Source organism: Cellulomonas cellasea, assembly GCF_006538745.1.
In the GTDB taxonomy this organism is placed as follows: Bacteria; Actinomycetota; Actinomycetes; order Actinomycetales; family Cellulomonadaceae; genus Cellulomonas_A; species Cellulomonas_A cellasea.
The window spans coordinates 1-56,773 of the sequence record NZ_BJLR01000045.1 but is presented as its reverse complement, the minus strand read 5'-3'; the positions used below and the strand labels follow the sequence as shown (position 1 = coordinate 56,773).

The 56,773-nt window shown below is 75.3% G+C and carries 54 protein-coding genes (1 of these 54 cut by a window edge); 17 read left to right on the top strand and 37 right to left on the bottom strand.

Annotated elements, in window-relative coordinates:
- The 3 genes in view from CCE01nite_RS20890 to imuA' are tightly spaced (at most 51 nt apart) and all read right to left on the bottom strand, a layout consistent with a single transcriptional unit that may run on beyond the window.
- A protein-coding gene (locus tag CCE01nite_RS20890; protein ID WP_141372967.1) for an error-prone DNA polymerase crosses the window boundary here: on the bottom strand, nt 1-2,263 show its 5' portion. The gene continues 1,271 nt to the left of window position 1, outside the view; only the first 2,263 of its 3,534 coding nucleotides appear in the window; its start codon is at nt 2,261-2,263; the stop codon falls past the left edge of the window.
- Between the two features lie 51 nt (nt 2,264-2,314).
- The gene (locus tag CCE01nite_RS20885; protein ID WP_141372966.1) at nt 2,315-3,934 is read right to left on the bottom strand and encodes a Y-family DNA polymerase; all 1,620 of its coding nucleotides are present in this window, start codon (nt 3,932-3,934) and stop codon (nt 2,315-2,317) included.
- Nucleotides 3,931-4,803, bottom strand: coding sequence for a DnaE2-dependent mutagenesis accessory factor ImuA' (gene imuA', locus CCE01nite_RS20880; RefSeq protein WP_174774722.1), 873 nt, complete (start codon nt 4,801-4,803; stop codon nt 3,931-3,933). Before imuA' ends, CCE01nite_RS20885 begins: the two co-directional genes overlap by 4 nt.
- A 573-nt stretch (nt 4,804-5,376) precedes the next feature.
- Between imuA' and CCE01nite_RS20875 the strand changes: the two genes are divergently transcribed.
- From CCE01nite_RS20875 to CCE01nite_RS20865, 3 genes are read left to right on the top strand one after another with little or no spacing between them, the layout of a single operon-like run.
- Nucleotides 5,377-5,916 carry a YbhB/YbcL family Raf kinase inhibitor-like protein gene (locus tag CCE01nite_RS20875; protein ID WP_141372965.1) on the top strand — a complete coding sequence of 180 codons (540 nt, stop codon included), beginning with the start codon at nt 5,377-5,379 and terminating at the stop codon, nt 5,914-5,916.
- A gap of 47 nt (nt 5,917-5,963) precedes the next feature.
- Nucleotides 5,964-6,539, top strand: a complete 576-nt coding sequence (locus CCE01nite_RS20870; protein WP_141372964.1) for a YbaK/EbsC family protein — start codon at nt 5,964-5,966, stop codon at nt 6,537-6,539.
- Between the two features lie 50 nt (nt 6,540-6,589).
- Nucleotides 6,590-7,291, top strand: a complete 702-nt coding sequence (locus tag CCE01nite_RS20865) for a GNAT family N-acetyltransferase (RefSeq protein ID WP_218026499.1) — start codon at nt 6,590-6,592, stop codon at nt 7,289-7,291.
- Between the two features lie 4 nt (nt 7,292-7,295).
- Here CCE01nite_RS20865 and CCE01nite_RS22460 read toward each other — a convergent pair whose 3' ends face one another.
- Complete coding sequence (locus tag CCE01nite_RS22460; RefSeq protein ID WP_281282421.1) at nt 7,296-7,424, bottom strand: hypothetical protein; 129 nt, start codon at nt 7,422-7,424, stop codon at nt 7,296-7,298.
- Nucleotides 7,425-7,647: 223 nt separating this feature from the next.
- Here CCE01nite_RS22460 and CCE01nite_RS20860 point away from each other — a divergent pair, with 223 nt between their 5' ends.
- Complete coding sequence (locus CCE01nite_RS20860; protein WP_141372962.1) at nt 7,648-7,875, top strand: hypothetical protein; 228 nt, start codon at nt 7,648-7,650, stop codon at nt 7,873-7,875.
- Nucleotides 7,876-7,990: 115 nt separating this feature from the next.
- Here the strand turns inward: CCE01nite_RS20860 and CCE01nite_RS20855 are convergent, their stop codons facing one another.
- The 7 genes from CCE01nite_RS20855 to CCE01nite_RS20825 all read right to left on the bottom strand — a co-directional run bounded on the left by CCE01nite_RS20855 (nt 7,991) and on the right by CCE01nite_RS20825 (nt 16,979).
- Nucleotides 7,991-8,830: a TrmH family RNA methyltransferase gene (locus CCE01nite_RS20855; RefSeq protein ID WP_141372961.1), complete on the bottom strand. Its 840-nt coding sequence runs from the start codon at nt 8,828-8,830 to the stop codon at nt 7,991-7,993.
- 7 nt (nt 8,831-8,837) lie between these two features.
- Nucleotides 8,838-10,217 carry an MFS transporter gene (locus CCE01nite_RS20850; protein WP_246056817.1) on the bottom strand — a complete coding sequence of 460 codons (1,380 nt, stop codon included), beginning with the start codon at nt 10,215-10,217 and terminating at the stop codon, nt 8,838-8,840.
- A 134-nt stretch (nt 10,218-10,351) separates the two neighbouring features.
- The gene (locus CCE01nite_RS20845) at nt 10,352-12,319 is read right to left on the bottom strand and encodes an ABC transporter ATP-binding protein (protein ID WP_246056816.1); all 1,968 of its coding nucleotides are present in this window, start codon (nt 12,317-12,319) and stop codon (nt 10,352-10,354) included.
- Nucleotides 12,316-14,052 carry an ABC transporter ATP-binding protein gene (locus CCE01nite_RS20840; RefSeq protein WP_141372960.1) on the bottom strand — a complete coding sequence of 579 codons (1,737 nt, stop codon included), beginning with the start codon at nt 14,050-14,052 and terminating at the stop codon, nt 12,316-12,318. The genes CCE01nite_RS20845 and CCE01nite_RS20840 overlap by 4 nt, the downstream gene beginning before the upstream one ends.
- Nucleotides 14,053-14,244: 192 nt before the next feature.
- Nucleotides 14,245-15,522 (bottom strand): SPFH domain-containing protein, encoded by a 1,278-nt coding sequence (locus CCE01nite_RS20835; RefSeq protein ID WP_141372959.1) that lies wholly within the window; start codon nt 15,520-15,522, stop codon nt 14,245-14,247.
- A 75-nt stretch (nt 15,523-15,597) separates the two neighbouring features.
- Complete coding sequence (locus tag CCE01nite_RS20830; RefSeq protein ID WP_141372958.1) at nt 15,598-16,038, bottom strand: NfeD family protein; 441 nt, start codon at nt 16,036-16,038, stop codon at nt 15,598-15,600.
- Between the two features lie 155 nt (nt 16,039-16,193).
- Nucleotides 16,194-16,979: an ABC transporter ATP-binding protein gene (locus CCE01nite_RS20825; RefSeq protein WP_141372957.1), complete on the bottom strand. Its 786-nt coding sequence runs from the start codon at nt 16,977-16,979 to the stop codon at nt 16,194-16,196.
- Between the two features lie 85 nt (nt 16,980-17,064).
- On the opposite strand from CCE01nite_RS20825, the gene CCE01nite_RS20820 reads away from it, so the two are divergent.
- On the top strand, nt 17,065-17,853 hold the full coding sequence (locus tag CCE01nite_RS20820) for an Rv1486c family protein (RefSeq protein WP_141372956.1): 789 nt from the start codon (nt 17,065-17,067) through the stop codon (nt 17,851-17,853).
- Between the two features lie 106 nt (nt 17,854-17,959).
- On the opposite strand, the gene glgA is transcribed toward CCE01nite_RS20820, so the two are convergent.
- Nucleotides 17,960-19,171: a glycogen synthase gene (gene glgA / locus CCE01nite_RS20815; protein WP_034626911.1), complete on the bottom strand. Its 1,212-nt coding sequence runs from the start codon at nt 19,169-19,171 to the stop codon at nt 17,960-17,962.
- A gap of 116 nt (nt 19,172-19,287) precedes the next feature.
- On the opposite strand from glgA, the gene CCE01nite_RS20810 reads away from it, so the two are divergent.
- Together CCE01nite_RS20810 and serB are read left to right on the top strand one after the other, a co-directional pair.
- The gene (locus CCE01nite_RS20810) at nt 19,288-20,529 is read left to right on the top strand and encodes a glucose-1-phosphate adenylyltransferase (RefSeq protein ID WP_034626906.1); all 1,242 of its coding nucleotides are present in this window, start codon (nt 19,288-19,290) and stop codon (nt 20,527-20,529) included.
- Between the two features lie 122 nt (nt 20,530-20,651).
- Nucleotides 20,652-21,332, top strand: coding sequence for a phosphoserine phosphatase SerB (gene serB, locus CCE01nite_RS20805; protein ID WP_281282419.1), 681 nt, complete (start codon nt 20,652-20,654; stop codon nt 21,330-21,332).
- A 25-nt stretch (nt 21,333-21,357) separates the two neighbouring features.
- Here the strand turns inward: serB and CCE01nite_RS20800 are convergent, their stop codons facing one another.
- The 3 genes from CCE01nite_RS20800 to CCE01nite_RS20790 are packed head-to-tail and all read right to left on the bottom strand — an operon-like array spanning nt 21,358 to nt 23,426.
- The gene (locus CCE01nite_RS20800) at nt 21,358-21,885 is read right to left on the bottom strand and encodes a SixA phosphatase family protein (protein ID WP_034626903.1); all 528 of its coding nucleotides are present in this window, start codon (nt 21,883-21,885) and stop codon (nt 21,358-21,360) included.
- Nucleotides 21,886-21,888: 3 nt separating this feature from the next.
- Nucleotides 21,889-22,659 (bottom strand): enoyl-ACP reductase FabI, encoded by a 771-nt coding sequence (gene fabI, locus CCE01nite_RS20795; RefSeq protein WP_034626899.1) that lies wholly within the window; start codon nt 22,657-22,659, stop codon nt 21,889-21,891.
- 35 nt (nt 22,660-22,694) lie between these two features.
- A complete protein-coding gene (locus CCE01nite_RS20790; RefSeq protein WP_034626896.1) occupies nt 22,695-23,426 on the bottom strand; it encodes a beta-ketoacyl-ACP reductase in 732 nt (243 codons plus the stop codon).
- A gap of 109 nt (nt 23,427-23,535) precedes the next feature.
- On the opposite strand from CCE01nite_RS20790, the gene CCE01nite_RS20785 reads away from it, so the two are divergent.
- The 3 genes from CCE01nite_RS20785 to CCE01nite_RS20775 are packed head-to-tail and all read left to right on the top strand — an operon-like array spanning nt 23,536 to nt 25,051.
- Nucleotides 23,536-23,910: a DUF3099 domain-containing protein gene (locus tag CCE01nite_RS20785; protein WP_052103751.1), complete on the top strand. Its 375-nt coding sequence runs from the start codon at nt 23,536-23,538 to the stop codon at nt 23,908-23,910.
- Complete coding sequence (locus CCE01nite_RS20780; protein WP_034626894.1) at nt 23,907-24,149, top strand: hypothetical protein; 243 nt, start codon at nt 23,907-23,909, stop codon at nt 24,147-24,149. The genes CCE01nite_RS20785 and CCE01nite_RS20780 overlap by 4 nt, the downstream gene beginning before the upstream one ends.
- On the top strand, nt 24,146-25,051 hold the full coding sequence (locus CCE01nite_RS20775) for an SURF1 family cytochrome oxidase biogenesis protein (protein ID WP_034626893.1): 906 nt from the start codon (nt 24,146-24,148) through the stop codon (nt 25,049-25,051). The genes CCE01nite_RS20780 and CCE01nite_RS20775 overlap by 4 nt, the downstream gene beginning before the upstream one ends.
- An 82-nt stretch (nt 25,052-25,133) precedes the next feature.
- On the opposite strand, the gene abc-f is transcribed toward CCE01nite_RS20775, so the two are convergent.
- Nucleotides 25,134-26,732: a ribosomal protection-like ABC-F family protein gene (gene abc-f / locus CCE01nite_RS20770; RefSeq protein ID WP_034626892.1), complete on the bottom strand. Its 1,599-nt coding sequence runs from the start codon at nt 26,730-26,732 to the stop codon at nt 25,134-25,136.
- 338 nt (nt 26,733-27,070) lie between these two features.
- Here abc-f and CCE01nite_RS20765 point away from each other — a divergent pair, with 338 nt between their 5' ends.
- From CCE01nite_RS20765 to ypfJ, 4 genes are read left to right on the top strand one after another with little or no spacing between them, the layout of a single operon-like run.
- Nucleotides 27,071-27,718: a biotin transporter BioY gene (locus CCE01nite_RS20765; protein ID WP_034626891.1), complete on the top strand. Its 648-nt coding sequence runs from the start codon at nt 27,071-27,073 to the stop codon at nt 27,716-27,718.
- A 47-nt stretch (nt 27,719-27,765) separates the two neighbouring features.
- Complete coding sequence (locus CCE01nite_RS20760; RefSeq protein ID WP_034626890.1) at nt 27,766-28,482, top strand: energy-coupling factor ABC transporter ATP-binding protein; 717 nt, start codon at nt 27,766-27,768, stop codon at nt 28,480-28,482.
- A gap of 34 nt (nt 28,483-28,516) precedes the next feature.
- A complete protein-coding gene (locus CCE01nite_RS20755; protein ID WP_246056814.1) occupies nt 28,517-29,230 on the top strand; it encodes an energy-coupling factor transporter transmembrane component T in 714 nt (237 codons plus the stop codon).
- A 22-nt stretch (nt 29,231-29,252) separates the two neighbouring features.
- On the top strand, nt 29,253-30,134 hold the full coding sequence (gene ypfJ, locus CCE01nite_RS20750; protein ID WP_034626888.1) for a KPN_02809 family neutral zinc metallopeptidase: 882 nt from the start codon (nt 29,253-29,255) through the stop codon (nt 30,132-30,134).
- A 163-nt stretch (nt 30,135-30,297) separates the two neighbouring features.
- On the opposite strand, the gene CCE01nite_RS20745 is transcribed toward ypfJ, so the two are convergent.
- The 8 genes from CCE01nite_RS20745 to CCE01nite_RS20710 form a co-directional block, all read right to left on the bottom strand.
- Nucleotides 30,298-30,642, bottom strand: a complete 345-nt coding sequence (locus CCE01nite_RS20745; protein ID WP_034626887.1) for a metal-sulfur cluster assembly factor — start codon at nt 30,640-30,642, stop codon at nt 30,298-30,300.
- Entirely contained in the window at nt 30,639-31,118 is a 480-nt protein-coding gene (gene sufU / locus CCE01nite_RS20740; protein WP_034626885.1) for a Fe-S cluster assembly sulfur transfer protein SufU, read from the bottom strand. Before sufU ends, CCE01nite_RS20745 begins: the two co-directional genes overlap by 4 nt.
- The gene (locus tag CCE01nite_RS20735; RefSeq protein WP_034626882.1) at nt 31,115-32,452 is read right to left on the bottom strand and encodes a SufS family cysteine desulfurase; all 1,338 of its coding nucleotides are present in this window, start codon (nt 32,450-32,452) and stop codon (nt 31,115-31,117) included. The genes sufU and CCE01nite_RS20735 overlap by 4 nt, the downstream gene beginning before the upstream one ends.
- Before the next feature lie 100 nt (nt 32,453-32,552).
- A complete protein-coding gene (gene sufC, locus CCE01nite_RS20730; RefSeq protein ID WP_034626880.1) occupies nt 32,553-33,320 on the bottom strand; it encodes a Fe-S cluster assembly ATPase SufC in 768 nt (255 codons plus the stop codon).
- Nucleotides 33,321-33,322: 2 nt separating this feature from the next.
- Complete coding sequence (locus CCE01nite_RS20725) at nt 33,323-33,673, bottom strand: non-heme iron oxygenase ferredoxin subunit (protein ID WP_034626876.1); 351 nt, start codon at nt 33,671-33,673, stop codon at nt 33,323-33,325.
- Nucleotides 33,670-34,974 (bottom strand): Fe-S cluster assembly protein SufD, encoded by a 1,305-nt coding sequence (gene sufD / locus CCE01nite_RS20720; protein ID WP_052103748.1) that lies wholly within the window; start codon nt 34,972-34,974, stop codon nt 33,670-33,672. Before sufD ends, CCE01nite_RS20725 begins: the two co-directional genes overlap by 4 nt.
- Nucleotides 34,974-36,416: a Fe-S cluster assembly protein SufB gene (gene sufB, locus CCE01nite_RS20715; protein ID WP_034626873.1), complete on the bottom strand. Its 1,443-nt coding sequence runs from the start codon at nt 36,414-36,416 to the stop codon at nt 34,974-34,976. Before sufB ends, sufD begins: the two co-directional genes overlap by 1 nt.
- Nucleotides 36,413-37,210, bottom strand: a complete 798-nt coding sequence (locus CCE01nite_RS20710) for a helix-turn-helix transcriptional regulator (protein WP_246056812.1) — start codon at nt 37,208-37,210, stop codon at nt 36,413-36,415. The genes sufB and CCE01nite_RS20710 overlap by 4 nt, the downstream gene beginning before the upstream one ends.
- A gap of 132 nt (nt 37,211-37,342) precedes the next feature.
- Here CCE01nite_RS20710 and CCE01nite_RS20705 point away from each other — a divergent pair, with 132 nt between their 5' ends.
- The 3 genes from CCE01nite_RS20705 (at nt 37,343) to CCE01nite_RS20695 (ending at nt 40,230) form a co-directional block, all read left to right on the top strand.
- Entirely contained in the window at nt 37,343-38,302 is a 960-nt protein-coding gene (locus CCE01nite_RS20705; protein ID WP_034626870.1) for an ABC transporter ATP-binding protein, read from the top strand.
- Entirely contained in the window at nt 38,299-39,138 is an 840-nt protein-coding gene (locus CCE01nite_RS20700; protein ID WP_084142534.1) for an ABC transporter permease, read from the top strand. Before CCE01nite_RS20705 ends, CCE01nite_RS20700 begins: the two co-directional genes overlap by 4 nt.
- Nucleotides 39,139-39,303: 165 nt before the next feature.
- On the top strand, nt 39,304-40,230 hold the full coding sequence (locus tag CCE01nite_RS20695; protein ID WP_246056810.1) for a COX15/CtaA family protein: 927 nt from the start codon (nt 39,304-39,306) through the stop codon (nt 40,228-40,230).
- On the opposite strand, the gene CCE01nite_RS20690 is transcribed toward CCE01nite_RS20695, so the two are convergent.
- From CCE01nite_RS20690 to CCE01nite_RS22455, 13 genes are all read right to left on the bottom strand, one after another.
- The gene (locus CCE01nite_RS20690; protein WP_034626866.1) at nt 40,205-40,849 is read right to left on the bottom strand and encodes an NUDIX domain-containing protein; all 645 of its coding nucleotides are present in this window, start codon (nt 40,847-40,849) and stop codon (nt 40,205-40,207) included. The genes CCE01nite_RS20695 and CCE01nite_RS20690 overlap by 26 nt on opposite strands.
- A 1-nt stretch (nt 40,850) precedes the next feature.
- Nucleotides 40,851-42,536, bottom strand: a complete 1,686-nt coding sequence (gene pyrG, locus CCE01nite_RS20685) for a CTP synthase (protein WP_034626863.1) — start codon at nt 42,534-42,536, stop codon at nt 40,851-40,853.
- Nucleotides 42,537-42,623: 87 nt separating this feature from the next.
- Complete coding sequence (locus tag CCE01nite_RS20680) at nt 42,624-43,790, bottom strand: glycosyltransferase family 4 protein (RefSeq protein ID WP_034626861.1); 1,167 nt, start codon at nt 43,788-43,790, stop codon at nt 42,624-42,626.
- A complete protein-coding gene (gene murJ, locus CCE01nite_RS20675; RefSeq protein ID WP_034626925.1) occupies nt 43,787-45,448 on the bottom strand; it encodes a murein biosynthesis integral membrane protein MurJ in 1,662 nt (553 codons plus the stop codon). The genes CCE01nite_RS20680 and murJ overlap by 4 nt, the downstream gene beginning before the upstream one ends.
- Nucleotides 45,445-46,338, bottom strand: a complete 894-nt coding sequence (locus tag CCE01nite_RS20670) for a hypothetical protein (RefSeq protein ID WP_034626855.1) — start codon at nt 46,336-46,338, stop codon at nt 45,445-45,447. Before CCE01nite_RS20670 ends, murJ begins: the two co-directional genes overlap by 4 nt.
- Nucleotides 46,335-47,366, bottom strand: a complete 1,032-nt coding sequence (locus tag CCE01nite_RS20665) for a copper transporter (protein ID WP_034626850.1) — start codon at nt 47,364-47,366, stop codon at nt 46,335-46,337. The genes CCE01nite_RS20670 and CCE01nite_RS20665 overlap by 4 nt, the downstream gene beginning before the upstream one ends.
- 37 nt (nt 47,367-47,403) lie before the next feature.
- The gene (gene steA, locus CCE01nite_RS20660; RefSeq protein ID WP_034626846.1) at nt 47,404-48,594 is read right to left on the bottom strand and encodes a putative cytokinetic ring protein SteA; all 1,191 of its coding nucleotides are present in this window, start codon (nt 48,592-48,594) and stop codon (nt 47,404-47,406) included.
- A 6-nt stretch (nt 48,595-48,600) separates the two neighbouring features.
- Nucleotides 48,601-50,337: a DNA repair protein RecN gene (recN, locus tag CCE01nite_RS20655; protein WP_034626842.1), complete on the bottom strand. Its 1,737-nt coding sequence runs from the start codon at nt 50,335-50,337 to the stop codon at nt 48,601-48,603.
- A gap of 2 nt (nt 50,338-50,339) precedes the next feature.
- Nucleotides 50,340-51,236, bottom strand: coding sequence for an NAD kinase (locus CCE01nite_RS20650; RefSeq protein ID WP_034626838.1), 897 nt, complete (start codon nt 51,234-51,236; stop codon nt 50,340-50,342).
- Complete coding sequence (locus CCE01nite_RS20645) at nt 51,233-52,144, bottom strand: TlyA family RNA methyltransferase (RefSeq protein WP_141372955.1); 912 nt, start codon at nt 52,142-52,144, stop codon at nt 51,233-51,235. The genes CCE01nite_RS20650 and CCE01nite_RS20645 overlap by 4 nt, the downstream gene beginning before the upstream one ends.
- A gap of 2 nt (nt 52,145-52,146) precedes the next feature.
- On the bottom strand, nt 52,147-52,443 hold the full coding sequence (locus tag CCE01nite_RS20640; RefSeq protein ID WP_141372954.1) for a hypothetical protein: 297 nt from the start codon (nt 52,441-52,443) through the stop codon (nt 52,147-52,149).
- Nucleotides 52,444-52,505: 62 nt separating this feature from the next.
- The gene (locus CCE01nite_RS20635; protein ID WP_034626831.1) at nt 52,506-53,558 is read right to left on the bottom strand and encodes an HAD-IIA family hydrolase; all 1,053 of its coding nucleotides are present in this window, start codon (nt 53,556-53,558) and stop codon (nt 52,506-52,508) included.
- Nucleotides 53,555-54,748, bottom strand: a complete 1,194-nt coding sequence (locus CCE01nite_RS22455) for a hypothetical protein (protein ID WP_281282418.1) — start codon at nt 54,746-54,748, stop codon at nt 53,555-53,557. The genes CCE01nite_RS20635 and CCE01nite_RS22455 overlap by 4 nt, the downstream gene beginning before the upstream one ends.
- Between the last annotated feature and the right edge of the window lie 2,025 nt (nt 54,749-56,773).

Sequence of the window (56,773 nt, the reverse complement as noted above, 5' to 3'; positions counted from 1 at the left end):
GCAGGTACGTGACCTTCTCGCGGCCGTTGTAGCGGTTGATGTACGGGTGCACCGAGCCGCCCTGGATGGGCCCGGGGCGGATCAGCGCGACCTCGATGACGATGTCGTAGAACCGCCGGGGGCGCAGCCGCGGCAGGGTCCCCATCTGCGCGCGCGACTCGACCTGGAACACCCCGACGGTGTCGGCGGCGCACAGCAGGTCGTAGACCGCGGGGTCCTCGTGCGGCAGCCCGTGCAGCTCGACGTGCACGCCCTCGTGCTCGCGCACCTGGTCGAAGCCGATGCGCAGCGCGGTCAGCATCCCGAGGCCCAGCAGGTCGAACTTGACCAGCCCGGCGTCGGCGCAGTCGTCCTTGTCCCACTGCAGCACCGTGCGCCCGGGCATCCGCGCCCACTCCACCGGGCACACCTCGATGACGGGCCGGTCGCACATGACCATGCCGCCCGAGTGGATGCCGAGGTGGCGCGGCAGGCGCAGGAACCGCTCGGCGAGGTCGATGACGTGCTCGGGGATCTCGTCGAGGTCGCTCGCGGCGGGCGGCAGGTGCGCGGGGACGACGTCGTGGCGGTCCTTGGTCGGCTCGCCGACGGCACGGTCGGTGTCGTGCACCCGGTGGTCGGGGACGACGGGCCGGTGCGGCTGACCGGATCGCGGGCCGGGCGCCTGACCGGGAACCGGCGCCGGCCCGTGGTCGGGCGTCGCGGACACCGGCGCCGCGCCCTGCCACCACGGCAGCCCGCGGTCGGGTCCGCGCAGGCTCCCCCACCGCTCGATGCTCTTGCTCCACGCGTCCTGCTGCCCGACGTCGTACCCGAGCGCGCGTGCGGCGTCGCGCACCGCCGAGCGCGGGCGGTAGCCGATGACGTTGGCGACCTGCGCGGCGTGCGTGCGCCCGTGCGTCGCGTAGACGTACTGGATGACCTCCTCGCGGCGGCCCGACTCGATGTCGACGTCGATGTCGGGCGGACCGTCGCGCTCGGGGGCGAGGAACCGCTCGAACAGCAGCCCGTGCTTGACCGCGTCGACGGCCGTGACGCGCAGCGCGTAGCAGACCGCCGAGTTCGCCGCCGAGCCGCGGCCCTGGGCGAGGATCCCGTTGCGGCGGCAGAAGTCGACGAGGTCGTACACGACGAGGAAGTAGCCCGGGAAGCCAAGGTCCTCGATGACGCGCAGCTCGTGCTCGATCTGCGCATACGCGCCCGGCACCGTCTCGGCCTCGGGAGGCCCGTAGAGCTCGCGCGCGCCGCGCCGGACGAGCTTGCGCAGCCACGTCGCCTCGGTGTGGCCCGCGGGCACGGGGTACGGCGGCAGGTTCGGGGCGACCAGCGACAGGTCGAACGCGCACTCGAGCGCGAGGTCGGCGGCCGTGCGCACCGCGTCCGGGTGACGGCGGTGGCGCATGAGCATCTCGCGCGCCGAGCGCAGGTGCGCGGTCGGGGCGCCCGGCAGCCAGCCGTCGAGGTCCTCCATCGACGAGCGCGCCCGCACGGCGGCGAGCGCGGCGGCCAGGTCGGCGTCGCGCGGGGTCGCGTAGTGCACGTTCCCGGTCGCGACGAGCGGCAGGTCGCCCGCGGCGGCGAGGGCCGCGAGCGCGTCCGCGAGCTCGGAGTCGAACGGGTCGCCCGTGTCGGTGACCTCGACCGCGACGTTCTCGCGGCCGAACAGCGCGACGAGCCGGTCGACCTCGGCGCGCGCGGCGACGAACCCCTCGGGCGTCACCGGCCCAGCGCCCGCGCGCCCGGTCAGCGCGCGCCGCACCGCGCCCTTGCGGCAGCCCGTGAGCACGAGCCACTGCCCGGCGGCCTGCTCGGCGAGCCCCTCGAGCGTGTAGTGCGCGGCGCCCTTGGTCCCGGTCGCGAGGTGCGCGGTCGCGATCGCCCGGGACAGCGCGCGGTAGCCGTCGGGGCCGCGCGCCAGCACGGGCAGGTGGGTCGCGCGCGGGTCGGGGACGCCGGTCGGGGGGTCGAGCACGTCGGGTCCGGGGCGGGCCCGCCCTGTGGTCGCGCCCGCCCCGGGTGTCCCGCCGGGCACGGGCAGGTGCAGCTCGGCGCCGAACACCGTGGGGAGCCCGACGAGCCGGGCGGCCTGCGCGAACCGCACGACGCCGTAGAGACCGTCGTGGTCGGTCAGCGCGAGCGCGGACAGGCCGAGGCGCGCGGCCTCGTACGCGAGCTCCTCGGGCTGGCTCGCGCCGTCGAGGAAGCTGAACGCGGAGTGCGCGTGCAGCTCGGCGTAGCGCGCGGACCGTCCCGTCCCCGTCATCGTGCGTCACTCCCCCTTGTCTTCCCCTCGTCGGATCCCTGCCGGTGCCGCTCAGTCGTACGTCGCCTCGCACGTCCACACCCCGTCCGTGCACGCGAGCAGCACCGCACGCCCGTCGTCGAGCGTCGCCTGCACGTGCGAGCGCACCCGGACCGCCCCGGTCCACCACCGGTCCGCGAGCGGCCACGGCCCGGCCCAGCCCGCCACCGCCCGCGGGTCCTCCCCGGGCCAGCGCACCGTCGCCGGCTCCCCGCTGAGGACCGCGCGCTCGTCGAGCCGCACGGGCGCGCCCGCCGCGTCGCGCACGTCGACGGGCTGGGGCTCGGTCAGCACGGTCGCGGGCGCCGGCTCGGGCAGCCGCCCGGGCCACGGACGGTCCGCCGGGCGCGGTGCGGCGGTCTGGTCGCCCCACGGGCGCAGGTGCACCTGGTCGCGCAGGTCGCGCCCGCCTTGGAGGGCCACCGTGAGCACGCCGTCGCCGCCGATGAGCCCCTGCACGCGGTCCAGCGCCCGGTGCGCGCGCAGGTCGCCCCCGGACGGCCCGCCCCACAGCCGGCCCTGCTCGGCGCCCGCGGGGGCGACGTCCTGCGCCGCGATGCTCAGGTGCACGAGCGCGGCCGGCGCCGGGTCGTCCGCGGTCAGGTCGCGTGCGCGCCGGCCCGGGCGCCCCGCGAGCGCCCCCGCCGTGAGCCAGCCCTCGAGCTGCCACCGCACGCGGTCGGTGATCCGCGCCGCGGTGAGCCCCCCGAGCCCTCCGAGGTCGGTGCGCCACGTGCGGGCGAGCTCCTCACCGGCGTCGGTGCGGGCCACGATCTGCAGCCGCCCGCACGTCACGGAGTGCTCGAGCAGCCGCGCGTGGAGCTCCTCGGCGAGCCGGCGGCCCGCGAACGTCGCGGCGTCGACGCGCTCGGCGGGCGGGTCGAGCTCGCACGTGACCTCGAGGTCGGTCTCGGGTCGGCGCCGGGCGGGCGGTCGGTCGTCGGCCCCGCGGGCGAGCGTGTGCGCCCACACCCCGGTCCGGCCGAAGCGCGCGTGCACGTCCGCCGACGGCAGGGTCGCGAGGTCCCCGAGCGTGCGCAGGCCGAGCCGCAGCAGCAGGTCGACGAACGCGGCGACCTCCTCGGCGGCGCCGTCCTGCACCGCGGCGTGCACGAGCTCCCCGACGCCGAGCGGCGCGAGGAACCCGCGCGACCCGCCGGGCGGCACGGTGCTCCCGCTGCGGGCGGCGAGCACCGCGGCGAGCAGGCCGTCGGCGGTGCCCACGTGCGCCTCGTGGCCGGTGCGCTCGGCGACGGCCACCACGAGCCGCTCCGCGAGCGCGTCCTCGGAGCCGTGGTAGCGGCTCGCGCCGTCGGCGGGCAGCAGCAGGAGCCCGGCGCGGGCGACCTCGAGCCCCGCGACGACCGTCTCGGCGGCGGCCACGACCGGCTCGAACAGCCGCACGTCGCGCCCCTCGTCGACCGGGAGCAGCACGAGCTCGGGGCAGCAGCCCTGCGCCTGACGCCGGCGCATGCCGCGGCGCACGCCCTGCGACCGGGCGAGCGCCGAGACCGCGGTGACCCGGCGGGCGTCGTGCACCGCGGCGGGCAGGTGCGGCGGGACCTGACCGGCCCGGACCGCGGCGAGCACGGGCCAGTCGGGCACCCACAGGACGGTCGTGCGGGTGCTCATCCGACGAGCCTCAGCGTCGCGGCGGGCGCGCCCTCGGCCTCCGGCGCCACCTCGGGGGCCGGCGCGACCGGCGCGGGGGCCAGCGAGGCGGCGGTGACGCTCGCGTGCGGCTCGACGAGGGCCGGCGCGGGGCGGCCCAGCGGGAGCGCGACGTCGACGCTCGTGCGGACCGCCGCCGAGCCACGCCCGGTCCGCACGACCCGCAGCTCGTGCGTGCGCAGCCGCCCGTCGCCCGTCCCGACCCCGCTCCACCGGCCCTGCTCGGCGGTCAGCACGACGTTGGCGCCGGGCCACGGCGTGCTCGTGAGCAGCACCGACCCGCGCTCGCGCGCCCGGGCCGCGAGCCGGCGCCGGTCGGAGTCGGTGAGCGCGGCCTCGGGGCCCACGAGGACGACGTCGACGCCGTCGAGCAGCGCGGCGACGACCGTGGGCGCGTCGAGCCCGGGTGCGGGGACGACGGCGAGCCGGTCGAGCGCGACCCCGGCCTCGGCGGCTGCGAGCAGGCCCGCGGTCGGCTGCCCGACGAGCGCGGCCCACGCCCCTCCCGCGCAGGCCGAGGCGAGCAGCGCGAGCAGCAGCGACGTCGAGCCGAGCACCGTGACCGTCCCGCCGCGGCGCAGGCCGTCGGGCAGCAGCGCGGTCAGCTCGGCGGGGACCGGGAGCGCGGGGCGCTCGGTCGTCAGGAGCGAGGTGCGGCGCGCGACGGGGACGTGGCCGGCACCGGGCACGGCGTGCGGCGCGTCCGGCACGACGTGCGACAGCAGGTCCGGCACGGCGTGCGGCAGCGCGGCCGGCACCGCGTGCGGCCGCGGCGCCGACGGGACGTCGAGCAGCGCGTCCGGCACGACGGCCGGCGCGTCGTCGTGCACGGCACCACCTCGGGTGACGGGGGCACCGGGCCCGGACGGCGCCGAGGCGCTCGTTCCCCCTGCCGGGCCTGGTGCCCCCGTCACTCCCCCGCCACGGCCGGGCCCCCACCCGGTCGTGCTGCCCCCCGCCCACCCGGCAGCCCCCTGCCCTGCACGTGCACCGGCCCCACGGCCGTCGCCGGCCGTCGCGTCTCCCCCTCGCGACACGACGTCGGCGACCGCGCCGTCGGAACCACCCCGGCCTACCCCGCGCACCACGCTGCGGGCGCCCGTGCGCTGCTCGGCGTGAGCCAGCACGGCACGCGCCAGCGCGGCCTTCTCCTCACGCGTCCCCACGCCCGGCACGATCCCTCCCCGTCTCGGTGCTCTGGGGCACAGCCGGCCCATCTCGCCCTGCGAGCCACCCACAGGACGTTCGAACATGTGTTCGATGCCGCTAGTACACGCTGGTGCGACGGGCGTGTCAATCCGGTCCCCCGGGAGACGGACAAACCTCACCCGGACGGCGTTCTTGCGCCGCGGTCGGCATCATGAGACGGGTCCGAGCACCGTCCGACGCCCCCAGGAGCACCCGTGGCCGTCTCGCTGACCCGCCCCGTCGCCCCCGACCCGTACGCGCTGCTGCCGCCCGTGCCCTCGTTCGAGCTGCGCAGCGACGACCTGGTGCACGGCGAGCCGCTGCCCGACGAGCACGCGGCCCCACCGCACGGGAACGTCTCGCCGCACCTCGCGTGGTCCGGGTTCCCCGACACGACGAGGTCGTTCGTCGTGAGCGTGTTCGACCCGGACGCGCCGGGACCGGCGGGCTGGTGGCACTGGACCGTGGTCGACCTGCCCGCCTCCACGACGTCGCTCGTCCGCGGGGCGGGCGCCGCGGACGCCGGCCTGCTCCCGGCGCCCGCGCTCGCGCTGCGCGGGGACGACGGCGTCCCTGGGTACGTCGGTGCCGCGCCGCCGCCCGGCGACCAGGTGCACCGGTACTTCCACGTCGTGCACGCGCTCGACGTCGAGAGCCTCGGCGTCGGCCCCGACGCGATGCCCGGCGCGGTCGGCGCGATGGTCGTGTTCCACACGCTCGCGCGGGCGGTGCTCGTGGCGACGTACCGGCGCTGAGAGCACCGTCCGGGCCGCCGGCACCGCACGGTCGTTACCCTGACGCCATGCCCGTCCTGACCCTCGGAACCCTGACCTGGCGCCCGGTCGTCGACCACCCCGAGCTCGTCGCCCCGAGCACCGCCGCCGCGATCACCGCGTGGGCCGCGCGGGACGAGCGCGTCGCGGAGCAGGTCGTCGTCGCGCAGATCGACGCCGACCTCGCGGACACCGCCGCGATGACGCAGGCATACGACGTCCCGCTCGCCGTCTCGGCGAACTGCGTGCTCGTCGCCGGCCGCCGCGAGGGCGCCGAACGGGTCGCGGCGGCGGTCGTGCGCGCGACCACCCGTGCCGACGTCAACAACGCCGTCAAGCGGCTGCTCGACGTCCGCAAGGCGTCGTTCCTGCCGATGGACCGCGCGACCGCCGAGTCCGGGATGGAGTACGGCGGGATCACCCCGATCGGCCTGCCCGACGGGTACCGCGTGCTCGTCGACGCCCGGGTCACGGCGCAGGACCCGGACGCCGGGCCGTACGTGGTGATCGGCAGCGGCGTGCGCGGCTCCAAGATCGCCCTCCCGGGCGCCCTGCTCGCCGGCGCCCCGGGCGTCGAGGTCGTCGACGGCCTGGCGCTCGCGTGAGGCGTGCCGCCGACCGCGCCCGAGGGCTGTGGGAGGTCCTCGCCGGGTCGGTGAGCCCGTTCCCGACCGACGGCGGCGTGGCCGTGGCCGTCGCCCCGGACTCGCTGCTGTGCCCGCCGGGCTGGGTCGGCGTCGTCGAGCTCGACGGCTCGGCGCTCGTCACCGCCCCCGACGACGCGACCGCGGAGCGCGTGCGGGTCCTCACCGCGCTGGGCCCGGGCTCACGCACCGACGCCGACGTGGTCCGCGCGCACCTGCCCGTGACGGACGTGCTCGGCCCCGCGCGGCTCGCGTACCTCGACGCCGCGAGCCTGACGACCGTCGAGCTGCGGACCACCCCGGCGGCTCCCGCGGCCGGCGACGCGCACCCGGACCTCCGGGACGTCGTCGAGGTCGACGCGTCGGGCCCCGAGCTGCGCACGCTCCTCGACCGCGTCGAGCCGGACGACGCCGACGAGAGCGGCGTCGCCGAGCTCACCTCACCGGCGTTCGCGCTGCGCCGCGCCGGGGCGGTCGTCGCCGTCGCGGGGTTCCGCGCGTGGCCCGGCGACGTCGCGCACCTGTCCGTGCTGACCGCGCCCGAGGTCCGCGGGCACGGCTACGGCCGGCTGGTGGCCCGCGCGGCGACGGCGGCCGCGCTCGACGCCGGGCTCCTGCCGCAGTGGCGCGCCCGCGTCGAGGCGTCGCAGCGCATCGCCCGGTCGCTCGGCTACCGCGACCTCGGCTCCCAGCTGAGCGTGCGGCTGGGCTGACGGGTCACGGCCGGATGCCCGCAGCCCCGCACCGGCGGCACTCGTACGCGTACCCGCCGCCCTCGTCGTCACGCGGCACCTTCGTCGCGTCGTGCCCGAGGACCCGGCACACCAGCGCCTTGAACGTGACCACCGACGACCTCCTCGCGGGACGCACCACGGACGCGGTGCTCGACGACGTCGCGTGCGCGACGGCTCCCATCGTCCCCGGGCGGCCGCGATCCCGCTGACCGCGCACCCCGGCGACGACGACGGCCGGCAGCCCGGTGGCGACCGTGGACGCGTCCCGACCGGCGCATACTGGTGCCGGTGCGGCGGTGACCCGGCGCACCCACGGGACCGACCGGAGGCCGCAGATGAGCACCCCCACGAGCACCGCCGCCACGGACCGGACGTCCCCGACCGCCGCGCCCGCCGTCGACCCGGACGACCCGCGCGAGCACATCGAGGTCGGCGTGCTGCTCGCCAACGGCCGCCTCGCCGGTCGGCGGTTCGGCTCGCGCGCCGAGGCCGAGGCGTGGGCGCGGCCCGACGAGGGCGACCAGGTCGTCGAGTACAACCTCGTGTGCGAGTGCTCGGTCTGACCCCGTCGACCGTGGGCACCCGAGCCCGCGCGCACCGCTGCCGCTGAGCCTGACATCCTCCCGCGCCGGCCGTCTCACACGTGCGTCAGCGCGTCGCCCAGGACGCCACCGTGCGTCAGCGCGTCGCCCAGAACGCCACAGCCCCCGCCGCGGCCACGTTGAGCGAGTCCACCCCGCCCGCCATCGGGATCCGCACGGTCCGCCGCGCCGACGCGATGGTTTCGGCCTTGAGCCCGTCCCCCTCGGCCCCGAGGATCAGCGCGAGCCGCTCGGGCGGGTCGGCCGCGAGCTCGTCGAGCGTCAGCGCGTCGTCGCGCAGCGCGAGCGCCACGGTCACGAACCCCTCGTCGTGCAGCAGCTCCATGCCGCCCGGCCACGGGTCGATGCGCGTCCACGGCACCTGGAACACGGTCCCCATCGAGACCCGCACGCTGCGCCGGTAGAGCGGGTCCGCGCACCGGGGGGTCACGAGCACCGCGTCCACGCCGAGCGCCGCGGCGCTGCGGAACGCCGCCCCGACGTTCGTGTGGTCGACGACGTCCTCGAGCACCGCGACCCGGCGTGCGCCCGCACCGTCCCGGGCGCCCGCGAGCAGGTCGTGCAGCGCGGGCAGCGCCGGCCGGTGCATGGCGGCGAGCGCGCCGCGGTGCACGTGGAAGCCCGTGATGCCCTCGAGCACGTCGGGCTCGGCGACGTACACAGGGACGCGGCTGTCGTCGCCGGGCAGGGCAGCGAGCATCTCCTCGACGTCGGACGCCCACCGCGGCGCGACGAGCACCGAGCGGGGCCGGTGCCCGGCGGCGAGCGCGCGGCGCAGCACCGTCGAGCTCTCCGCGATGTAGAGGCCCTTCTCGGGCTCGTGCCGCGAGCGCAGCGCGACGTCGGTCAGCGAGACGTAGTCGGCGAGCCGGGGGTCCGTGGGGTCGGTCAGCGTCACGAGGTCGGGCGTCGGCACGGCCCCATCATCCCGCGTCCGGGACGGGCGCCGCTCTCCCGGGCCGCCGGGCGACGCGCGGGCCGGCGAACGCCGCGAACGCACCGACGAGGGCCATGACGGGCACCAGGACGAACGCGCTGTGCGCCCCGAACGCGTCCGCGAGCGCCCCGAGCGCGAACGGTGCGACGCCGATCGCCGCTCCCCCGGCGAACGTCGCCCGGGACTGCGCGCGGTCGGCGGCGCCGCCGGCGGTCGAGAGCAGCAGCGCGATCGACAGCGGGTACTGCGCGCCGTACCCGAAGCCGGCGATGACGAGACCGGTGAGCGCCAGGGCCGGGTCGGTCGCCGTCCACAGCACGGCCCAGCCGACGATCGCGAGCAGGAACGAGCACGCGAGCAGCGTCGCGGGCTCGATGCGCAGCGAGAGCGGGCCGACGACGAACCGGATCACCGACATGCCCGCGACGAGACCCGCGGTCGCGGCGGTCGCGATCCCGGCGGGCGCCCCGGTCTGCTGCGTGATGAGGTCGGCCGACCAGAAGGTCGTGGCGTTCTCGACGGCGAGCGTAGCGACGACGGCCACGAGGTAGCACCACGAGGCCCGGGCCGCGCCGGGCTGCGCCGCACGCGCCGCGTCGCGGTCCGGCGTCGCCCGCGCCTGCGCGTCGTCGACCACCGCACGACCCGCCCCGCCCGGCAGCCCGTCCGCCGGGGCGGCGACCGTGGTGGGTCCCGCGGCTGCGTCCGAGGCCGGGTCGGCGGCGGGCGCGGGAGCGGCAGGCGCCGCGCCCTCCGCCGGGTGAGCCATGACCCCGCGGCGCGGCAGGAACCCGACGACGACGGCCGTGGCCACCGCGAGCAGCCCGGTCACCGCGACGGCCGGACGCCACCCCCAGCCCGCGGCGACGCACGCACCGACCGCGAGCGGCCCCAGCAGGCCGACCGACGAGCCGACGCCGTTCGCCTCGGTCACCGCCGCCGAGCTCGTCCCCCGGTGGTGCAGCACGAGGCCGGCCTGCCCGGCGCTGATCGCGACGTTGGCCCCGAGCGCCATGACGAGCACGCCCGAGAGCGTCCACGCGAACCCCGGTCCGAGCACGAGCACCGCGGTACCGAGCGCGATGAGGACGCCCGCCGCGACGAGCGTCGTCCGGCGCCCGAACCGGGGCAGGAGCCGCGGTGTCGCGAGCGCGGCGAGCACGGCGCCGACGGCCAGCGCGGTGCCGTGCAGACCTGCCTGGGCCTTGCTGATCCCGAGCTCGCGTCCGAGCAGCGGGACGGCGGGGTTGAAGCTGTAGAGGAACCAGCCCCACACCACGAAGTAGCCGTAGAGGCTCCAGGTCAGCCGGTCCCGCCGCAGCCGGACCGGCTCGACGCGGGCGGGGCGGGTGGGCGCAGTCGTCACCGCACGAGCCTAGGTGGCACCAGTGACACGTGCCCGCGACCGAGGTCCCGCGGGCAGCACGCCCGCAGCGGCGCGCCCCTCGGCGGAGCGGCCTCAGCGGCGCGCCCTCGGGAGCGGCCCGAGCGGCGCAGCCCTCAGTCGGCCGACGCCACCGCCGCCGCGAACTGGCTCGCATACAGGCGCGCGTACGCCCCGCCGGCCTCGAGCAGGTCGGCGTGGTTGCCCTGCTCGACGATCGACCCGTGCTCCATCACGAGGATCACGTCGGCGTCGCGGATCGTCGAGAGCCGGTGCGCGATGACGAACGACGTGCGCCCCGCCCGCAGCACGCCCATCGCCTGCTGCACGAGCACCTCGGTCCGGGTGTCGACCGAGGACGTCGCCTCGTCGAGCACGAGGATCGCGGGGTCGGCGAGGAACGCGCGCGCGATCGTCAGGAGCTGCTTCTCCCCCGCGCTGACGTTGCCGCCCTCGTCGTCGATGACCGTCTCGTACCCGTCGGGCAGCGTCCGCACGAACCGGTCGACGTGCGTGGCCTCGGCCGCGGCGACCATCTGCTCGGGCGTCACGTCGTCGGCGCCGTAGGTGATGTTCGCGGCGATCGTCCCGCCGAACAGCCACGTGTCCTGCAGCACCATGCCGATCTGCGAGCGCAGGTCGTCGCGCGTCAGCGTCGCGGTGTCGACGCCGTCGAGCGTGATGCGCCCCGAGCCGACCTCGTAGAACCGCATGAGCAGGTTGACGAGCGTCGTCTTGCCCGCGCCGGTCGGCCCGACGATCGCGATGGTCTGCCCGGGCTCGGCGACGAGCGAGAGGTGCTCGATGAGCGGGGTCTCGTCGTCGTACCGGAACGAGACGTCCTCGAACGCGACGCGGCCGCGCACCGGGGCGGGGACCTGCGCGGGGACGGCCGGGTCGGGGCTCTGCTCCTGCGCGTCGAGGAGCTCGAAGACCCGCTCCGCGGACGCGACGCCCGACTGCAGGAGGTTCACCATCGAGGCGATCTGCGTGAGCGGCTGCGTGAACTGGCGCGAGTACTGGATGAACGCCTGGACGTCGCCGAGCGAGATCGCGCCCGACGCGACGCGCAGCCCGCCGACGACCGCGACGATCACGTAGTTGAGGTTCGCGAGGAACCCCATCGCGGGCATGATCGTGCCGGAGATGAACTGGGCCTTGAAGCTCGCGTCGTAGAGCTCGTCGTTCTGCACGCGGAACGTCTCGACGGCCTCGCGCTGGCGGCCGAACACCTTGACGAGCGCGTGGCCCGTGTACATCTCCTCGATGTGCGCGTTGAGCCGCCCGGTGGCGGCCCACTGCGCGACGAACTGGGGCTTGGAGCGCTTCGCGATCTGCGCGGTCACCACGACGGACACCGGCACGGTCACGAGCGCGACGAGCGCGAGCAGCGGCGAGATCCAGAACATCATGACGAGCACGCCGACGACCGTGAGCACCGACGTGATGAGCTGTGAGAGCGTCTGCTGCATCGTCTGGCCGACGTTGTCGATGTCGTTGGTGACGCGGCTGAGCACCTCGCCGCGCTGCTGGCGGTCGAAGTAGGACAGCGGCAGGCGCGAGAGCTTGGCCTCGACCTCCTCGCGCATCGTGTAGACCGTGCGCTGCACGACGCCGGTCGTCAGGCGGGCCTGCAGCCAGCCGAACAGGAACGACCCGACGTAGACGACGAGCACGAGCACGAGGATCCCGCGCAGCGCCGCGAAGTCGATGCCGACCCCCGGCACGGCGCCGGTGCCGCTCACGAGGTCGGCGAGCTGGTCCTGCCCCTGGGCGCGCAGGCCCTCGACGGCCTGCGCCTGCGAGACGCCCGCCGGGAGCTGGCGCCCGAGCACGCCGTCGAAGATGACGTCCGTCGCGCGGCCCAGCAGCCAGGGGCCGGTCACGACGAGCGCGACCGACGCGACGCCGAGCACGACGATGACCCCGAGCCACGCTCGCTCCGGGCGCAGCACGTGCAGCAGGCGGCGGCTCGACCCGCGGAAGTTGACCGACTTCTCCCCGGGCATGCCCATGGAGCCCATCGGGCCGTGGCCGCGCTGCGCCGGGGCGTTCGCCGGGCGGGCCGGTGCGGCGGCGCTCATGCGGCCTCCTCCTCGCTGATCTGGGAGTACACGATCTCGCGGTAGGTCTGCGAGGACTCGAGCAGCTCGGGGTGCGTCCCGCTCGCGACGACCTCACCGTCCTCGAGCACGACGATGCGGTCGGCGTGCCGGATGGTCGCGACGCGCTGCGCGACGATGACCACCGTCGCGTCGCGCGTCTCGGGGACCAGCGCCGCCCGCAGCGCGGCGTCGGTCGCGAAGTCGAGCGCCGAGAACGAGTCGTCGAACAGGTAGATCTCGGGCCGGCGCACGAGCGCCCGGGCGATCGCGAGCCGCTGGCGCTGCCCGCCCGAGACGTTGGTGCCGCCCTGCGCGATCGGGGCGTCGAGCCGCTCGGGCATCGCCTCGACGAAGTCCCGCGCCTGCGCGACCTCGAGCGCGTGCCACAGCTCGTCGTCGGTCGCGTCCGGCTTGCCGTAGCGCAGGTTCGAGGCGACGGTGCCGCTGAACAGGTACGGCTTCTGCGGCACGAGCCCGATCGCGGTCCACAGCACCTCGGGGTCGAGCTCGCGCACGTCGACGCCGTCGACGAGCACCGCGCCGCCCGTCACGTCGGCGAGCCGCGGCACGAGGTTGAGCAGCGTCGTCTTGCCCGCACCCGTCGAGCCGATGATCGCCGTCGTGCGGCCCGGCTCGGCGACGAGGTCGACCCCGCGCACCACGGCGTTCTCGGCGCCCGGGTAGCGGAACTCGGCGCCACGCAGCTCGAGGTGCCCGCGCCGGCCCGGGTCCGGGGTGCGCGGCGTCGCGGGCGGGACGACCGAGGTCTCGGTGTCGAGGACCTCCTCGATGCGCTCGGCCGACACCACGGCGCGCGGCACCATGACGAACATCATCGTGGACATCATCACGGCCATGAGGATGTACATGAGGTAGCTGAGGAACGCCGTGAGCGCGCCGATCTGCATCTGGCCGGCGTCGATGCGCTGCGCGCCGAACCACAGGACCGCGACGCTCGACGCGTTCATCACGAGCATCACGACCGGGAACATCAGCGCCATGAGCTGCCCGACGCGCAGCGACGCGGTGTACAGCTCGGTGCTCGCACCCGCGAACCGCTCCGACTCACGCCGCTCGCGCACGAACGCCCGCACCACTCGGATGCCCGTGATCTGCTCGCGCAGCACCCGGTTGATCGCGTCGATGCGCTTCTGCATGGCCCGGAACCACGGGATCATCCGCGAGATGATCAGGCCGACCGTCAGGCCCAGGACGGGCACGACGACGACGAGCAGCCACGACAGCGTGACGTCCTCCTGCAGCGCCATGATCACGCCGCCGACGAGCATGATGGGCGCGGTCACCATCATCGTGAAGCTCAGCAGCACGAGCATCTGGACCTGCTGCACGTCGTTCGTCGTGCGCGTGATGAGCGACGGCGCCCCGATCCGCCCGACCTCCCGCGCCGAGAACTCCTGCACGTGCGTGAACAGCCCGCCGCGCACGTCCCGGCCGAACGCCATCGCGGTGCGCGACCCGATGAACACCGCCGCGACGGCGCACACGATCTGCAGCAGGGACACACCCAGCATCACGGCGCCGACGCGCAGGATGTAGGCCGTGTCGCCCCGCGCGACGCCGTTGTCGATGATGTCCGCGTTGAGGCTCGGCAGGTACAGCGTCGCGAGCGTCTGGACGAGCTGGAGGACGAGCACGGCCACGACGGCGCCCCGGTACGGGGCGAGGTACTGCCGGATGAGTCGGACGAGCACCCGTGCATCCTTCGTCGCTGCTCAGCAGGGGTCAAGCGAGTTCCGGGGAGTTCGGCTCAGGGCAGACACGCGCCCGGTGCACCTCGACGCAGGGCGTCGCACCCCGGCGTGCCGGCCGACCGGGTCGACGGGGACGGCTCGGGCGGTGCACCGGCTCGCGGTGCACCGCCCGACCTCGTCACCCCGCGCGGGTCAGCCCTGCGCGGGCGGCCCGTCGTACGGGCGCGGGTCCTGCTCGATCGGCGCGGCCTGCTGCGGGCCGGCCTCGTGCGACGGCGTGGGGGACGCCTGCCGCGGGGCCGCCTGGCCGGGGGCCGGGGCGCCCGGCGCCGCGTGCTGCGGCTTGGTGTACCCGAAGGCCCCCGTCGGGCGCTGACCCGCCTCGGCGTGCGGGTCCGTGGGCTGCCCGCTGAGCGTGCCGGCGCTCGTGGCGTCGGCCGTGGCGATCTCGAGCTCGCGCCGCGCCTGGGCGAGCGCCTCGGCCGGGTCGACGAGCGACGTCGGTGGCAGGTCGTCGCCGAGCGGCGAGGTGCCCGGCGGGCGGGTCGGGGCGGCCTGCCCGTCGCCGCTCGCGAACGCACCCGCGAAGCCCTGGGTGAGCTGGCCGAGCGCACCGGTCAGCTCCGACGGGATGATCCACACCTTGTTCGCCGGGCTCGACGCGAGCTTCGGCAGGGTCTGCAGGTACTGGTACGCGAGGAGCTTGGGGTCGGCGTCCCCGCGGTGCACGGCGTCGAAGACCTGCAGGATCGCGCGGGCCTCGCCCTCGGCGGTGAGGATCGCCGCCTGCGCGGAGCCCTCGGCCCGCAGGATCGCCGCCTGCTTGTCGCCCTCGGCCGTGAGGATCTGCGACTGCTTGACGCCCTCGGCCGTGAGGATCGCGGCACGGCGGTCACGCTCGGCGCGCATCTGCTGCTCCATCGAGCCCTGGATGCTCTGCGGCGGGTCGATCGACTTGAGCTCGACGCGGTTGACGCGGATGCCCCACTTGCCCGTCGCCTCGTCGAGGACCCCGCGCAGCTGGCCGTTGATCTGGTCGCGGCTCGTCAGGGTCTGCTCGAGGTCCATCGACCCGATGACGTTACGGAGCGTCGTGACGGTGAGCTGCTCGATCGCGGTGATGTAGTTCGCGATCTCGTAGACCGCCGACTTGGGGTCCGTGACCTGGAAGTACAGGACCGTGTCGATGCTCACGACGAGGTTGTCGGACGTGATCACCGGCTGCGGCGGGAACGACACGACCTGCTCGCGCAGGTCGACGCCGGCGCGCACGCGGTCGACGAACGGGATGAGCAGGTGCAGGCCGGCGTCGAGGGTCCTGTTGTAGCGGCCGAGCCGCTCGACGATGACCGCGACGGTCTGCGGCACGATCCGCACCGACCGCGCGAGCGCGATGATGGCGAACACGGCGAGCAGCCCCAGCACGACGTAGAAGGCGATGGTTCCTGGGCTGACGGATGACTCGTCCACTGTGCTCCTCGGTGGCTGCGCGAGCGGGCCCGCGCGGGGGTCCGCGGGCTCGGCGAGACCGCGGTGGCGCTGGGATCAGGCGGGCTCGGCGAGCGCGACGACGGCCGTCGCCCCGTCGATCGACGTGACGCGCACCTCGGCGCCGGGCGGGTACGTGACGTCCTCGGCGGCGGTGCGCGCCGACCACACCTCACCCGCGAGCTTGACGCGCCCGCCGAGCTCGGTCGTCGTCGCGACCACGATCGCGGGCCGCCCGACGAGGGCGGCCGCGTTGGTCTCGACCAGCGGCGTGCGCTGACGCAGGTGGCGCAGCAGCCAGGGGCGCAGCGCGAAGAGCAGCAGGACGGACGCGACGATCGCGGTGATGATCTGGACCGCGACGTCGGCCCCCAGGAGCGCGGCGCCCGCCCCCGCGAGCGCGCCCGCGGCGAGCATCAGCAGGATCAGGTCGAGGGAGAGGATCTCCGCGATGGCCAGCAGCGTGGCGCCGCCGACCCACCACAGCCAGGCGTTCATCTGACTCACCGTCTCTCGGGTGCCGGCGACGCGACGGCCCGCGACCGGTGTGGTCACGACCCTGCGTCGTCGGATCGATTCTAGACGATCGCTTTGCCCCGACGTGAGAGAACGCTGATCCGCTCGTGCAGGTCAGGGACGGTCCGACCGGGCCGTCAGCCGGCCGCGCGCGCCGTCCACCGGTCGCCGCTGCGCTCGACCACGAGGTCGAGCCCGAACGCCCCCGACAGGTTCTCCGCGGTGAGCACCTCGTCGAGCGGCCCGCGCGCGTGCACCTCGCCGTCGCGCAGCAGGAGCAGGTGCGTGAAGCCGGGCGGGATCTCCTCGACGTGGTGCGTGACGAGCACGAGCACCGGCGAGCGGGGGTCGCCCGCGAGCTCGGCGAGCGCGGCCACGAGCTCCTCGCGCCCACCCAGGTCGAGGCCGGCCGCGGGCTCGTCGAGCAGCAGCAGCTCGGGGTCGGTCATCAGGGAGCGCGCGATCTGGGTCCGCTTGCGCTCGCCCTCGCTGAGCGTGCCGAACCGGCGGTCGGCGAGGTGCGCGACCCCGAACGCGGCGAGGAGGTCGCCCGCGCGGCTCTCGTCGAGCTCCTCGTACGACTCGCGCCAGCGACCCGTCACGCCGTACGCCGCGGTGAGGACGACGTCGCGCACCGTCTCCCCCGCCGGGATGCGGTCGGCGAGCGACGCGCTCGACAGGCCGATGCGCGGACGCAGCTCGAACACGTCGACCCGGCCCATGCGCTCACCGAGCAGGTCGGCGGTCCCCTGCGAGGGGTGCATGCGGCCCGAGGCGACCTGGAGCAGGGTCGTCTTGCCCGCGCCGTTGCGACCGAGCACCACCCAGCGCTCCCCCTCGCGCACGGTCCACGAGAGCCGGTTCAGGATCGTCGTGGTCCCACGACGGATGGACACGTCCTGCAGGTCGAGCACGTCGGTCATGGGCACCGACCTTAGTCGGCGCGGGCGGGCCGGACGTCACCGGGGCGTGCCCGGATCACGGCGGTCCGCGTCGTACCGTGGTGCGGTGGATCACTCGGTGCTCGCCCTGCCGCGCTCCGTGCTGCTCGCGCTCTGGCTGCAGGAGATCGGCTCGGGCTCGACGCCCGTGCAGCGAGCCGTCGCCGCCGTCCAGGGCGACGACGAGCCGCACACCGTCCAGGTCGGCGAGGGCACCGACCTCGGGGCCGCCGCGACCCTGCCGGACCTCGTCGCCGCCTGGGCCGCGGGCCCCCGTGCCGCGGCCGCCGCCCTGCCGGTCCCCGGCGACCCGGGCGGTGCGCCCGCAGCCGTCGCCGGGCCCGCGGTGCTCGCGGGAGAGTGCGTGCTCGTGCACGGGCTGCACGGGACGTTCGCCGCCGTCCCGCGCGTCGAGGCGTTCGGCAGCGCGTACGAGCCCGGGCACCTCGTCACGTGGGAGGTCGCGCGCGTCCCGGACTGGCGCCCGGCGCTCGTCGGGCAGGTCGGCACGCTCGCCGAGGCCGAGCGGGACCTGCGCACCGCGCTCATCCAGGCGACCGAGGCGCTCGCGTCGCTCGACGTGGCCCGGTGGCGGCCCGACGCGGCCGAGGCCATCGCCGCCCTGCGCAGCGACGTCGACCCCGGCTGGGGCCTGCCGCCGACGCTCGAGGGCCGGCGCGTGCGGGTGCTCGCGAGCGCGGCCCGGCTGCGGGCGATCGTGCGGCTCGCGACCGCGGACGACGGCGGCGCCGTCAACCTGTGGCAGGCCGACCAGCGCTCGACCGCGCTGCGGGAGGTCGACCGGGCGGCCCGCCGCGCGATGTCGTCGGCCACGCACGTGCCCGACGCGTTCTGAGCCCCGGACGCCGCCGGCCGCCCACGCCGTCGTCCACGCTCGCCCGGGCAGCCCGCGGCCGGCGCTGCGGGGCCTGGCACCCGTCGCCGGTGGCCCGACGACCCGCTCAGGCCCCCAGCACGCTCCGGTAGACGTCGATCGTCCGCTCGGCGACCGCGTTCCACGAGAAGTGGTCCTCGACGCGCCGGCGCGACGCGACGCCACGCTCGGCGGCCCGCGCCGGGTCCGAGACGGCCTCGACGAGCGCCGCGCCGAGGTCGGCGACGAACGTCTCGGGGTCGAGCGGCGTCCCGGTGCCGTCCTGCACCTGCTCGATCGGCACGAGCCAGCCCGTGACGCCGTCGTCGACGACCTCGGGGATCCCGCCCGTCGCGGAGCCGACGACCGGCAGCCCGACCGCCATCGCCTCGAGGTTGACGATGCCGAGCGGCTCGTAGACCGACGGGCACACGAACACCGTGCCGGCCGCGAGCACCGCGACGAGCTCGGGCCGCGGGAGCATCTGCTCGATCCACACGACCCCGCCGCCGCGGCGGGCACGCAGCTCGTCGACGAGCCCGGTGACCTCGGCCATGATCTGCGGGGTGTCCGGCGCACCGGCGCACAGCACGAGCTGCACGTCGGGCGGCAGCAGGTCGGCCGCGCGCAGCAGGTACGGCAGGCCCTTCTGGCGGGTGATGCGCCCGACGAACACCACGGACGGTCGGTCGGGGTCGATGCCCAGACGACGCACCACGGCGTCGGCCTCGGCGAGCGCCGCGTCGTCGGTCGGGCGCTGCCAGCCCGCCAGGTCGATGCCGTTGTGCACGACGTGCACCCGGTCCGGGTCGATCGCCGGGTAGCTGCGCAGGATGTCGGCGCGCATGCCACCGCTCACCGCGATGACGCCGGCGGCCGCCTCGAACGCGGTCCGCTCGACCCAGCTCGACAGCGCGTACCCGCCGCCGAGCTGCTCGGCCTTCCACGGGCGCAGCGGCTCGAGGCTGTGCGCCGAGACCACGTGCGGCACGCCGTTGAGGAGACCGCCGAGGTGGCCCGCGAGGTTCGCGTACCAGGTGTGGGAGTGCACCAGGTCGGCGCCCTCGAGGTGCGCCGCGATCTGCAGGTCGACGCCCATCGTCGCGAGCGCCGCGTTCGCGCCGGCGAGCTCGGCCGGGACGTCGTACCCGTGCACGTCTGCCTCTTCGCGCGGACCGTCGAAGCAGTGCACGCGCACGTCGATGCTGCGCCTCAGCACGGCCGCCAGCTCGGCGACGTGCACCCCCGCCCCGCCGTACACGTGGGGCGGGTACTCCCTGGTCAGCAGGTCGACTCGCATCGTGTCCCCTCTCCACCTGATCGGCGGGCCGGGGCCGCCCCGTCCACCGTGCGACACGCTAGTCCTTCGCGGCGTTCACCTCGCCTCGGGAACGGTGGAGGCCTAGGGTCTGTCCCATGGCAGCGCCGCGCGTCCTGGCAATCGTCCTCGCAGGTGGGGAAGGCAAGCGGCTCATGCCGCTGACGGCGGCACGGGCCAAACCCGCCGTGCCCTTCGGCGGCATCTACCGGCTGGTGGACTTCGCGCTGTCGAACCTCGTGAACTCCCACTACCTGCACATCGTCGTGCTGACGCAGTACAAGTCGCACAGCCTCGACCGGCACGTCGCCAAGACGTGGCGCATGTCGACGCTGCTCGGCAACTACGTCGCCCCGGTGCCCGCGCAGCAGCGGGTCGGCAAGCACTGGTACCTCGGCAGCGCCGACGCGATCTACCAGTGCCTCAACATCATCGAGGACGAGCGCCCCGACATCGTCGTCGTGGTGGGCGCCGACCACGTGTACCGCATGGACTTCTCCCAGATGGTCGACCAGCACGTCGAGTCGGGCGCAGAGATCACGGTCGCCGGCATCCGCCAGCCGATCGGGATGGCCGACCAGTTCGGCGTCATCGAGACCGACCCGAGCGACCCGGTCCGGATCGCGGCGTTCCGCGAGAAGCCGAGCGACCCCGTCGCGGTCCCGGGCTCGCCGGACGAGATCTTCGCCTCGATGGGCAACTACGTCATCAACGCCGACGCGCTCATCGCGGCGGTCACGGCCGACGCGGCGGACCCGAACTCACGCCACGACATGGGTGGGGACCTCGTGCCCGCGTTCGTCGAGAAGGGCACGGCGGCGGTCTACGACTTCATCAAGAACGACGTCCCGGGCTCGACCGACCGCGACCGCGACTACTGGCGCGACGTGGGGACGCTCGATTCGTACTACGACGCGAACCAGGACCTCATCTCGATCGAGCCGGTCTTCAACCTGTACAACGACTCGTGGCCGGTGTTCACGGGCTACACGGGCCTGCCGCCCGCCAAGTTCGTGCACGCGGGACCGGGACGCCTGGGCCACGCGGCCGACTCGATCGTCTCCCCCGGCGTGCTCGTCTCGGGTGCGACCGTGTCCGGGTCGATCCTGTCCCCGTTCACGCACCTGCACTCGTGGGCACAGGTGACGGACTCGGTCCTCATGGACGGGGTGCAGGTCCAGCGCTACGCGCAGGTGCACCGGGCGATCATCGACAAGAACGTCGTGGTCCCCGAGCGCGCCCGGATCGGGCTCGACCGTGAGCACGACCTCGCGCGCGGGTTCACCGTGACGGAGTCGGGCATCACCGTCGTGCCCAAGGGCCACGTCATCGAGAGCTGAGGCCGCTCGGGCGCGGCAGCTCCCGCGCCCGTCGGCCCAGCCGGCGGACGGTTCGCCGGCCCGGGCGTCGAGGGCTGAACGCGCGCGACGGCCCGCAGGGGCCCGGGGCTACCCTGCCTCGCGTGACCACCGTGCCTGCCGCCGCCGCCGACGCCCGCCCCGACGCCGACCGCGCGCGGCACCTCGTCGTGATGGACGTCGACTCGACCCTCATCACGGGCGAGGTCATCGAGCTCCTCGCCGACCACGCGGGCACGCGCGCGGAGGTCACCGAGATCACCGAGCGGGCGATGCGCGGCGAGCTGGACTTCGCGGCGTCGCTGCACGCGCGCGTCGCGGCCCTCGCGGGGCTGCCGGTCGGCGTGTTCGACGACGTCCTCGCTGCGGTCGAGCTCTCGCCCGGCGCGGAGGAGCTCGTCGCGGAGCTCGCCCGCCGGGACTGGCCGCTCGGGCTCGTCTCCGGGGGCTTCGTCGAGGTCGTCGCGCCGCTCGCCGCACGCCTCGGGATCACGCGCTTCCGGGCCAACGCGCTCGAGACGCAGGACGGCGTGCTCACGGGCCGGGTCCGCGGACCGGTCGTCGACCGCGCCGCGAAGGCCGACTTCCTGCGCGAGCTCGCGGCGGCCGAGCAGATCCCGCTGGACCGCACGGTCGCGATCGGTGACGGCGCGAACGACCTCGACATGATCGCCGTGGCGGCGTTCGGGGTCGCGTTCAACGCCAAGCCGGTCGTGTGTGCGCAGGCCGACGCGGTGCTGGGCGCGCGGCTCGACGAGGTGCTCGCGCTCGGGCCGTTCGCCTGAGCCTGTCGCGGGCCGCGGCGCGACGTCAGTCGGCGGTGACGAGGCGCAGCAGCCGTGCGCCGTCCGGCTCGAGGGCGGACCACGCGACGTCGGTCTCGAGCACCGAGTAGCTCGCCGTCGGGACCCCGGTGCGCACGCGCAGCTGGGCCGTCTCGTCCGAGCCGGGGCCCGCGAGGAGCGCAGCGGCCTGGGAGACCGTCGGCTCGTGGCCGACGAGCAGCACCGTGCGCGCCTCCGGGTCGACGGACCGCACGAGCTCGAGCAGCTCGCGCGCGCCCGCCGTGTAGAGCTCGTCGCTCACCTCCACGTGCCCGGCGTCCGCACCGAGCGCGTTGCGGGCGACGTCCCACGTCTGGCGCGTGCGGACCGACGACGAGCACAGCACGACGTCCGGCACGAGACCCGCCTCGCGCAGGCTCGCCCCGACCAGCGCCGCCTGGCGCCGGCCCTCGAGCGCGAGGGTGCGGACGTGGTCGTCGAGCACCCCGCCCGGCTCGGCCTTCGCGTGCCGCAGGAGCACGAGCCGCCGGGCGACCGGTGACGTCCCGGCCACGGGCTACAGGCCCATCGCGTGCACGCCGCCGTCGACGTGCACGATCTCGCCGGTCGTCGCCGGGAACCAGTCGGACAGCAGCGCGGCGACGGCGCGGGCCGTCGGCTCCGGGTCGTGCACGTCCCAGCCGAGCGGCGCGCGCTCGGGCCAGCCGCCCTCCATGGCCTCGAACCCGGGGATCGACTTCGCGGCGGTCGTGCGGATCGGGCCCGCCGAGACGAGGTTGACGCGGATGCCGTGCGGGCCGAGGTCGCGCGCGAGGTAGCGGGCCGTCGACTCGAACGCGGCCTTGGCGACGCCCATCCAGTCGTACACCGGCCAGGCGTAGCGCGCGTCGAACGTCAGCCCGACGATCGAGCCGCCCGACGTGAGCAGCGGCTGCGCGGCGACCGCGAGCGCCTTGAGCGAGTACGCGGACACGTGCACAGCGGTCGCGACGTCCTCCCACTCCCCGGCGAGGAAGTTGCCGCCCATGACGGACTGCGGCGCGAAGCCGATCGAGTGCACGACGCCGTCGAGGCGGTCGATCCCGAGCTCACGCACGCGGTCCGCGAGCGCGGCGAGGTCCTCGGCCGACGTGACGTCGAGCTGCACGACGGGCGCCTCGGCCGGCAGCCGGCGGGCGATCGCCTGCGTCAGGCGGAACTGGCGCCCGAAGGACGTGAGCACGACCTGCGCACCCTGCTCCTGGGCGAGGCGGGCGACGTGGAACGCGATCGAGCCGTCCGTGAGGACGCCGGTCACGAGGAGCTTCTTGCCGTCGAGCAGACCCATGGGTGCGGTTCCGTTCCGGTGGAGTCGAGAGGGGGTCAGTGGCCCATGCCGAGGCCGCCGTCGACGGGGAGGACGGCCCCCGAGACGTAGGCGGCGTCGGGCGAGGCGAGGAAGTGCACGGCTGCGGCGATCTCGTCGGCGTGGCCGAAGCGACCGGCGGGGATCGAGGCCTTGTAGGCGTCCTGGCGCTCGGCGGGCAGCTCGGCGGTCATCGCGGTGTCGATGAAGCCCGGCGCGACGACGTTCGCGGTGATCCCGCGTCCGCCGAGCTCGCGCGTGATGGAGCGGGCCATGCCGACGAGCCCGGCCTTGGACGCCGCGTAGTTGACCTGGCCCGGTGAGCCGTAGAGCCCCACGACCGAGGAGACGAGCACGATGCGTCCCCGGCGCAGCCGGATCATGCCCTTGGACGCGCGGCGCACGCAGCGGAACGCCCCCGTCAGGTTGACGTCGAGGACCTGCTCGAACTCCTCGTCGGTCATCCGCATGAGGAGCTGGTCGCGCGTGATGCCGGCGTTGGCGACGAGCACCTCGACCGGCCCGTGCGCGGCCTCGACCTCGGCGAACGCGGCGTCGACGGCGGCCGTGTCGCGCACGTCGCCCGTCACCCCGAGCACGCCGTCGGGCAGGTCGCCGCTGCGGTAGATCGTGGCGACCTTGTCGCCGGACGCGACGAAGCGCTCCGCGATCGCGCGGCCGATGCCCCGGTTGGCACCCGTGACGAGGATGCTGCGGGGTCCGTTCTCACCTGCTGGAGTCTGCGGCACGAGATCCGACGGTATCCGACACGCGGGCCGGGCGTCGGTGACGCCCGCGCGCGAGATGGCGCGCCGCCCTTGTCGGGTGCCCACAACGACACCGGACTACCATCGTGAGGTGAGAAGGAAGAGCCGTGAGACGGACGACGTGATCAGCATCACGTCCGCGCCGGAACCGCTCGCTGACGACCTCGCGCGGCGCACCCGCCGGTACCTGCTGCAGATGGGCATCCGCACGCTGTGCTTCGTGCTCGCGGTCGTCCTGTGGGGCGTCGTGCCCGCGTGGGTGTCGCTGCTGTTCATCGTCGGCGCGGTCGTGCTGCCCTACGTCGCGGTGCTGTTCGCGAACGCGGGCCGCGAGCGCGTCGACCGGGCACCGACCTACCTGGACACCCGCGCGATCTCCGCGCGCCCCGAGGACGGCGCCGGTCCGGCCGACCCCGCCGACCACCCGGACCCGAGCAGTCCCCGAGGATCCCGAGGACCCCGATGAGCCTCCTGCAGCCCACCCCCGACGCGGTCGACGAGCTCGTGTGCTCGCGTCGCGGCTGCCGCGCCGAGGCCGCCTGGGGCCTGCTGTGGAACAACCCGAAGCTGCACACGCCCGAGCGCCGCAAGGTCTGGCTCGCGTGCGACGAGCACCGCGAGCACCTGAGCTCCTACCTCGACGTGCGCGGGTTCCTGCGCGGCGCCGTGCCCGTCGGTGAGCTCGAGGTGGCCGGGACGCCGTGAGCCCGCACGTCCGCCGCGCGCTCGCGCTCGTGCTCGTCGCTCTCGTCGTCGCGACCGGCTGCGCGTTCGCGGGCCGCTGGCAGTGGAACCGGCACGTCGCGCGCGACGCGCTCATCCGGGTCGTCGAGCGGAACTACGCCGCGGAGCCGGTGCCGCTCGACGAGGTGCTGCCGGCGGCCGATGCCGCGCTCGCGACGGACGACGTGTGGCGCCGGGCGGTCGTGACCGGGCGCTACCTGCCCGAGGCCACCGTGCTGCTGCGCAACCGGCCGGTCGAGAGCACGCCCGGGTACCACGTGCTCGTCCCGCTCCTCATCGAGGAGGGCGGGGAGCCGGGCGCGGTGCTCGTCGTGAACCGCGGGTTCGTCGGGATGGGGACCGACGGCTCGGCGGCCGTCGACGTGCCCGCTCCCCCGGCCGGGACCGTCGAGGTCACCGTCCGGCTCCGGCTCGACGAGCCGCGCGCGCGTGCGGCGGCGGCCGGCCAGGTCCAGGCGATCTCGGTCGCGCAGGTGCTCGACCAGGCGCCGGACGGGTCGGCGCTCGACGGCCGGACCCCGTACCGCGCGTACGGCGCGCTCGCCGACGAGGACCCGGCGCCCGTCCAGGCCCTCGTCCCGCTGCCGGCGCCGAGCACCGACCCCGGCTCGCACCTGTCCTACGCGTTCCAGTGGTGGACGTTCGCGCTCGGGGCGCTCGTCGGCTTCTGCGTGCTGGCGCGGCGCGAGCTGGTCGACGCGCGCGTCGCCGACGAGGACGAGCCCGACGGGGCAGGGGCACCGGGTCCCGGGGACGACGGCACACCGCCCGCCGCGTCCCGCGCTCCGCGCCCCGCTCGACGCGACCGCGGCCCGAGCGCCGAGGACGTCGAGGACGCGCTGATCGACGCCCAGCTGCGCTGACGTCCCGCCGGGCCGACCGCCGCGCCGGGGCGCGCGTGCGGGCCGGCTCCCCTCCGGCGACGGCCGCCCGGACCGCCTCCCGCTACGCGAGCGAGATCAGGTCGAGGTAGGCCGGGCTCCACAGGTCCTCGTCGCCGTCGGGCAGCAGGACGACGCGCTCGGGGTTGAGCGCCGCGACCGCGCCCTCGTCGTGGCTGACCAGGACGACGGCCCCGGCGTAGCCCCGCAGCGCCGCGAGGATCTCCTCGCGCGACGCCGGGTCGAGGTTGTTGGTGGGCTCGTCGAGCAGCAGGACGTTCGCCGAGGAGACGACGAGCGCCGCGAGCGCGAGCCGGGTCTTCTCCCCGCCCGAGAGCACCCCGGCCGACTTGTCGGCGTCGTCCCCCGAGAACAGGAACGACCCGAGCACCGAGCGCACCTGGGTGTCGGTGAGGTCGGGCGCGGCCGAGCGCAGGTTCTCCACGACCGTCCGGGTGAGGTCGAGGGTCTCGTGCTCCTGCGCGTAGTACCCGAGCTTGAGCCCGTGCCCGGCCTTGACCTCGCCGGTGTCCGGCTGCGCGAGCCCTGCGAGCATGCGCAGGAGCGTCGTCTTGCCCGCGCCGTTGAGGCCCAGCACGACGACGCGGCTCCCCCGGTCGATCGCGAGGTCGACGTCGGTGAAGACCTCCTGCGAGCCGTAGGACTTGCTGAGCCCCTCGGCCGTGAGCGGCGTCTTGCCGCACGGCGCCGGCTCGGGGAACCGGAGCTTGGCGACCTTGTCCGAGACGCGGACCTCCTCGAGCGAGGACAGCATGCGCTCGGCACGACGTGCCATGTTCTGCGCGGCGACGGCCTTGGTCGCCTTGGCGCGCATCTTGTCGGCCTGCGCGAGCAGCACCGCGGCCTTCTTCTCGGTGTTGGCGCGCTCGCGCTTGCGGCGCTTCTCGTCGGTCTCGCGCTGCAGCAGGTACGCGTCCCAGCCCAGGTTGTACTGGTCGAGCTCGCCGCGGTTCGCGTCCAGGTGGAAGACCTTGTTCACGGTCGCGCGCAGCAGCTCGGTGTCGTGGCTGATGACCACGAAGCCGCCCGGGTAGTTCTTGAGGTAGTCGCGCAGCCACAGGATCGAGTCGGCGTCGAGGTGGTTGGTCGGCTCGTCGAGCAGCAGCGTGTCGACGCCCGAGAAGAGGATGCGCGCGAGCTCGACGCGGCGGCGCTGACCACCGGACAGCGTGCCGATCGTCTGCCCGAGCACGCGCTCGTCGAGGCCCAGGTTCGCCGCGATGCGGCTCGCCTCGCTCTCGGCCGCGTACCCGCCGGCCGCCGTGAAGCGCGCCTCGAGCCGGGTGTAGCGCTCCATCGCGGTGTCGCGCGTGTCGTCGTCGGCGCTGGCCATCTGGCCCTCGGTCTCGCGCATGGCACGCACGACCTCGTCGAGCCCGCGCGCCGAGAGGATGCGGTCCATCGCGAGCGCCTCGAGGTCGCCCGTGCGCGGGTCCTGCGGGAGGTAGCCGATCTCGCCGGCGCGCGTGATCTGCCCGCCCGACGGCTGGGTCTCCCCCGCGAGCGTCTTGGTCAGCGTCGTCTTGCCCGCGCCGTTGCGCCCGACGAGCCCGATCCGGTCCCCGGCGGCGATGCGGAACGTCGCCTCCTCGAGCAGCACGCGTGCGCCGACACGCAGCTCGACGGCATGGGCAGTGATCACGGGGGTCCTTCCGGGACCGGCGCGCCGCACGGGAAGCGGGCGCGCCGATGGACTGGGTCGGGCTGTGGTTTTCCTCCGAAGGCCGCACGCCGGTGTTGGACGCGGGCACAAACGCGACCAAGTCTACGACCGGCTAGCGTTGCGCCCGGCCGCTGCACCCGGTCGCGCCCCGCCGACCTCGTCCGGGCGTGCCGCGTCGCAGCGCACCGGACGCCGAGCAGGGCGTCCACGGTCCGGACCCGGTCCACCGCCGGACCCGCACCGCCGCGTACGTCCCGCACAGACCAGCCCAGCCCCGCACCGCCCGGCATCGCTGCCTCCGACACCAGGGAGACCCCATGACCGACGCCTCCGAGCCCACCGCCGTGCGGCCGTCCGGAGCCCTCGCGGCCGGGCGGCCGGCGCTGCCCGTCGCGCGGACCTCCGCGGCGACCGACGTCGCGCTCGTCGCCACGTTCGCGGCCTTCATCGCCGTGTGCGCGATCCTCCCGGCGATCCCGGTGGCGGGGCTCGCGGTCCCCATCACGCTGCAGACGTTCGGTGTGATGCTCACCGGCATCGTGCTCGGCGCCCGGCGCGGCGCGCTCGCCGTCCTGCTCTACGTCGTCGTCGGCCTTGCCGGCCTGCCCGTGTTCTCCGGCGGCGCCGGGGGGCTCGCCGTCGTGGCGAAGCCGTCGTTCGGCTACATCGTGGGCTTCGTCCTCGCGGCCGCGCTCGTCGGCTTCCTGGTCTCGCGGTTCGCCGCCCGGCTCCGGCCCGCGCGGCGGTACTGGGCGATCGTCGCCTGCGCGACGGTCACGAGCCTCGTCGCCATCCACCCGCTCGGGATCGCCGTGATGGGCTGGCGCCTCGACATGTCCCCCGGTGAGGCGATCGCCGCCGGCGCGACGTTCCTGCCGGGCGACGTCGTGAAGAACCTGTTCGCGGCGCTCGTCGCCACGGCGCTGTTCCGCGCGTTCCCCGACCTGCTGCGCTCGCGCCGCTGACCCGGCGGACACGGACCCCGTGACGCCCACCCGATGACGCCCGTCCGATGATCGAGCTCGACGCCGTCACCGTGACCGCGTACGCCTCGCACGACGGCCGGTCCGAGGACGTCGTGACGCTGCTCGGGCCCGTGACGTGCCGGCTCACGGAACGGCGGATCGCGGTCGTCGGCGCCAACGGCTCGGGCAAGTCGACGCTCGCGCGCCTCGTCAACGGGCTCGCGCTGCCGTCGTCGGGCAGCGTGCGGGTCGACGGGCTCGACACGTCCCGCGACGGCCCGGCGGTGCGCCAGCGCGTCGGCTTCGTGTTCACCGACCCCGAGGCGCAGCTCGTCATGCCGACGCCGCTGGAGGACGTCGCCCTGTCGCTGCGCCGGCTCCGGCTGCCCGCCGCGGAGCGGGACGCCCGCGCCCGGGCGGTGCTCGAGCGCTTCGGGCTCGGCGAGCGGGCCGAGGTCCCGGTGCACGCGCTCTCGGGCGGGCAGAAGCAGCTCCTCGCGCTCGCCGGGGTCCTCGCGACCGAGCCGGCCGTCCTCGTGTGCGACGAGCCGACGACGCTGCTCGACCTGCGCTGGCGCCGGGCCGTCGACGAGCTGCTCGCCGGGCTCGACCAGCAGGTGCTGCTCGTGACGCACGACCTCGACGCGGCGGAGCGGGCCGAGCGGGTGCTCGTCGTGGACGGCGGCGCGGTGGTGTTCGACGGCGACCCGCACGAGGGGGTCGCGGCGTACCGGGCGCTCATGTCCGGCCGGAGGCCGTGGTGAGCGCCAGGCGGACGACGAGCACGGCGACGCACCGGTGCACCGCCGCCCGGGCGCGGCCGTGATGGCGAGGCGGGCCAGGCGCGCGGGCCGCCCGCAGCGCGCGCCGTGGGCCGGGCCGCTCGGCCTCTACCACCCGGGCGCGACCGTCCTGCACCGTGCGCGCCCCGGGCTCAAGCTCGCGGGCCTCGCGGTGCTCGGCGTCGCCGTGGTCGTGGCGACCGGCCCGCTCAGCGCCGTCCTGGCCCTCGGCGTCGCCGCCCTGCTCGCGCTCGTCGGGCGCCTGCCACCGCACGTGACGCTCCGGGGTCTCGGTCCGGTGCTCCTCACCGCGGCCCTCGTCGGCGCCTACCAGTGGTGGGCCCGCGGGTGGGCGGTCGCGGTCGAGGTCGCGGTCGACCTCGTCGCGCTCGTGCTCACCGCCGTCGTCGTCACCGCGACGACTCCGTCCGACCGCCTGCTCGACACCCTGACCCGGCTCGCACGCCCTCTCCGGCACGTCGGCCTGCCCCCCGAGACGTTCGCGCTCGCCGTGGGCCTCATGCTCCGGACCGTGCCCGTGCTCGCACGCACCGCGCACGAGGTGCGCGACGCCGCGCGCGCCCGCGGGCTCGAACGCGACCCGCGCGCGCTGCTCGTGCCGGCCGCCATCCGGACCGTCGCGCACGCGCGGTCCGTCGGGGACGCGCTCGCTGCGCGCGGGCTCGGCGAGGAACCGGACGGGCGTCCGTCTCGCCGTGCACGCCCGTGAGCAGCGGTCTACCGTCTGCGCCATGACATTCAGCGAGGGTGGCGGCTTCGAGGGTGGTCGCGTCGAGACCAGCCGCGGCGGACGTGGTGCCGCGGTCGGCGGAGGTGTCGGGCTGCTCGGCATCGCCGTGTTCCTGATCGCCCAGTTCACCGGCGTGGACCTCAGCGGGGTCGTCGGCGGTGCGCAGGGCGGCGGGGCGGCCGAGGAGGTCGGCACGATCGGCGAGTGCAGCGTCGACGAGGCGAACACGACGCGCGAGTGCCGCCTGTCCGGGACCGTGCAGTCGCTCGACGCGTACTGGGCTGCGGCCCTGCCCGCCGCGGGAGTCGAGTTCGTCGCCCCGGGCGTCCGGGCGTTCCAGGACTCGGTCGGGACCGGCTGCGGCCAGGCGTCCGCGTCGACCGGGCCGTTCTACTGCCCGCCCGACCAGAAGATCTACATGGACCTGCGGTTCTTCGATCTGCTGCAGAGCCAGTTCGGCGCCTCCGGCGGCGAGCTCGCCGAGATGTACGTCACCGCGCACGAGTACGGCCACCACATCCAGACGATCACCGGCGTGATGGACCGCGCGGACCGCCAGGGCACCGGCGCGACGTCCGACTCGGTACGCGTCGAGCTCCAGGCCGACTGCTACGCGGGCGTCTGGGCGGGCACGGCCGCGAGCACGGTCGACCCCGACACGGGCGTCCCGTTCCTCGAGCCCATCACCGACACCCAGCTCGCGGACGCACTGTCGGCGGCCGAGGCCGTGGGCGACGACCACATCCAGGAGCAGTCCGGCGGGGGCGTGAACCCGCACACGTGGACGCACGGGTCGAGCGAGCAGCGTCAGCGCTGGTTCACGACCGGGTACAACGAGCGCGACATGGCGGCGTGCGACACGTTCGCGGCGACGGACCTCTGACCCGCGGCGACCGCGCCGGACCGGCCCCCGGCCGCTCGCGCCCCCACGACGACGAGAGCCCGGCACCTGTGCGGTGCCGGGCTCTCGTGCGTCGTGCGGCGGTGCCGGGCGACGCGCACCGCTCCGCGCTCCGCGAAGCGGTGCGCCTCGCGTGGTCGGTCGCTCAGATGTTGAAGCCGAGCGCCCGCATCTGCTCGCGGCCGTCGGGCGTGATCTTCTCGGGGCCCCACGGCGGCATCCAGACCCAGTTGATCCGGAAGCCGTCGACGACGCCGTCGAGCGACTGCCCGGCCTGGTCCTCGATGACGTCGGTCAGCGGGCACGCAGCCGACGTCAGGGTCATGTCGATCACGGCGGTGTTGGTCTGGTCGACCGTGACGCCGTAGACGAGCCCGAGGTCGACGACGTTGATGCCGAGCTCGGGGTCGATGACGTCGCGCAGGGCCTCCTCGACGTCCGCGGCCGTGGTCGGGCTCGCGGGTGCGCCGCCCGGTGTGGTGGCTGTCATGCGTCCTCCTTGGTCCCGGCCGGCGCGGTGGCGCCGGTCCTGATGAGCGCGTCCTGCAGTGCGGCCCAGCCGAGCAGCGCGCACTTGATGCGAGCGGGGTACTTCGCGACCCCGGTGAAGGCGGTCGCGTCGCCGAGACGCTCCGCCGCGTCGTCGTCCAGCCCGGCTCCGCGCGAGCCCATGAGCTCACGGAACTCCGCGGCGAGCGCGTCGACCTCGTCGAGCGGTGTACCGGTCACGAGGTCGTGGAGCACGGAGACGGAGGCCTGGGAGATGCTGCAGCCCTCGCCCTCCCAGCTCAGCGCGGCGACCCGTCCGTGGTCGACGTCGACGCGCAGCGTGACCTCGTCGCCGCACGTCGGGTTGACCTGGTGCGACTCGCCCGTGTGCGGTCCGGCGGCGACGAGCCCCCGGCCGTGCGGCGCGCGCGCGTGGTCGAGGATGACCTGCTGGTACAGCTGCTCCATCGAGCTCATCGCAGCCCCTCCCGCACGCCGGCCACGGGCGCCGGTGCGTCCGTCACCCCGAAGAACGCCCGGACCCCCGCGAGTGCTTCCCGGAAGACCTCGATCTCCTCGAGCGTCGTGTACACCGCGCCGCTCGCGCGCGTCGTGGACGCCACGCCGAACCGGCGGTGCAGCGGCTGCGCGCAGTGGTGGCCGACGCGGACGGCGACCCCGGCGTCGTCGAGCACCTGACCGACGTCGTGCGCGTGCACGCCGTCGACGACGAACGACACCGCGGCGAGCCGGTCCCGGGTGTCCGTCGGGCCGACGACCCGCACCCCGGGCACGGACGCGACCGCGTCGAGCAGCGCCCGGGCGATCTCCGCCTCGTGGGCCGCGACCGCGGGCATCCCGAGCTCCTGCAGGTAGCTCGCGGCCGCACCCATCGCGACGGCCTGCGAGACCATCTGCGTGCCGGCCTCGAAGCGCTGCGGCGGCGGCGCGTACGTCGTGGTCTCCATCGTGACGACCTCGACCATCGAGCCGCCGGTCGTCACGGGCGGCATCGCCTCGAGCAGCTCGCGCCGCCCGTACAGCGCGCCGACGCCCGTGGGGGCGAGCATCTTGTGGCCGGAGAACGCGGCGAAGTCCACGCCGAGCGCCGCCAGGTCGACGGGCAGGTGCGGCACGGACTGGCACGCGTCGAGCACGGTGAGCGCCCCGACCTCGCGGGCCCGCGCGACGAACGCCTCGACGTCCGTGACCGCGCCCGTGACGTTCGACGCGTGCGTGAACGCCAGCACCCGCGTGCGGTCGGTGACGACGGTCGCGAGCTCGTCGGTCCGCAGCCGCCCGTCGTCGTCCACGCCGATCCAGCGCAGCGTCGCCCCGGTGCGTGCGGCGAGCTCCTGCCACGGCACGAGGTTCGCGTGGTGCTCGAGCTCGGTCACGACGATCTCGTCGCCGGCCCCGAGCGCGAACCGCCGGGCGTCCGCGCCGCCGCGGCCGAGCGACGCGTTCTGCATCGCGTAGGCGACGAGGTTGAGCGCCGCGGTCGCGTTCGACGTCCAGACGAGCTCGCCCGGCGAGACACCGACGAACGACGCGACCCGGCCCCGCGCGTCCTCGAACGCCTCGGTCGCCTCCTCGGCGAGCTGGTGCGCTCCGCGGTGCACCGCGGCGTTGCGCTGCGCGTAGAAGTCCTGCTCGGCGTCGAGGACGACCTCGGGCTTCTGCGACGTCGCCGCGGAGTCGAGGTACACGAGCGGGCGGCCGTCGCGCAGCGTGCGCGTGAGCAGCGGGAAGTCGGCGCGCACCGCAGCGAGCTCGCTCGCGCCCAGCCGGCGCTCCTGGGTCGTGGTCACGTCGTCCGTCCTTGCTGGGTGTGCGACCGGCCGCGGGTGACGGCCGGTGCCCGCCGGTGGGCCCGCCCGCCGGAGCAGGGCGGGACCACCGGCCGGGAGGTCACGCGGTGACGGTGCCCGTCGGCAGGAACCGGTCGTAGCCCTCGGACTCGAGGCGCTCGGCGAGCTCGGGCCCGCCCTGCTCGGCGACCTTGCCGTCGACGAAGACGTGCACGAAGTCGGGCGTGATGTAGCGCAGGATGCGCGTGTAGTGCGTGATCAGCAGCACGCCGACCTCGCCGCCCGAGCGGACGCGGTTGACGCCCTCGGACACGATGCGCAGCGCGTCGACGTCGAGACCGGAGTCGGTCTCGTCGAGGATCGCGAACTTCGGCTTGAGGAGCTCGAGCTGCAGGATCTCGTGGCGCTTCTTCTCGCCGCCCGAGAAGCCCTCGTTGACGTTGCGCGTCGCGAACTCGGGGTCCATGCGCAGCAGCTCCATGGCCGCCTTGACGTCCTTGGTCCACGTCCGCAGCGCGGGCGCCTGGCCGTCGATCGCGGTCTTCGCGGTGCGCAGGAAGTTCGTCACCGAGACGCCCGGGACCTCGACGGGGTACTGCATCGCGAGGAACAGGCCCGCCTTGGCGCGCTCGTCCACGCTCATCGCGAGGACGTCGGCGCCGTCGAGCGTCACCGTGCCGGCCGTGACCTCGTACTTCGGGTGGCCCGCGAGGGAGTAGGCCAGCGTGGACTTGCCCGAGCCGTTGGGGCCCATGATGGCGTGGGTCTCACCGCTGCCGACCGTCAGGTCGACACCGCGCAGGATGGGCTTGGGGCCCTCCTTGGTCTCGACGCTGACGTGCAGGTCGCGAATCTCTAGCGTGGCCATTCTCAGTTCTCCTCGGAGGATCCGTGGGGGGCGTCGACGTCCACGAGCACACGCTCGCCGTCGACGGTCAGGGGGTAGACGGGGACGGGGCGCACGGCCGGGGGGCTGAGCGGCTTGCCCGTGGTGAGGTCGAAGCGCGAGCCGTGCAGCCAGCACTCGATGGTGCGGCCCTCGACCTCGCCGTCGGACAGCGAGACCTGGCCGTGCGAGCAGATGTCGGAGACGGCGTGCAGGCCGCCCTCCTCGTCGCGCACGACCGCGACCTCGACGGGGCCCTTCTCGCCCTCGAGCTCGAGGCGCAGGGCGCAGCCGACGGCGACGTCCTCGGCGTAGCAGGCGAACTGTGCGCTCACACCTGCTCCTGCTCGCGCACCTCGACCGGGGTGAGGTCCGTGTCGCCGGTCGGCAGGGTCGCCTCGGCGCCGAGCACGCTCATGCTCTTCTCGAGCTCGGCCTCGATCGACTCGAGCAGGCGCTCCTCGACCTCGGGCACGCCGATCGCGTGGATGAGCTCGGCGAAGAACCCGCGGACGACGAGCCGGCGCGCGTCGGGCTCCGGGATGCCGCGCGAGCGCAGGTAGAACAGCTGCTCGTCGTCGAAGCGCCCGGTCGCGCTCGCGTGCCCGGCACCTTCGATGAGGCCGGTCTCGATCTCGAGGTTCGGCACCGAGTCGGCCCGCGCACCGTCCGAGAGGACGAGGTTGCGGTTGAGCTCGTACGTGTCGGTGCCCTCGGCCTCGGCGCGGATCAGCACGTCGCCGACCCAGACCGTGTGCGCGCCCTCGCCCTGCAGCGCGCCCTTGTACGTGACGCGCGAGCGGCACGAGGGGACGTTGTGGTCGACGAAGAGGCGGTGCTCCTGGTGCTGGCCGGCGTCCGCGAAGTACAGGCCGATCATCTCGATCGAGCCGTTCTCCCCCGCGAACTCGGCGTCCGGCGTGATGCGCACGACGTCGCCGCCGAGCGTGACGACGATGTGCTTGACCGTCGCGTCGCGGCCGACCTTGATGCGGTGGCTCGACGCGTGCACCGAGCCCTCGGCCCAGTCCTGGACCGACACGAGCGTCAGGTGCGCGCCGTCCTCGACGACGACCTCGACGGTCTCCGCGAGCGACGCCGGGCCGACGTGGTCGATGACCACGAGCGACTCGGACAGCTCGCGGGCGTGCACGAGGATGTGCGACGCGGTCGTCTTGGCGGCGTCGATGCCCTCGACGCGGACCATCGTCGCGGTCGACGCCACGGCCTGCGGCGGAACCGTGAGGATCGTCGCGCGCTGGAACGACGCCCACGCCGTGGCGGCCGTGCGGTCGCCGGGCTTGCCGGCCTGGCCGAGGCGCACGTCGTCGCGGTCGACGACCTCGACCGTGACCTCGGGCGCCTCGACGACAGTCGTGATCACCTTCGGGCCGGTCAGCTCGTCCGCGAACAGCGGGGCGAGCCGGTCGACCGGCGCGAACCGCCACTCCTCCTCCCGACCGTTCGGCACGGGGAACTGCGCGAGCTCGAACGAGCTCACGCGCTCCGCGCGCGACGACTGCGGCGTGCCGCCGACCCCGTGGCGGTGCGCCCCGTCGGCGACGGCACGCGAGTGGTCGGTCGTGAGGCCGCCGGGCGTGCCCGGGGTCTCCTGGTCAGTTGTGGTGCTCGTCATCAGCCGACGGACCCTTCCATCTGCAGCTCGATCAGGCGGTTCAGCTCGAGGGCGTACTCCATGGGCAGCTCACGCGCGATCGGCTCCACGAAGCCGCGCACGATCATCGCCATGGCCTCGGTCTCGGCCATGCCGCGGGACATGAGGTAGAACAGCTGGTCCTCGCTCACGCGCGAGACCGTGGCCTCGTGCCCCATCGAGACGTCGTCCTCGCGGACGTCGACGTAGGGGTAGGTGTCCGAGCGGGAGATCTGGTCGACGAGGAGCGCGTCGCACAGCACGTTGCTCGCGCTGTGGTGCGCGCCCTCGAGCACCTGGACGAGGCCCCGGTACGAGGTGCGCCCACCGCCGCGGGCGACCGACTTCGACACGATCGACGACGACGTGTGCGGCGCGGCGTGCACCATCTTGGCGCCCGCGTCCTGGTGCTGGCCCTCGCCCGCGAACGCGATCGACAGCGTCTCGCCGCGCGCGTGCTCACCCATGAGGTAGATCGCCGGGTACTTCATCGTGACCTTCGAGCCGATGTTGCCGTCGACCCACTCCATCGTCGCGCCCTCGGCGGCCGTGGCGCGCTTGGTCACGAGGTTGTACACGTTGTTCGACCAGTTCTGGATCGTCGTGTACCGGACCCGGGCGTTCTTCTTGACGATGATCTCGACGACCGCGGAGTGCAGCGAGTCGCTCGAGTAGACGGGGGCGGTGCAGCCCTCGACGTAGTGCACGTACGAGCCCTCGTCCGCGATGATCAGCGTCCGCTCGAACTGGCCCATGTTCTCGGTGTTGATCCGGAAGTAGGCCTGCAGCGGGATCTCGACGTGCACGCCCGGCGGGACGTAGACGAACGAGCCGCCCGACCACACCGCGGTGTTGAGCGAGGCGAACTTGTTGTCGCCCGGGGGGATCACGGAGCCGAAGTACTGCTCGAAGATCTCCGGGTACTCACGCAGGCCTGTGTCGGTGTCGACGAAGATGACGCCCTGCTCCTCCAGCTCCTCCTGGATCTGGTGGTAGACGACCTCGGACTCGTACTGCGCGGCGACGCCGGCGACGAGGCGCTGCTTCTCCGCCTCCGGGATGCCGAGCCGGTCGTACGTGTTCTTGATGTCGTCCGGGAGGTCCTCCCAGCTCGTCGCCTGCTTCTCGGTCGACCGCACGAAGTACTTGATGTTGTCGAAGTCGATGCCCGACAGGTCCGAGCCCCACCAGGGCATGGGCTTCTTGTCGAACAGGCGCAGCGACTTCAGGCGCGTCTTGAGCATCCACTCGGGCTCGTTCTTGAGCGCGGAGATGTTGCGGACGACGTCCTCGTCGACGCCGCGGCGCGCGGTCGCGCCGGCGGCGTCGCCGTCGTGCCATCCGTACCCGTAGGTGCCGATGGACGCGATGGCCTCGTCCTGGGTGAGGGGGGTGCTCACGGGGTTCTCGGTGGACGCACTCATGCGTTCGGTCCTTCCACAGGGGCAGGGGGCGTGGTGATCGGAATGTTCGTGGTGCACACGTGACCCCCGGCGGCGAGCGTCGAGAGGCGTTGCACGTGGACTCCGAGGAGACGCGAGAACGCGTGCGCCTCGGCCTCGCAGAGCTGCGGGAACTCGGTGGCGATCTGCTGCACCGGGCAGTGGCCCTGGCAGAGCTGGACCGCCCGTGCGCCCGGTCCGGGGCGCGCCGTCGCGGCGTACCCGTCCCGGGCGAGGCCGTCGGCGAGGGCCTGGGCACGCGCCTGGACGTCGGGCCCCGCGGCGGCGACCGCCGCGGAGTGCCGGTTCTCGAGGTCGCGCACGCGACGCTCGGCGAACTCCTCGAGCGCGCCCGGGCCCGCGACCTCGGCGAGGAAGCGCAGCGCCTGCGCGGCCAGCTCGGGGTAGCGGTGCGAGAGCGCCGCCTGGCCCTGCGCGGTCACGACGTACCGGCGGGCGGGACGCCCGCGCCGGGCGGGCGCGGGGGTGCTCGACTCGTGCACCGCGATCTGGGCGGTGCCCTTGAGGACGTCGAGGTGGCGCCGGATCGCGGTGCCGGTCAGGTCGAGCTCCGCGGCGAGCTCGGCCGCGGAGACGGGACCGTCGGCGGCGACGAGCTCGAGGATGCGGCGGCGGGTCCCGGCCTCGTCGACGGGCCCGGACGGGACCGACGGGAGGGTGGTGGTGGACGTCGCGCCGTGCGGGGCGGCGGAGGCGGCAGCGAGCGTCCGCGGGGTCGACCGAGGCTCACGCGTCGCGGGCATCGTCGCGCTCACACACCACCTCCTCCGGGTCTCGATATTGCCAACATCCTTGTTGCCGAATTCGTTCCGTGCAAGCAAGGTGACCCTCACCACGACCGCCGCCGGGCGCGTGGTGGGCCCGCACGCAGCACCTAGACTCCCTGCGTGCCCGAGTCCCCCGCCGTCGAGATCCGCGGCCTCGTGAAGCGCTACGGCTCCCGGGCGGTCGTCGACGGGCTCGACCTCGTCGCGGACGCCGGTCGCGTGACCGCGGTCCTCGGGCCCAACGGCGCCGGCAAGACGACGACCGTCGAGTGCTGCGAGGGCCTGCGCTCCCCCGACGCCGGCACGGTCCGCGTCCTCGGGCTCGACCCGCTGGCCGACGCCCGTGCGCTGCGCCCGCGCGTCGGCGTGATGCTCCAGGACGGCGGGCTGCCGACCGGCGTGCGCGCGCTCGAGATGCTCGAGCACGTCGCGCGCCTGCACGCCCGCCCGCGGGACGTCGGCGAGCTCGCCGAACGGCTCGGGCTGGGCGGCTTCGCGCGCACGACGGTCCGGCGGCTGTCGGGTGGGCAGCGCCAGCGGCTCGCGCTCGCCGCCGCGCTCGTCGGGCGTCCCGAGCTCGTGTTCCTCGACGAGCCGAGCGCCGGGATGGACCCGCAGTCGCGGCGTGCGGTGTGGGAGCTCGTGCGCGAGCTGCGCGACGAGGGCACGTCCGTCGTGCTCACGACCCACCTCATGGACGAGGCCGAGGACCTCGCGGACCGCGTCGTCGTCGTCGACCACGGCGCGGTGATCGCGCAGGGCTCGGTCGCGGGGCTCGTCGCGTCCGGCAGCGACCGGACGCTTCGGTTCACAGCACCGGCCCCGCTCGACGCGGCCGCGCTGGGCTCCCTCGCCGAGGCGCTCTCCGCACGACCCGGCGCGGGCGCCGCGCGCGCGGTGCGCCCCGCCGCCGACGGCGGTGACCTCGACTACGTCGTCACCGGGGACGTCGACGCCCGCACGCTCGCCGACCTGACCGCGTGGTGCGCCGGCCGCGACCTGCTCCTGAGCCGGATGACCGTCGGCCGCCGCACGCTCGAGGACGTCTTCCTCGACCTCACCGGACGGAGCCTGCGATGAGCCCCGACGCCCGCCCGGCACCGACGGGGACCCCGTCGTCGGAGCCCGCACCGCCCGGCACCCCCGCGGCCGATGCGACGCGCACCGCCCCCGCCGCGGCCCCCGCCCTGCGGCGCGTGCTCGCGCAGGCCGCGTTCGAGACGCGCATGATCCTGCGCAACGGCGAGCAGCTCCTCGTGACGGTGATCCTCCCGGTCCTCGTCCTGGTCGGGCTCGCGCGCACCGGGTTCGTCGACCTCGCGACCGACGGCGCGTCGCGCATCGACTTCGTCGCGCCCGGCGTGCTGGCCCTCGCGGTGATGAGCACGTCCTTCACGTCGCAGGCCATCGCGACCGCGTTCGACCGGCGCAACGGCGTCCTGCGGCTGCTCGCCACGACGCCGCTCGGGCGCGGCGGGCTGCTCGCGGGCAAGGTGCTCGGGGTGCTCGCGGTCGAGGTCGTGCAGGTCGTGGTGATCGGGGCCGTGGCGGTCGCGCTCGGCTGGCGGCCCGAGCTCGCCGGCGTGCCGGCGGCGCTGCTCGCGCTCCTGCTCGGCACCGCGGCGTTCACCGCGCTCGCCCTCGCGCTCGCCGGGGCGCTGCGCGCCGAGGCCGTGCTGGCGACCGCCAACCTCGTGCTCGTGCTGCTCGCGGTCGCGGGCGGGGTCGTCATCCCCGCGAGCCAGCTCCCCGGCTGGCTCGGCGACGTCGCGCTGCTGCTGCCCTCGGGCGCGCTCGGCGAGGCGCTGCGCGCGGGGCTCGTGCGCGGCGAGCTTGCCGGGGGCTCGCTGCTCGTGCTGCTCGCCTGGGCGCTCGCCCTCGCGTGGGGCGCCCGGCGGCTGTTCCGCTGGCACTGACCGCGGGTCCTCCGCTCGCCTCGCGGCCCCCGGGCTCGTCGCCGCGCTCCGCGACCGGCAGGCCGGCGGGCGGCGCGTGACCCGGCTGCCGGCGTCGCCCATCTCACGTCCGCACGAGGCCGCAGCCGGGGTGGCCGACGGCCGCGCCGCCGTACCCTGGAGGACGTGAGCACCGCGCCCGTCACCGCCCCGCCCGTCCGCCGTGACCCGCTGGCCCGCTGGCGGACGTGGACTCGCCCGGCGCTGGTCGCGAACCTCGTCGCGCAGGTGGTCATCATCGTCACGGGCGGCGCGGTCCGGCTCACCGGCTCGGGCCTCGGCTGCTCGACGTGGCCGCAGTGCGAGCCCGGTGAGTTCACTCCCGCGCTGCACTCCGCGAGCTCGATCCACCCGTTCATCGAGTTCGGCAACCGGACGCTGACCGGCGTCCTCGGCGTCATCGCGATCGCGGTCGCCGCGCTGGTGTGGACCGACCTGACGCGCTCGCCGGGCTACCGGCGGCTCGGGATCCTGCCGCTCGTCGGCGTCGTCCTCCAGGCCGTGGTCGGCGGCATCATCGTGCTGCTCGAGCTGCCGCCCGCCCTCGTCGGGCTGCACATGATCATCTCGCTCGGGCTCGTCGCGGCGTCGACCGCGCTCGTCGTCCGCCACCGGCAGGGCGACGGTCCGCCGCGTGCCGTCGTCGGCCCGCGCGTGGTCACCCTGAGCCGCGTGCTCGTCGGCGTCGCCGTCGTGATGCTCGCGCTTGGCATCCTCGTGACCGGGTCCGGCCCGCACGGCGGCGACGAGGAGGTCGCGTACCGGTTCGCGTTCGACCCGGTGCTCGCTGCGAAGCTGCACGCCGCGTCGGTGTGGGCGTTCCTCGCGCTGCTGACCGCGCTCGTCGTCGCCCTGCTCCGCAGCGCCGCGCCCCGGCGTGCTCGCCGTGCCGGCGTGGTGCTCGTCGCCGTGACCCTCGCCCAGGGTCTGATCGGTTATGTGCAGTACTTCACGGGCCTGCCCGCGCTGCTCGTGGGTGTGCACATGCTCGGCGCGGCGCTGCTCGCCGCGGCGCTGACCGCCTTCGTCAGGGAGCTGCGTCCGCGGGCGTGAGCTCGTCCCACCCGCGCGCGCGCGCCGCTGCCGCCGCGAGGATGCCGACGACCGCCGACGGGCTGCGCAGCCGGCCCGCGAGCACCGCCGCGACGGCGTCGTCGAGCGGGACCCACACGGGGACCATGCCGGCCTCCTCGTCGGTGCGCTCGAACCGCTCGTCGTCCGGCACCGGCGAGAGCCCGCGCGCGAGGAAGACCAGGATCTCCTCCGACGAGCCCCCGGGTGTCGTGTAGAAGTCGACGAGCGCGTGCCACCGCTCGGCGCGCAGGTCCGCCTCCTCGGCGAGCTCGCGCGCCGCGGTCCGGACGGGCGGCTCGTCCGCGACGTCCCGCAGCCCGGCGGGCGGCTCCCACAGCTCGGAGCGCACCGGATGCCGGTACTGGCGCAGCAGCAGGACCCGGTCCTCGTCGTCGACCGCGATGACCGCGACCGCGCCCGGGTGGTCGACGTACTCGCGCAGCACCTGGGTCTCCCCCAGGTCCACGACGTCGCCCACCAGGTCCCACACGCGACCCTCGTGGATCAGCGTGTGCTCGGTGACAGGGCGCGGAGCCGCGCGGTCGGCGACCTCGGTGAGGTCCTGGTCGTCCCCGGCGCGCGGCTCCGTGCTCGTCATGTCAGTCCTCGTCCGTCCCGTGCTGCGCGAGCGCCGCACCGATCAGGCCCGCGAAGAGCGGGTGCGCGCGGTTCGGGCGCGACTTGAACTCCGGGTGCGCCTGCGTCGCCACGAAGTACGGGTGGGTCTCGCGCGGCAGCTCGACGAACTCGACGAGCGACCGGTCGGGCGAGACGCCCGAGATCACGAGGCCGGCCGCCTCGAGGCGGTCGCGGTAGCCGTTGTTGACCTCGTAGCGGTGCCGGTGACGCTCCGAGACCTCGGTCGTGCCGTAGGCCTCCGCGACGACCGACCCCGGGGTCAGCACCGCGTCGTACGCGCCGAGCCGCATCGTGCCGCCGAGGTCGCCCGCGCCGTCGACGATCGCGAGCTGCTCCTCCATCGTCGCGACCACCGGGTCGACGGGGTCGGTGTCGAACTCCGACGACGACGCACCGGGCAGCTCGAGCACGGTGCGCGCGAACTCGATGACCATGCACTGCAGGCCCAGGCAGATGCCGAGCGTCGGCACCTTCTGCTCGCGGGCCCAGCGCAGCGCGCCGAGCTTGCCCTCGATGCCGCGCACGCCGAACCCGCCGGGCACGAGCACCGCGTCGACGCCCTCGAGCGCGAGCTTGGCGCCCTCGGCCGTCTGGCAGTCGTCCGAGGTGACCCAGCGGATGACGACCTTGGCGTCGTGGTGGAACCCGCCGGCGCGCAGCGCCTCGGTCACCGAGAGGTACGCGTCGGGCAGGTCGATGTACTTGCCGACGAGCGCGACCTCGACGCGGTGCGCGGGAACGTGCACGCGCTGCAGCAGCTCGTCCCAGCCGCTCCAGTCGACGTCGCGGAACGGCAGGCCGAGGCGCTGCACGACGTAGGCGTCGAGGCCCTCGGAGTGCAGCACGCGGGGGATGTCGTAGATGCTCGGCGCGTCCTTGGCGGTCACGACCGCCTCGGCGTCGACGTCGCACATGAGCGCGATCTTGCGCTTCGTGGCCTCGGGGATGTCGCGGTCCGCCCGGCACACGATCGCGTCGGGCTGGATGCCGATCGAGCGCAGCGCGGCGACCGAGTGCTGCGTCGGCTTCGTCTTGAGCTCACCGCTCGGGCCGATGTAGGGCACGAGGGACACGTGCAGGAAGAACACGTTGTCGCGGCCGAGGTCGTGGCGCACCTGGCGGGCCGCCTCGAGGAACGGAAGCGACTCGATGTCGCCGACCGTGCCGCCGATCTCGGTGATGATCACGTCCGGCGCCTGACCCTCGGCGGGGTCCGCCTGGGCGCGCATGCGCAGCTTGATCTCGTCGGTGATGTGCGGGATGACCTGCACGGTGTCACCGAGGTACTCGCCGCGTCGCTCCTTGGCGATGACCTGCGAGTACACCTGGCCCGTCGTGACGTTCGCCGAGCCCACGAGCTCGACGTCGAGGAAGCGCTCGTAGTGGCCGACGTCGAGGTCGGTCTCCGCCCCGTCCTCCGTCACGAAGACCTCGCCGTGCTGGAACGGGTTCATCGTCCCGGGGTCGACGTTGAGGTACGGGTCGAGCTTCTGCATCGTGACCTTGAGGCCACGGGAGCGCAGGAGTCGTCCGAGTGAGCTGGCCGTGAGGCCTTTGCCCAGAGAGGAGGCGACGCCTCCGGTGACGAAGATGTGCCGGGTCGTGTTGTCCGACCGCCCGGAGAGTCGATTTGCGCGCTCTGCCACGGGCTTCCACTCTACCCGACGCGGGCGCCAGACCCGGACGGGCGGTCGGCGCGTCCCCGACGGGCGGCAGGGTGGGTCCGACGGGCGTCAGCGGTGAGGGCCTGGCGGGCGGTGGCGGGCGCCGCCGTCGGAGCCCCCCGCGTCGAACCCGTAGACCCGCACGAGCTGGGCGACGACCTGCGCGACGTCGGGCAGCTCGGCCGACCGTGCCGACGCCGCCGCGCGGAGCTCCTCGCGCCGCCCGTCGTCCGACAGCACCGCGCGGACCGCCTCCGCGAGCCGCTCCGCCGACCCGACCGGGACCAGCACCGCGGCGTCGCCCGTCACCTCACGCGTGCCCCCGGCATCGGTCGCGACGACGGCCGCGCCGACGCGCAGGGCCTCCTGGACCGCGATCGGCTGGCCCTCCCAGACCGCGGTCGAGACCACGACGTCCGCGGCGGCGAGCAGGTCCGGCACGTCGTGGCGCCGACCCAGCAGCCGGACGGGGAGGTCCTCGCCGCGCACGCGCGCTGCCAGGGCGGGCTCGAGCGGACCGTCCCCCGCCACGACCCACACGAGCGGGAGCGCGGCGCGCAGGAGCCCGGCTGCGTCGAGCAGCGTGTCGAGCCCCTTCTGCGGGGCCAGGCGCGCGACGGTGACGGCGAGCGCGGCACCGTCGGGCACGCCGAGGTCCGCCCGGACGTCCTCGCGCGACCGCCCGGGCGGCGGGGTCGTCGGCGCGGGCACGAGCGCGCGCTCGGCGCGTCGGGCACCACGAGCACCGGCGCGCGCCACGAGGTCGCCCGAGACGCCGAGCACGACGTCCGCGCCGCGCGTCACGACGATCTCGAGCACGCCGGACACCACGCGGACCGCGCGCCCGCCCACGGGCAGGTTGTGCAGGGTCACGACCGACCGGGGCCGGACGCCGCGCGGCAGCGTCCGTGCCGCGAGCACCGCGAGCGCCCCGGCGCGCAGGCCGTGCGCGTGCAGCACCCCGGCCTCGCGCACGAGCCGCCGCAGCTCGAGGACGGCGCGTGCGTCGGCGGGACGCGGGCGGTCGGTGATCTCGACGGCGCGGAACGCCACGGCGTCGGTGCCCGTGCCGGTCCCGGGCAGGACGGTTGCCTTGACGGCCGCCGGCCCCACGACCTGGACCTGCAGCCCGTCGAGCTCGTCGCCGCCCGCGGACAGCGCGGACGCGATCTGGGCCACGTGGCGCGCGACCCCGCCGGCGCTCGACCCGAGCACCTGGACGACCCGTCGGCTCATGCACCTCTCCCGTCGTTCGTCGTGCGTGCGGACCGCGCGGCCCCGCGGACGTCGAGCGAGCGCAGGATCCCGCGGTCGAGCCCGAGCACCACACAGGCGGCGAGCACGAGCGCGACGACGCCTCCCCCGGCGCCCGCCGTGAGCCCCGCGACGACGCCGTCCCCCACGAGGGCGAGCACGCCGTCGGCCACGAGGCGGCCCAGGACCCCGCCGACCACGCCGCCGAGGGCGAGCACGAGCAGCGTGCGCGCGACGCCGTGCAGCGCGTCCCGCCCGGCGGCCCGGCGCAGCTCGACCAGCAGGGCCGCACCCGCGACGAGCATCCCGACCGCGTTGCCGGCACCGAGCGCGAGCAGGGTCGCCGGCGTCTGGCGGTCGGGGACCACGAGCAGGCAGGCGACGAGCGAGGCCACGACGACGACGAGCCAGCCGAGCGCCGCGGCACGCACCGCCGCCCTGCCGCGGTCGAGCGCGTAGAGCGCGCGCGAGACGTGGAACAGCAGCGCGTAGCCCAGCAGCCCCGGCGCCATCCAGCTGAGCGCCGGGCTCATCGCGGCGAGCAGCTCCGGGTCGCCCTCGTCGGCGACCCCGACGAACAGGCTCGCGACCGCGGGGGCGGCCGCGACGAGGGCCGCTGCCCCGAGACCCGACGCGACCAGCACCGCGCGGGTCGTCTGCGCCGCGAGGCGAGCGAAGCCGTCACGGTCGGCCTCGCTCGCACGCTGGGCGAGGCGCGGGAACGTCGCCGTGGCGAGCGGCACCGCGAGCACCGCGTACGGCAGCACGTAGACGGCCTGCACGTACAGGAAGACGGCGGGTGTGCCCTCCGGTCCGGCGGTCGCGAGCGCGAGCACCACGAGCACGGCGCCCTGCTGCGCGACGAGCGCGCCGACGCCCGCGAACGCGAGACGGCGCACGTGCGCGGCGACGCCCTCGGGGAACCGCAGCGTCGGACGTAGTCGGACGCCCGAGCGCCACACCGGGACCAGCAGCGGCAGGCTCATCGCCGCGACACCGGCGGTCGTGCCCCACGCGAGCCACCCGAGCGCCGCGCCGGGCACCGCCGACGGGTCGGTCCCCTCGCCACCGGCGAGCGCCCCGTACGCGAAGTACGCGACGAGCACGACGAGGCTCGACAGGACCGGCACGAACGCGGGCCAGAAGAACCTGCGCTGCGCCTGCAGCACGCCCGCGAGCGCCACGGCCACGCCGTAGAGCGGCACCTGCACGGCGAACACGACGACGAAGAACCGGACGAGGTCCTCCTGGCCGGGGTCGTCCGACAGGTCCGCCACGACACGGGCGACGGGGCCGGCCAGGAGCGCCAGCAGGACGCCGAGCGGCACGAGCACGAGCAGGACCCAGCCCAGCACCGCGGACGCGATCCGGTCGACGTCCTCGCGCGCGCCGCGGGCGAGCGGTCCGGCGAGGACCGGGACGAGCGCGCCGGCGAGCGCGCCGCCGGCCGCGACCTCGAAGATGACGTTCGGCAGCGTGTTCGCCGCCGCGTACGCGCCCGCGACCGAGTCCGCGCCGACGTTGCCCGCGAGCGCGAACGTCCGCGCGAAGCCCAGCAGCCGGCTGAGCACGGTCACGACCGCGATCATCGCCGCCGCCCCGGCCAGCCCGGCGACGAGCGCCCGGAGCCGCGGGCTCACGCGCCGGTGCCCTCGACCCGGACGGGAGCCGCCGGCCGCCGTCCCCACGCGTCGACCTCCCGCAGCACGGGCGTGCGGGCGATGACCTCGGTGAAGCTGATGCGCTCGCTCGCGAGCGTGAGGGCCACCAGCCCGGCCAGCACGCCGCAGCGCACCGGGCGGCTCGCCTCGAGTACCACGGCCGTGCCGAGCGCGGCGCCGAGCGCGTTGGCCCCGCCGTCACCGAGCATGTCGCGCTCGGCGAGGTCGGCCTCGAGCCCGGCCGCCGCGGTGCCGAGGACCGCCGCGGCGAGCCCCGCACCGGGGCCGCCCGCGAGCACGACCGGCGCCGCCACGATGCCGACGGCCTTGAGCGCGCGCCCGGGCCGCAGGTCGAGCAGGTTGACGAGGTTGGCCGAGGCGGCGACGAGCGCGCCGGACACGAGCACGTCGAGGCCCCAGCCGCCGGGCGACCGCCGAGAGCCGTCCGAGCCGCGCACCGGGGTCGCGATCGCGGCCGCGAGCACCGCACCGGCGCCGATCCCGAGGACCTTGAGCCCGCCCGTCGTCACGCGCCCGCGCGCGAGGGCGCCGAGGTGACCCCGCAGGCCCTTGGTGCGCTCGGTCGTGTCCTCCGTCAGGTCGTCGACCACGCCGAACGACGCCGCCGTGCCGGTCGCGACCGTCGCCGCGAGCGCGCTCCGCACGCTGCCCGCCCCGACCACGCCCCCGACGAGCGCGCCCGCGGCGGCCGCCGGTCCGGCGAGCATGCTCACGGGCTCGCCGCGGTGGTTGGTGCGCGTCCAGCGCGCGGTCCCGCCCGGGACCTCGTCGAGCAGCCCGCGGGCCACGAGGGTCGCGGACGCCGCGCCGACGGCCCCGAGCACCCGGCGCAGCGGCCCGACCGTCATCCGCCGTTCCCGGCGGCGTTCGGGTCGGTCGGCGCCACCGAGGTGGGCGTGCGGTCGACGGGCGCGAGCACGACGGGCTGCGGGAGCACGGTCTGCTCCTCGCCGAAGCCGTAGTGGTCCGTCGTCCCGCCGATGCGTGCGTTGAGCGCGAGCGCGACGGAGATCTGACCGGGGGCCTGGTCGGTGCCCGTGACGGTCGTGAGCCGGTCCGCGAGCTCGGGGTCCGCGAGCACCGCGTCGGTGAGCGTCGCGGCGTCGCGCGGGGCGTCCGCGAGCACGGCGCCCTCGGAGCGCTCGTGCGCCGCCTCGAGGATCGCGAGCTGTGCGGACGTCGTGGTCTCCTGCTCCTCGCCGCCGGGCGTCCCGGTCGCCGCGGCGGCCTCGTCGTACGGGCTCACGACCACCACGGCGTCCGCGGCCGTGACGACGGGCTCGGTCACCGCGATGAGCGCCTGGTCGCCCTCGTCGAGCAGGTCCAGCAGCGTCGACGCGGACTCCGAGAGCGTGTCGGGCGACGTCGGCGAGGCACCCGTCAGCCCCTGGGCGAGCGCCTGGGCGAGGATCGTCTCGTCCTGCGCGTCGTCCGCCGGCGCCGGGTTCAGGTACTGCACGAACGTGCCCGCGAGGGCCCGGCGCATGCTGCGCAGCTCCTCGTCGGTCCACACGTCCGTGACGGTCGCGTGGGCGGTCAGGGTCGCGCCCGCGTCGGTGAGCGCGGAGTCGATCGCCGCGGCGCGCTCGGGGTTGATCTCGCCGAGCTGGACGACCGCGACGCGGCGGCCCTCGAGCGTCCCGTCGACGAGCTGCGGGCCGGCCGCGCCGATCCACGACGACGAGTTCGCGAGCCGCGCCTGCGACGTCTCGAGCTCGGTGCGCAGCCCGTCCTTCTCGGCGCGCAGCGCCTCGACCTGCCCGGTGAGCGTGTCGCCGATGGTCTCCTTGAGCGGACCGGCACCCAGCGCGATGCCGACCGCGAGGGCCAGGAACACCGAGATGAGCGAGACGATGTGGTAACGGAAGTCGATCACGTGAGGATCTCTCGGTCGCAGGCGGGCGGCGTCAGGCTCATTCCTGGGGTTCCCCCACGAGCGAGCCGAGCCACGAGAACAGGTCGTCGAACCGCGCACCGGCGAGACCGGCGAGCGTCTGGCCCGCGGCGGTCGACGCTAGCGCGACGGTGAGGGCCAGGAGCCCCGCGAGCACGAGCAGCACGAGCTGCACGTTCGAGATGCGGTGGCGGTACAGGCGCGAGACACCCTTGGCGTCGACGAGCTTGCCGCCGACGCGCAGGCGCGTGAGGAACGTGCTCGCCATCCCGGAGCGGCCCTTGTCGAGGAACTCCACGAGCGTCGCGTGCGTGCCGACCGCGACGATGAGCTCGGCGCCCTTGTCGTCCGCGAGCAGCATCGCGACGTCCTCGCTCGTCCCCGTCGCCGGGAACACCACGTGGCCGACCCCGAGCTGCTCGACGCGCGCGAGGCCCGGCGCGCGCCCGTCGCGGTAGGCGTGCACCACGACCTCGGCGCCGCACAGCAGCGCGCGGTCCGAGACCGAGTCCATGTCGCCCACGATGAGGTCCGGGGTCCAGCCGGCGTCGAGGATCGCGTCGGCACCGCCGTCGACCCCGATGAGCACCGGCCGGTACTCACGGATGTACGGCCGGAGGGTGACGAGGTCCTCCTTGTAGTGGTAGCCCCGCACCACGATGAGCACCTGGCGGCCGTCGATGTCGGTGTCGATGTCGGGCACGCCGACGCCGTCGAGCAGCAGGTCGCGCTCGCGCCGCAGGTAGTCCATGGTGTTCGCCGCGAACGACTCGAGCTGGACGGACAGCCCGGCCCGCGCCTCCTCCATCGCCGCGGCCACGGTCTCCGTGGTCTGCAGCACGCCCTCGGCGATGAGCGTCTCGCCGTCGTACACCGAGCCGTCGAGCACGCGCACGGCGCGGCCCTCGGTGATCGCCATGACGTCCGGACCGAGGTCGTCGACGAGCGGGATGCCGGCCTCGAGCAGGATCTCGGGCCCGAGGTTCGGGTAGCGGCCCGACGTCGACCGTGCGGCGTTGAGCACCGCGGCGGGACTGCACGCGACGAGCGCCTCGGCCGAGACGCGGTCGATGTCCAGGTGGTCGATGACCGCGATGTCGCCGGGTCGCAGACGCTTGGTCAGCGCCTTCGTCCGGGGGTCGACTCGGGCCGGACCGCCGAGTCCGGGCTCGTCAGGCAGGGAGGCGCGCTTGCGCAGGGGAACTCTCATCGCCCGTCATCGTCCCACGCCGGAGAGCTCCAGGAGCTCAGCCGCGTGCGAGCGCGCCACCTCGGAGTCCTCCTGGCCCGAGAGCATGCGGGCGAGCTCGCGGACACGGTCGGCGCCCGTGACGGAACGCACGTCCGACTCGGTGACGACGTCGACGCCGTCGGCGTGCGACTTGGTCACCACGAGGTGCTGGTCCGCGAACGCGGCGACCTGCGCGAGGTGCGTGACGACGAGCACCTGCGAGTCCCGCGCGAGCGCCGCGAGCCGGCGGCCGACCTCGACCGCGGCCTTGCCGCCGACGCCGGCGTCGACCTCGTCGAACACGAAGGTCCCGGGCCGGTGCGCGCCCGAGCCCGGGGACGTCGCGAGCGCGACCTCGATCGCGAGCATGACGCGCGAGAGCTCACCGCCCGACGCGCCCTTGCCGAGCGGGCGTGCGGGGGCGCCGGCGTGCGGGACGAGCAGCATCTCGATGGCGTCGAGCCCGTGCGGCCCGGGCTCGGCCGCGGGAGCCACGTCGACGACGAGCCGGGCACCGGCCATCGCGAGGCCCGTGAGCTCCTCCGACACCGCGTCCGCGAGCACGCCTGCGGCCTTCTGGCGCGCCTGCGTGAGCTGCTCGCCGAGCTCCGCGAGCCGCGCGTCCAGGGCGTCGCGCTCCGCCTCGAGCTCGGCGACGCGGTCGTCCCCGCCCTCCAGCTCGAGCAGCCGGCGCCCGGAGACGTCCGCCCACGCGAGCACCTCGGCGACGTCCGCGCCGTAGCTGCGCGTGAGCGTCCCGAGCTCGGCGCGCCGGCGCTGCGCCGTCTCGAGCCGGGCCGGGTCGGCCTGGAGGTCCTGCACGTACGACGAGAGGTCGGCGGCCGCGTCGGCGATCAGGTACCCGGCCTCGGCGACGCGGGTCGCGAGCGCGCCGAGCGTCGCGTCGTGCTCGCCGACGTTCTCCAGCAGGCGGCGCGCGTGGTCGATCACGGCGCTCGCCGAGCCGTCGGCGGTCGCGTCGTCCTCGCCGACGAGCGCGGTGTGCGCCCCCGACGCGGCCGAGCGCAGGTCCTCGGCGTGCGAGAGCCGCTCGACCTCCGCGGCGAGGTCGACGTCCTCGCCGGGCTGCGGGTCGATCCGCTCGACCTCGCTCAGCCCGAGCCGCAGCAGCTCCGCCTCGCGGGCCCGGTCCTGGCTCCGCTCGACGAGCTCGGTGAGCTCCGCGGCGACCGCCTGGCGGGCGTTCCACGCCTCGCGGTACCGCTCGAGCGTCGCCGCATGCTCGGGGCCCGCGAAGGCGTCCAGCGCGGCCCGCTGACGCGACGGCGAGCGCAGCCGCGCCTGGTCCGCCTGGCCGTGCACAGTCACGAGCGCGTCCGCGAGGTCCGCGAGCACGCCCTGCGGCACGGAGCGGCCGCCGAGGAACGCGCGCGAGCGCCCCGAGCTCTCGGGCGTGGCGGCGCCGACGGTGCGCAGCACGACGAGCGTCCCGTCGTCGTCCGCCTCCGCGCCGGCGTCCTCGGCCCGCCGGAGCACGACCGAGCCCTCGGGCTCGACGATGCGGCCCTCGACGGACGCGCCGCGCTGCCCGGTGCGGACGACCGCCGGGTCGGCCTTGCCGCCCAGCAGCAGCGACAGGCCCGTGAGCACCATCGTCTTGCCCGCGCCCGTCTCGCCCGTGAGCACGGTCAGGCCGCGCCCGAGCGTGACGTGCGCGCGCCCGATGACGCCCAGGTTCTCGATCCGGATCTCCTCGAGCACGGTCAGCCCTCGTGTCCGTCGGTGGCGAGGGCTCGACGCCCTCCGTTCGGCTTCTCGCCGCGCCAGCCCTCGACGGGCAGCGCGAACTTGTTCACGAGCCGGTCCGTGAACGGCGCGTGGCTCAGGCGCGCGAGGCGCACCGGCACCGGGCTGCGGCGGACCTCGACGCGCGACCCCACGGGCAGGTCGGTGCTGCGCCGCCCGTCGCACGTGACGACCCCGCTCGCGGGCGAGCGGCCGAGGATCTCGACCGCGAGCACGCTCGACGGCCCGACGACGAGGGGGCGCGCGAACAGCGCGTGCGCCGAGAGCGGCACGAGGATCATGCCGTCGACGTCCGGCCACACGACCGGTCCCCCGGCGGAGAACGCGTGCGCGGTCGAGCCGGTGGCCGTCGCGAGCACGACCCCGTCGCACCCGAAGGACGACAACGGCCGGCCGTCGACCTCGATGACGACCTCGAGCATCCGTGCGCGGTCGCTCTTCTCGAGCGCGGCCTCGTTGAGCGCCCAGCCGACGTCGGGCGCTCCCCCGCCCGGGGTGTGCACCCGCACGTCGAGCGTCCCTCGCTCCTCGACCGTGTAGGCGCCGTCGGCGAGGCGGCGCACGGCCTCCACGATGTCCTCGCGCTCGCTCTCGGCCAGGAACCCGACGTGCCCGAGGTTGACCCCGAGCAACGGCACCCCGGTGCCGCGGGTCAGCTCCGCCGCGCGCAGGATCGTGCCGTCCCCGCCCAGGACGACCGCGAGGTCCAGGTCGTCGACGGACGGCGGGGTGCCGTCGTCGTCCGCGATCACCGGCACGAACCCGGCGGCCTTGAGCGCGCGCACGGCCTCGTCGGTCGCGGCGACCGCCTCGGCGCGACCGCCGTGCGTGACGACGAGCACGCGGCGCGTCACGGCGCACCCCCGTCCGCCACGGCGGCCTCGACGCGCCGCACGAGCTCGGAGTCGGTCAGCCCGGCCTCGGCCGACCCGGTGCGGGGGTGGCCAGCCTGGGCCGTGGTCGTGCTGCTCCGGGTGCCGGACGCCTCGGCGTGCCCAGCGGCCCCGTCGGGCTCGCCAACGCGGTGCAGCCACACGAAGAACTCGACGTTCCCGCTCGGCCCCGGCAGCGGGCTCGCGCAGACGTCGACGACGCGCAGCCCGAGCGCGACCGCGGCGCGCGCGACGGTCAGGACGGCCTCGGCGCGCAGCCCGGGGTCGCGCACGACACCGCCCGAACCGAGCCGCTCGCGGCCGACCTCGAACTGCGGCTTGACCATGACGACGAGGTCCGCGCCGTCAGCGGCCACGCCGGCGAGCGCCGGGAGCACGAGCGTCAGCGAGATGAACGAGAGGTCCGCGACCACGAGCTCCGGCGGCGGCACCAGGTCCCCGGGCCCGAGGGTGCGGACGTTGACACCCTCGCGCGACTCGACGCGCGGGTCGGTGCGCAGTGCCTCGACGAGCTGACCGTGCCCGACGTCGACGGCCGCGACGCTGCGGGCGCCGCGCCGCAGCAGCACGTCGGTGAACCCGCCCGTGCTCGCGCCCGCATCGAGGCACACCCGGTCCTCGACGCGCAGGCCCGCGGGGACCCACCGGTCGAGCGCGCCCGCGAGCTTGTGACCCGCGCGGGAGGCGTACCCGGGGTCGTCGGCGGCGGACACGGTCACCGACTGCTCGTCCCTCAGCGCCGTGGCGCTGCGGGAGGTCGGCACACCGTCGACGGTGACCCGCCCGGCCGCGATCAGCTCACCCGCGTGGCGGCGCGAGCGCGCCAGCCCGCGGCGCACCAGCTCGAGGTCCAGACGTGCGGTCGTCACGCTCAGCCCTCGGTGTCCGCGAGGCGGTCCTGCAGCGCGGTGTGCACGCCGTCGAACACGGCGACGTGCTCGCGCAGGGGCGCCTCGTCGAGCGTCGCGAGCAGCGTGAGCGCCTCGTCGACCGCGTGGTCGCCGGTCCCGCCGTCGGCCGTGGCCGAGCCGTCCTCGCCGTCGCGCTCCTCCGCGGCCGCCCGGGCGGTGCGGACGCTCGCGGGCGTCGGGCCTGCGGGTGCTCCACCGGCGAACGCCGCGGCGGACGGCAGCGGCACCGCGCGCGCCGTGTCGACGTGCTCGTCCATGTCCGTCCTCCCGTCGTCGTCGCACCGCGTCGCCTGACGCGCCACCCCGGACCGGGGACACGCTACCTTCCGGCGCTGACCTCGCCCGGTTCCCCCACACCCAGGTCCGGCACCGAGCCCGCATCCAGCGTGAGACCGGAGTCGACGGCGTCCCACGCCGCCGCGCACGCCGCACGCACGAGGTCGACCACATCATCCCCCGGCTCCGGCGCGCGGTGCAGGTCGAGGCGCCCGTCCACGACGCGTGCGGCGGCCCCCCGGCAGACCCACCACCCCTCCGCCGAGCGCTCGGGCAGCGGGTGCGGCTCGAGGAGCGAGCGCAGGTCGGCGCCGATGAAGTGCGGCCGCTCGCCCGGGGCGGCCAGGACGTCGTCCCGGGCCGAGCTCACGCCCGTCAGGACGTGCAGCCCTGGTATGTCCCCGGCGCGGGCCCCGGCCAGGTCGGTGTCGAGACGGTCACCGATGACGAGCGGCGACGACGCCCCCGCACGGGCGATCGCCATGCGGTACATGTCCGGGGACGGCTTGCCCGCGCTGTCCGGCGTGACCCCCGTCGCCGCGCGCACCGCGCCGACGAGCGAGCCGTTGCCCGGGGCGAACCCGCGCGCGGTCGGCAGGCTGAGGTCGAGGTTGCTCGCGACGTGCCACGCACCGCGCTGCACCGCGTACGCCGCCTCGGCGAGCTGAGCCCACCCGAGGTCGGGCGCGAACCCCTGCGCGACGGCAGCGGGCTCGTCGTCCGCCGACTCCACGACCGTGTAGCCCGCGGCGGTCACGGCGGTGACCAGCCCGGCTCCGCCGACGACGAGCACCTTCGCCCCCTGCGGCAGCCGCGTGCGCAGCATCTCCGCCGCGGCCTGCGCCGCGGTCATGACCTCGCCCGGCTCCGCGGGGATCCCCAGCCCCGTGAGCTGCTCGGCCACGGACTCCGGCTCGCGCGAGGCGTTGTTCGTCACGAACACGAGCCGCAGCCCGCGCAGCCGCGCGCCCGCCAGCCCTTCCGCTGCGCCGACGATCGGCTCGTGGCCGCGGTACGCGACCCCGTCGAGGTCCACGAGCGCCAGGTCGTGCGCCTCCGCGAGCGGGACGTCGCTCCCGAGCAGCCCGCGGCTCACGCGTCCCCCTCGCGCTCGGGCTCGTCGGCCCCGGTGTCGGTCGCGACCGCCGCTCCTCCGTCGGGAGCCTGGTCCGCACCGTCCACCGTGCCACCGTCCGGCACGTCCTCGCCGTCGACCTCGCCCTCGCCCGAGTTCCCGTCGGCCCCGTCCGCGTCGTCGGCCTCATCCATGCTGTCGGTCTCATCCGTGCTGTCTGTCTTGTCCGGGCCGTCGGTCCCGTCGGTCCCGTCGGTTCGGTCGGTTCCGTCGGTCTCGTCGGCCCCAACGGTCTCGCCGGTCTCGCCGGTCTCGTCGGTCCCGTCGGCCCCAACGGTCTCGTCGGCCCCAACGGTCTCGTTGGTTCCGTCGGTTCCGTCGGTTCCGTCGGTTTCGCCGGTCCCGTCAGTTCCGTCGGTCCCGCCAGTCTCGCCGGCACGATCGACAGCGACGCGCTCGTCGGACCCGTCGGCGTCCTGGTCCCCCTCGTCGATGCGGCTCGCAGCGGGGTGCTCGTCCGCGGGGCCGCCGGCAGCAGAGCGGCCGTCCGCGGCGCCAGACTCGCTGCCCGCGGGCGCGTCCTCGTCCTCGTCGAGGTCGAAGACGACGACATCGTCCTCCTCCTCGTCCGCGGCGCCCGACGCCTCGTCGAGCTGGGACTGCGTGTACCCCGCGAGCACGTCGCGCGCCTCGTCGTGACGCCCCGCGGCCTCGTACGCCGCGGCGAGCGCCTGGGCGACGCGGACGGCCACGACGCCCGACGCGTCCCGCACGGCAGGAGCGCGCAGCACGGCGATCGCCGCCTCGGGCTCACCGAGGTCGAGCCGCGCACCGCTCACGACGATCGCGAGCTCGAGGGACTCGGCGGGCGTGAGGCCCTCCGCCTCGGGGCTCGCGGCGAGCACGAGCGCCCGCTCGGGACGTCCGAGCCCTCGCTCGCAGTCGGCCATGATCGCCAGGTGCTCCGACGAGCCGTTGAGCCGGCGCACGGTCCGCAGCTCACGCAGCGCCTCGGCGAACCGTCCGGTGCGGTACGCCGCCAGACCGGCCGCCTCCCGCACCACGTCGACGCGCCCGGCACGGCGCACCGCGGCCTGGGCGTGCTCGTACGCCAGCTCGGGGTCGGAGTCCAGCAGCCGCCCGGTCATGACCAGGTGGAGGCCGACGTTCTCCGCGTTCTCCTTGCTCAGCGTGCGCAGCCGCGCGCGCACGGCCCGGTCGAGGTCCGAGAAGGCGATGTCCTCCGGCAGCTCGGGCGCGGGTACGCGGTCCGGCTGCGGCGGACGGGTCGGCCGACGGTCGTCGTCCCCGAACCTGCTCGACGGCTCGTCCCCGCGACCCCACGGGCGTGCGGCACCGGGCCGCTCCCCGCCAGGACGCCCCGGACGGTCACCACCGAAGCGGTCGGACCGCACGCCGGACGGCCGGGCCGTCCGGTCGGCCGACGGGCGCGCCGGCCGGTCCGTCCCCGGACGCCCGCGATCGGCACTCCCGGACCTGTCCTCGAACCGCCCGCCCCGCTCGGCACCCGCCCCGTACGAGGGCCGCTCACCGCGCGACGGCCGCTCACCGTACGACGAACGCTCCTCGCGCGCCGCGTACGGACGCTCGCCCGCGGGCCGCTGCCCGCGCTCGCTGCGCGACGAACCCTCCTCGCGCGCCGCGTACGGGCGCTCGCCCGCAGGTCGCTGCCCGCGCTCACCGGACCACCCACGCTCGCCTGAGCGCCCGCGGTCCTCGAACCGCGGACGGTCGTCGGACCGTGCCCGGTCGCCCGTGCGTGCACTCTCCGCACCCGACCGGTCGCCTGCAGCCCGCGCGGCACGGTCGTCCGAGCCGTGGGCGGCGTTGCGCGACGAGAAGCCCCCGCTGCTCGCCTGACCGGCACGAGGGGCGGCGCCGTACGAGCGTGCGCCGGACGCCCGCTCCCCCGGTGCACCGCTCGGCCGACGATCACGGTCCCCACCGGCACCCGCCGACGAGGGTCGCTGGCCGTACGGTCGGTCCTGGCCGCGATCCGCTCGCTGACCGGCACCGGCTCCGTATGCCGGACGCTCCCCCGTCCCGCGCTGCGGTCCACGAGCCTGCTCGTCGCGCGGTCGCTCGTAGCCGCGGTCGCTCCCGCGCGTGGCGCCGGCGCCCGATCCGCTCTGCCCGAACGTCCGACGGTCACCCTGCTGCGGGCGGTCCGTGCGGCCGCCCGCGACACGCGGTCCCCCGCCCGAGCCTGACCCGTACGACCGGGGCCCGGCGCCGGAGGAACGCTGCGGACGGTCGTCGCCGGAGCGGGCCGGCCCCGAGTCTCCACGCGGAGACCAGGAGCGTTCGCCGGAGCCACGGTCCGGACGGACGTACCGTTCGCTCGAGCCGCCGGCCGCACCGGCACCCCCGGCGCCGCGCGAACCGGCACCCGAACCGAACGACCGCGCGCCGCCAGGACGATCACCCGCGGGACGCTGATCACGGTCACCGGCGCCGCGCCACGAGGATCCGCGCGAGCGCGCAGAGTCGGGGAACCGCGACGGACCGCTGTCACGTCGCGACTGCCCCGCGCCGGCAGCGCCGGCACGCTCGCCGGCGGACGACTGCCGCCCCCAAGGCCGCTCCCCGCGCGCATCAGATCCACGGTCCGGGCGATCGCCGCGGCCGTAGCCCCCGGGCCCGCCGGTCGTCGAGGACGTGCGCGCGGGACGGTCCGTGCTGAACGGACGCTCCGGTCGCCCGGTCGCGGGCCGGAAAGGGCGCGACGACCGGTCATCGCGTGCACCGCGACCCGGGGCTACACGGTCGTCCCGCCCAGCTCCGCTCGGAGCAGACCCCTCGCGACGATCACCGGTCGGTCGACCAGCAGCGCCGTACGGACCATCGCCTCGCCCGCCCGCACCACCCGCGGGCCTGCCTGCGGAACGCGGGCCACCGGTCGCCGACCCGCCGAACGGGCGGCCACCGCCGGAGCCGGCACCCTGGGGCCGCTGTGCTCCGCGGCCGCCGGTGCGGTCGCGGTCCGAGCCTCGGCTGCGATCGTCGCTGTTCATCTATGGACTTCCCCTCATCGGACTGCAGACGCTCATGATCGCACCCGCGGCGCGACCGGGCCACACAGCGCGACCGGCTCGCGATTCCGCCGCGCTCGCCTCAGAGGGGCGCGGGTCGCCGATGCGGTCGTGCGGGTGGTGGATGCTCGAGGACCCCTGCGGCCGACGGCCTGCAGCGACATCGAACATGAATGGTCAGGG

Bases quoted from the DNA above. Each gene is read 5' to 3' on its own strand.
- CCE01nite_RS20745 (WP_034626887.1), bottom strand. From the start codon at position 30,642: ATGACAGCCACCACACCGGGCGGCGCACCCGCGAGCCCGACCACGGCC.
- CCE01nite_RS20765 (WP_034626891.1), top strand. From the start codon at position 27,071: ATGACCGACGCCTCCGAGCCCACCGCCGTGCGGCCGTCCGGAGCCCTC.
- sufD (WP_052103748.1), bottom strand. From the start codon at position 34,974: ATGACGAGCACCACAACTGACCAGGAGACCCCGGGCACGCCCGGCGGC.
- CCE01nite_RS20845 (WP_246056816.1), bottom strand. From the start codon at position 12,319: ATGAGCGCCGCCGCACCGGCCCGCCCGGCGAACGCCCCGGCGCAGCGC.
- CCE01nite_RS20825 (WP_141372957.1), bottom strand. From the start codon at position 16,979: ATGACCGACGTGCTCGACCTGCAGGACGTGTCCATCCGTCGTGGGACC.
- sufC (WP_034626880.1), bottom strand. From the start codon at position 33,320: ATGGCCACGCTAGAGATTCGCGACCTGCACGTCAGCGTCGAGACCAAG.
- CCE01nite_RS20810 (WP_034626906.1), top strand. From the start codon at position 19,288: ATGGCAGCGCCGCGCGTCCTGGCAATCGTCCTCGCAGGTGGGGAAGGC.
- CCE01nite_RS20640 (WP_141372954.1), bottom strand. From the start codon at position 52,443: ATGGACGAGCACGTCGACACGGCGCGCGCGGTGCCGCTGCCGTCCGCC.
- glgA (WP_034626911.1), bottom strand. From the start codon at position 19,171: ATGCGAGTCGACCTGCTGACCAGGGAGTACCCGCCCCACGTGTACGGC.
- CCE01nite_RS20860 (WP_141372962.1), top strand. From the start codon at position 7,648: ATGAGCACCCCCACGAGCACCGCCGCCACGGACCGGACGTCCCCGACC.
- sufB (WP_034626873.1), bottom strand. From the start codon at position 36,416: ATGAGTGCGTCCACCGAGAACCCCGTGAGCACCCCCCTCACCCAGGAC.
- CCE01nite_RS20690 (WP_034626866.1), bottom strand. From the start codon at position 40,849: ATGACGAGCACGGAGCCGCGCGCCGGGGACGACCAGGACCTCACCGAG.
- CCE01nite_RS20680 (WP_034626861.1), bottom strand. From the start codon at position 43,790: ATGAGCCGACGGGTCGTCCAGGTGCTCGGGTCGAGCGCCGGCGGGGTC.
- CCE01nite_RS20780 (WP_034626894.1), top strand. From the start codon at position 23,907: ATGAGCCTCCTGCAGCCCACCCCCGACGCGGTCGACGAGCTCGTGTGC.
- CCE01nite_RS20760 (WP_034626890.1), top strand. From the start codon at position 27,766: ATGATCGAGCTCGACGCCGTCACCGTGACCGCGTACGCCTCGCACGAC.
- fabI (WP_034626899.1), bottom strand. From the start codon at position 22,659: ATGGGTCTGCTCGACGGCAAGAAGCTCCTCGTGACCGGCGTCCTCACG.
- ypfJ (WP_034626888.1), top strand. From the start codon at position 29,253: ATGACATTCAGCGAGGGTGGCGGCTTCGAGGGTGGTCGCGTCGAGACC.
- CCE01nite_RS20830 (WP_141372958.1), bottom strand. From the start codon at position 16,038: ATGAACGCCTGGCTGTGGTGGGTCGGCGGCGCCACGCTGCTGGCCATC.
- sufU (WP_034626885.1), bottom strand. From the start codon at position 31,118: ATGAGCTCGATGGAGCAGCTGTACCAGCAGGTCATCCTCGACCACGCG.
- steA (WP_034626846.1), bottom strand. From the start codon at position 48,594: ATGAGAGTTCCCCTGCGCAAGCGCGCCTCCCTGCCTGACGAGCCCGGA.
- CCE01nite_RS20670 (WP_034626855.1), bottom strand. From the start codon at position 46,338: ATGACGGTCGGGCCGCTGCGCCGGGTGCTCGGGGCCGTCGGCGCGGCG.
- CCE01nite_RS20700 (WP_084142534.1), top strand. From the start codon at position 38,299: ATGAGCCCCGACGCCCGCCCGGCACCGACGGGGACCCCGTCGTCGGAG.
- CCE01nite_RS20870 (WP_141372964.1), top strand. From the start codon at position 5,964: ATGCCCGTCCTGACCCTCGGAACCCTGACCTGGCGCCCGGTCGTCGAC.
- CCE01nite_RS20885 (WP_141372966.1), bottom strand. From the start codon at position 3,934: ATGAGCACCCGCACGACCGTCCTGTGGGTGCCCGACTGGCCCGTGCTC.